The 57,671-nt window shown below is 63.3% G+C and carries 50 protein-coding genes (2 of these 50 only partly in view); 33 read left to right on the forward strand and 17 right to left on the reverse strand.

Translation table 11 applies throughout. The annotated features are described in order from the left end of the window. On the reverse strand, positions 1-511 hold the 5' portion of the coding sequence (locus AC1D08_RS18605; protein ID WP_457152185.1) for a UxaA family hydrolase. The gene continues 995 nt to the left of window position 1, outside the view; the window shows 511 of its 1,506 coding nt (coding positions 1-511); the start codon lies at positions 509-511; the stop codon falls past the left edge of the window. 228 nt (positions 512-739) lie between these two features. Between AC1D08_RS18605 and AC1D08_RS18610 the strand changes: the two genes are divergently transcribed. The 6 genes from AC1D08_RS18610 (at position 740) to gndA (ending at position 6,595) form a co-directional block, all read left to right on the forward strand. Further along, positions 740-1,642 carry a GntR family transcriptional regulator gene (locus AC1D08_RS18610; RefSeq protein WP_457152186.1) on the forward strand — a complete coding sequence of 301 codons (903 nt, stop codon included), beginning with the start codon at positions 740-742 and terminating at the stop codon, positions 1,640-1,642. 122 nt (positions 1,643-1,764) lie between these two features. Continuing rightward, positions 1,765-2,121 (forward strand): DUF2946 family protein, encoded by a 357-nt coding sequence (locus tag AC1D08_RS18615; RefSeq protein WP_095085006.1) that lies wholly within the window; start codon positions 1,765-1,767, stop codon positions 2,119-2,121. A gap of 97 nt (positions 2,122-2,218) precedes the next feature. Further along, positions 2,219-2,755, forward strand: a complete 537-nt coding sequence (locus tag AC1D08_RS18620) for a copper chaperone PCu(A)C (RefSeq protein ID WP_457152187.1) — start codon at positions 2,219-2,221, stop codon at positions 2,753-2,755. 40 nt (positions 2,756-2,795) lie between these two features. Beyond that, a complete protein-coding gene (locus AC1D08_RS18625) occupies positions 2,796-3,314 on the forward strand; it encodes a YcnI family copper-binding membrane protein (RefSeq protein ID WP_457152188.1) in 519 nt (172 codons plus the stop codon). Between the two features lie 89 nt (positions 3,315-3,403). Further along, positions 3,404-5,008: a copper resistance CopC/CopD family protein gene (locus AC1D08_RS18630; protein ID WP_457152189.1), complete on the forward strand. Its 1,605-nt coding sequence runs from the start codon at positions 3,404-3,406 to the stop codon at positions 5,006-5,008. 159 nt (positions 5,009-5,167) lie between these two features. Further along, positions 5,168-6,595, forward strand: a complete 1,428-nt coding sequence (gene gndA / locus AC1D08_RS18635) for an NADP-dependent phosphogluconate dehydrogenase (RefSeq protein ID WP_477227876.1) — start codon at positions 5,168-5,170, stop codon at positions 6,593-6,595. Positions 6,596-6,602: 7 nt separating this feature from the next. On the opposite strand, the gene AC1D08_RS18640 is transcribed toward gndA, so the two are convergent. Next, positions 6,603-7,655, reverse strand: a complete 1,053-nt coding sequence (locus AC1D08_RS18640; protein WP_457152191.1) for a LacI family transcriptional regulator — start codon at positions 7,653-7,655, stop codon at positions 6,603-6,605. 403 nt (positions 7,656-8,058) lie between these two features. Here AC1D08_RS18640 and AC1D08_RS18645 point away from each other — a divergent pair, with 403 nt between their 5' ends. The 7 genes from AC1D08_RS18645 to mgrA all read left to right on the forward strand — a co-directional run bounded on the left by AC1D08_RS18645 (position 8,059) and on the right by mgrA (position 15,565). Then, the gene (locus AC1D08_RS18645; RefSeq protein WP_095084758.1) at positions 8,059-9,315 is read left to right on the forward strand and encodes an ABC transporter substrate-binding protein; all 1,257 of its coding nucleotides are present in this window, start codon (positions 8,059-8,061) and stop codon (positions 9,313-9,315) included. Positions 9,316-9,523: 208 nt separating this feature from the next. Continuing rightward, positions 9,524-10,420, forward strand: a complete 897-nt coding sequence (locus AC1D08_RS18650) for a carbohydrate ABC transporter permease (protein WP_457153342.1) — start codon at positions 9,524-9,526, stop codon at positions 10,418-10,420. After that, a complete protein-coding gene (locus tag AC1D08_RS18655; RefSeq protein ID WP_457153343.1) occupies positions 10,417-11,352 on the forward strand; it encodes a carbohydrate ABC transporter permease in 936 nt (311 codons plus the stop codon). Before AC1D08_RS18650 ends, AC1D08_RS18655 begins: the two co-directional genes overlap by 4 nt. A gap of 5 nt (positions 11,353-11,357) precedes the next feature. Then, complete coding sequence (locus tag AC1D08_RS18660) at positions 11,358-12,455, forward strand: ABC transporter ATP-binding protein (RefSeq protein ID WP_457153344.1); 1,098 nt, start codon at positions 11,358-11,360, stop codon at positions 12,453-12,455. Positions 12,456-12,497: 42 nt separating this feature from the next. Further along, on the forward strand, positions 12,498-13,244 hold the full coding sequence (locus tag AC1D08_RS18665) for a sugar phosphate isomerase/epimerase family protein (protein ID WP_457153345.1): 747 nt from the start codon (positions 12,498-12,500) through the stop codon (positions 13,242-13,244). An 11-nt stretch (positions 13,245-13,255) separates the two neighbouring features. Further along, entirely contained in the window at positions 13,256-14,398 is a 1,143-nt protein-coding gene (locus AC1D08_RS18670; protein WP_457153346.1) for a Gfo/Idh/MocA family protein, read from the forward strand. A gap of 120 nt (positions 14,399-14,518) precedes the next feature. Further along, positions 14,519-15,565, forward strand: a complete 1,047-nt coding sequence (gene mgrA / locus AC1D08_RS18675) for an L-glyceraldehyde 3-phosphate reductase (RefSeq protein ID WP_457153347.1) — start codon at positions 14,519-14,521, stop codon at positions 15,563-15,565. Between the two features lie 73 nt (positions 15,566-15,638). Here mgrA and AC1D08_RS18680 read toward each other — a convergent pair whose 3' ends face one another. Beyond that, complete coding sequence (locus AC1D08_RS18680) at positions 15,639-16,733, reverse strand: S1 family serine peptidase (RefSeq protein WP_457153348.1); 1,095 nt, start codon at positions 16,731-16,733, stop codon at positions 15,639-15,641. A 348-nt stretch (positions 16,734-17,081) separates the two neighbouring features. Between AC1D08_RS18680 and AC1D08_RS18685 the strand changes: the two genes are divergently transcribed. Together AC1D08_RS18685 and AC1D08_RS18690 are read left to right on the forward strand one after the other, a co-directional pair. Further along, positions 17,082-18,176 carry a trypsin-like serine peptidase gene (locus AC1D08_RS18685; RefSeq protein ID WP_477227878.1) on the forward strand — a complete coding sequence of 365 codons (1,095 nt, stop codon included), beginning with the start codon at positions 17,082-17,084 and terminating at the stop codon, positions 18,174-18,176. A gap of 155 nt (positions 18,177-18,331) precedes the next feature. Then, positions 18,332-20,164 carry an MORN repeat-containing protein gene (locus AC1D08_RS18690; protein ID WP_477423728.1) on the forward strand — a complete coding sequence of 611 codons (1,833 nt, stop codon included), beginning with the start codon at positions 18,332-18,334 and terminating at the stop codon, positions 20,162-20,164. 174 nt (positions 20,165-20,338) lie between these two features. On the opposite strand, the gene amrB is transcribed toward AC1D08_RS18690, so the two are convergent. From amrB to AC1D08_RS18715, 5 genes are all read right to left on the reverse strand, one after another. Next, complete coding sequence (amrB, locus tag AC1D08_RS18695; protein WP_457152398.1) at positions 20,339-22,003, reverse strand: AmmeMemoRadiSam system protein B; 1,665 nt, start codon at positions 22,001-22,003, stop codon at positions 20,339-20,341. 53 nt (positions 22,004-22,056) lie between these two features. After that, positions 22,057-25,083, reverse strand: a complete 3,027-nt coding sequence (locus tag AC1D08_RS18700; protein WP_477423730.1) for a caspase family protein — start codon at positions 25,081-25,083, stop codon at positions 22,057-22,059. 2 nt (positions 25,084-25,085) lie between these two features. Further along, positions 25,086-25,796, reverse strand: a complete 711-nt coding sequence (locus AC1D08_RS18705; protein ID WP_457152400.1) for a DUF4760 domain-containing protein — start codon at positions 25,794-25,796, stop codon at positions 25,086-25,088. After that, positions 25,793-26,212 (reverse strand): hypothetical protein, encoded by a 420-nt coding sequence (locus tag AC1D08_RS18710; RefSeq protein ID WP_457152401.1) that lies wholly within the window; start codon positions 26,210-26,212, stop codon positions 25,793-25,795. Before AC1D08_RS18710 ends, AC1D08_RS18705 begins: the two co-directional genes overlap by 4 nt. A 73-nt stretch (positions 26,213-26,285) precedes the next feature. Continuing rightward, positions 26,286-28,490 (reverse strand): caspase family protein, encoded by a 2,205-nt coding sequence (locus tag AC1D08_RS18715; protein ID WP_477423732.1) that lies wholly within the window; start codon positions 28,488-28,490, stop codon positions 26,286-26,288. Between the two features lie 261 nt (positions 28,491-28,751). Between AC1D08_RS18715 and AC1D08_RS18720 the strand changes: the two genes are divergently transcribed. Continuing rightward, positions 28,752-29,156: a transcriptional repressor gene (locus AC1D08_RS18720; RefSeq protein ID WP_457152403.1), complete on the forward strand. Its 405-nt coding sequence runs from the start codon at positions 28,752-28,754 to the stop codon at positions 29,154-29,156. Here AC1D08_RS18720 and AC1D08_RS18725 read toward each other — a convergent pair. Further along, positions 29,153-29,773 (reverse strand): LysE family translocator, encoded by a 621-nt coding sequence (locus AC1D08_RS18725; RefSeq protein ID WP_457152405.1) that lies wholly within the window; start codon positions 29,771-29,773, stop codon positions 29,153-29,155. The two genes, AC1D08_RS18720 and AC1D08_RS18725, sit on opposite strands and share 4 nt — an antisense overlap. Before the next feature lie 10 nt (positions 29,774-29,783). Then, on the reverse strand, positions 29,784-32,738 hold the full coding sequence (polA, locus tag AC1D08_RS18730) for a DNA polymerase I (RefSeq protein ID WP_477423734.1): 2,955 nt from the start codon (positions 32,736-32,738) through the stop codon (positions 29,784-29,786). A gap of 421 nt (positions 32,739-33,159) precedes the next feature. Here polA and AC1D08_RS18735 point away from each other — a divergent pair, with 421 nt between their 5' ends. The 7 genes from AC1D08_RS18735 (at position 33,160) to AC1D08_RS18765 (ending at position 39,417) form a co-directional block, all read left to right on the forward strand. Next, a complete protein-coding gene (locus AC1D08_RS18735; protein ID WP_457154558.1) occupies positions 33,160-34,545 on the forward strand; it encodes a M20/M25/M40 family metallo-hydrolase in 1,386 nt (461 codons plus the stop codon). A gap of 125 nt (positions 34,546-34,670) precedes the next feature. Beyond that, positions 34,671-35,291 carry a ribonuclease D gene (locus AC1D08_RS18740; RefSeq protein ID WP_095084743.1) on the forward strand — a complete coding sequence of 207 codons (621 nt, stop codon included), beginning with the start codon at positions 34,671-34,673 and terminating at the stop codon, positions 35,289-35,291. Between the two features lie 99 nt (positions 35,292-35,390). Further along, positions 35,391-35,594, forward strand: coding sequence for a hypothetical protein (locus tag AC1D08_RS18745; RefSeq protein ID WP_457154559.1), 204 nt, complete (start codon positions 35,391-35,393; stop codon positions 35,592-35,594). A gap of 109 nt (positions 35,595-35,703) precedes the next feature. After that, the gene (locus tag AC1D08_RS18750) at positions 35,704-35,958 is read left to right on the forward strand and encodes a GlsB/YeaQ/YmgE family stress response membrane protein (protein WP_457153965.1); all 255 of its coding nucleotides are present in this window, start codon (positions 35,704-35,706) and stop codon (positions 35,956-35,958) included. A 25-nt stretch (positions 35,959-35,983) separates the two neighbouring features. Next, positions 35,984-36,130: a hypothetical protein gene (locus AC1D08_RS18755; protein ID WP_013529552.1), complete on the forward strand. Its 147-nt coding sequence runs from the start codon at positions 35,984-35,986 to the stop codon at positions 36,128-36,130. Positions 36,131-36,320: 190 nt separating this feature from the next. Then, complete coding sequence (locus tag AC1D08_RS18760; protein ID WP_457153966.1) at positions 36,321-38,600, forward strand: transglycosylase domain-containing protein; 2,280 nt, start codon at positions 36,321-36,323, stop codon at positions 38,598-38,600. A 64-nt stretch (positions 38,601-38,664) separates the two neighbouring features. Next, complete coding sequence (locus AC1D08_RS18765; RefSeq protein ID WP_095084738.1) at positions 38,665-39,417, forward strand: SDR family NAD(P)-dependent oxidoreductase; 753 nt, start codon at positions 38,665-38,667, stop codon at positions 39,415-39,417. A gap of 74 nt (positions 39,418-39,491) precedes the next feature. Here the strand turns inward: AC1D08_RS18765 and AC1D08_RS18770 are convergent, their stop codons facing one another. Continuing rightward, positions 39,492-40,412 (reverse strand): zinc-binding dehydrogenase, encoded by a 921-nt coding sequence (locus AC1D08_RS18770; protein WP_457153967.1) that lies wholly within the window; start codon positions 40,410-40,412, stop codon positions 39,492-39,494. Between the two features lie 204 nt (positions 40,413-40,616). On the opposite strand from AC1D08_RS18770, the gene AC1D08_RS18775 reads away from it, so the two are divergent. Then, positions 40,617-41,426 (forward strand): AraC family transcriptional regulator, encoded by an 810-nt coding sequence (locus AC1D08_RS18775; protein ID WP_477423737.1) that lies wholly within the window; start codon positions 40,617-40,619, stop codon positions 41,424-41,426. A 91-nt stretch (positions 41,427-41,517) separates the two neighbouring features. Here AC1D08_RS18775 and AC1D08_RS18780 read toward each other — a convergent pair whose 3' ends face one another. Then, on the reverse strand, positions 41,518-43,305 hold the full coding sequence (locus AC1D08_RS18780; RefSeq protein ID WP_457151049.1) for a cation:proton antiporter domain-containing protein: 1,788 nt from the start codon (positions 43,303-43,305) through the stop codon (positions 41,518-41,520). 487 nt (positions 43,306-43,792) lie between these two features. On the opposite strand from AC1D08_RS18780, the gene cysG reads away from it, so the two are divergent. From cysG to AC1D08_RS18815, 7 genes are all read left to right on the forward strand, one after another. Continuing rightward, the gene (gene cysG, locus AC1D08_RS18785) at positions 43,793-45,244 is read left to right on the forward strand and encodes a siroheme synthase CysG (RefSeq protein ID WP_457151048.1); all 1,452 of its coding nucleotides are present in this window, start codon (positions 43,793-43,795) and stop codon (positions 45,242-45,244) included. Then, positions 45,241-45,546: a DUF2849 domain-containing protein gene (locus AC1D08_RS18790; protein ID WP_095084733.1), complete on the forward strand. Its 306-nt coding sequence runs from the start codon at positions 45,241-45,243 to the stop codon at positions 45,544-45,546. Before cysG ends, AC1D08_RS18790 begins: the two co-directional genes overlap by 4 nt. Positions 45,547-45,588: 42 nt before the next feature. Next, positions 45,589-47,259: a nitrite/sulfite reductase gene (locus tag AC1D08_RS18795; RefSeq protein ID WP_457151046.1), complete on the forward strand. Its 1,671-nt coding sequence runs from the start codon at positions 45,589-45,591 to the stop codon at positions 47,257-47,259. After that, positions 47,234-48,001 carry a phosphoadenylyl-sulfate reductase gene (locus AC1D08_RS18800; protein WP_457151045.1) on the forward strand — a complete coding sequence of 256 codons (768 nt, stop codon included), beginning with the start codon at positions 47,234-47,236 and terminating at the stop codon, positions 47,999-48,001. Before AC1D08_RS18795 ends, AC1D08_RS18800 begins: the two co-directional genes overlap by 26 nt. 166 nt (positions 48,002-48,167) lie before the next feature. Then, positions 48,168-48,701, forward strand: coding sequence for a DUF934 domain-containing protein (locus AC1D08_RS18805; protein WP_477397497.1), 534 nt, complete (start codon positions 48,168-48,170; stop codon positions 48,699-48,701). 96 nt (positions 48,702-48,797) lie between these two features. Further along, positions 48,798-50,405 carry a GMC family oxidoreductase gene (locus AC1D08_RS18810; RefSeq protein ID WP_457151043.1) on the forward strand — a complete coding sequence of 536 codons (1,608 nt, stop codon included), beginning with the start codon at positions 48,798-48,800 and terminating at the stop codon, positions 50,403-50,405. A gap of 191 nt (positions 50,406-50,596) precedes the next feature. Further along, the gene (locus tag AC1D08_RS18815) at positions 50,597-51,217 is read left to right on the forward strand and encodes a DJ-1/PfpI family protein (protein WP_457151042.1); all 621 of its coding nucleotides are present in this window, start codon (positions 50,597-50,599) and stop codon (positions 51,215-51,217) included. A gap of 109 nt (positions 51,218-51,326) precedes the next feature. On the opposite strand, the gene AC1D08_RS18820 is transcribed toward AC1D08_RS18815, so the two are convergent. The 3 genes from AC1D08_RS18820 to AC1D08_RS18830 all read right to left on the reverse strand — a co-directional run bounded on the left by AC1D08_RS18820 (position 51,327) and on the right by AC1D08_RS18830 (position 53,184). After that, positions 51,327-52,346, reverse strand: coding sequence for a fatty acid desaturase (locus tag AC1D08_RS18820; protein ID WP_457151041.1), 1,020 nt, complete (start codon positions 52,344-52,346; stop codon positions 51,327-51,329). 161 nt (positions 52,347-52,507) lie between these two features. Next, positions 52,508-52,885 carry a hypothetical protein gene (locus AC1D08_RS18825; protein ID WP_457151040.1) on the reverse strand — a complete coding sequence of 126 codons (378 nt, stop codon included), beginning with the start codon at positions 52,883-52,885 and terminating at the stop codon, positions 52,508-52,510. A 98-nt stretch (positions 52,886-52,983) separates the two neighbouring features. After that, the gene (locus AC1D08_RS18830; RefSeq protein ID WP_457151052.1) at positions 52,984-53,184 is read right to left on the reverse strand and encodes a hypothetical protein; all 201 of its coding nucleotides are present in this window, start codon (positions 53,182-53,184) and stop codon (positions 52,984-52,986) included. A gap of 239 nt (positions 53,185-53,423) precedes the next feature. On the opposite strand from AC1D08_RS18830, the gene grpE reads away from it, so the two are divergent. Then, on the forward strand, positions 53,424-54,056 hold the full coding sequence (grpE, locus tag AC1D08_RS18835; protein ID WP_457151039.1) for a nucleotide exchange factor GrpE: 633 nt from the start codon (positions 53,424-53,426) through the stop codon (positions 54,054-54,056). 108 nt (positions 54,057-54,164) lie between these two features. Beyond that, positions 54,165-54,797: a trimeric intracellular cation channel family protein gene (locus AC1D08_RS18840; RefSeq protein ID WP_457151038.1), complete on the forward strand. Its 633-nt coding sequence runs from the start codon at positions 54,165-54,167 to the stop codon at positions 54,795-54,797. Positions 54,798-54,883: 86 nt separating this feature from the next. Here AC1D08_RS18840 and olsB read toward each other — a convergent pair whose 3' ends face one another. Both olsB and AC1D08_RS18850 read right to left on the reverse strand, forming a co-directional pair. After that, a complete protein-coding gene (gene olsB / locus AC1D08_RS18845; protein ID WP_457151051.1) occupies positions 54,884-55,759 on the reverse strand; it encodes a l-ornithine N(alpha)-acyltransferase in 876 nt (291 codons plus the stop codon). A gap of 205 nt (positions 55,760-55,964) precedes the next feature. Continuing rightward, positions 55,965-57,671: the 3' portion of an ATP-binding protein gene (locus tag AC1D08_RS18850; protein ID WP_457151037.1), read on the reverse strand. It continues 576 nt past the right edge of the window; the window shows 1,707 of its 2,283 coding nt (coding positions 577-2,283); its start codon lies beyond the right edge, outside the window — the gene reads right to left on this strand; its stop codon occupies positions 55,965-55,967.

Genomic DNA, 57,671 nt, shown 5'->3' on the forward strand with positions numbered 1-57,671 from the left:
TGCCGCTCATGCCGCAGCCCTGGCCGTGGACGATCGGGACGAAACCGTCGATGCCGGGATATTTCGGCAGCAGGGTCCGGTTGGCTTGGTCGGCGATGGCATGGCAAACCGTGGCCGAGCAATTGACGCTGGCGATGATGCCGATGAAGTTGCGCGTACCCGCACGACCATCGGCGCGGCGATAACCCATGAAGGTGCGGCTGCGGTCGGCTTCTGTCGCATGCTCGGCCTCGCTCGGCGGCACTACGGGCAAACGGCCGGATTCGAAAACCAGATTGTGCGAATGAACGTGCTCGCCCGGCGCGATGTCCTGTGTCGCGCGGCCGATTGCCTGGGCGTATTTCACCACGGCCTCGCCGGCGGCGATCGGCTTGATGGCCACCTTGTGGCCGGGCTCGATCAGCGCAGTGGCGACGGCACCGCCCGGCAGCGTGGTGCCGATCTCGATGCGGCCGTTGGCGACGGCGACATTGTCGGCGGGAGACAGAAGAATGCTGTTGGAGGCGTTCACGGGCGGTTTCCTGGGTGATCCTGGGATGCGCGGGCGGATTGACACGCGCCTGTTAAAAGATAATGTCTTTTATCGTGAAAAAACAGTTTTGCGTCAATTGTTTTTTCGCTGGGGAGTTCCGCATGTCCTTGGGTGTTCCGAAAGCGATTTAGCTTTTCAGGGGTCATGGGAACGTCATATTGCGCTTCAAGCCAGCAGCCGCAAGCGACGGCGTGCAACGGATCAGGGATGTCGAAGAGCAACAACGTCTACAAGGATGCCTACAACAGGTGCCTCAGGCTGCTCGATGAAACACGTAGCCTGCCTTCGGAGCCGGAGCTGGGTACATTGCTTGGTGTCAGCCGGACGACCGTCCGCACCATCTTGGCGCGCATGGAAGAGACCGGGCTGATCGCCTGGAACAAGCGCGCCAAGACGGTGCTGCGCGAACCGCGTCCCGATGATTTCTTCCCCGAGGAAGAGACCGACACGCTAGCCGAGATCATCGAACGGTCGTTCATGCGACGGCTGCTCGCCAGCGGCGCCGAGGCAGGCATGCAGATCAACGAACTCGAACTGGCGCGCGAGATCGGCGTCGGCACCACCAGCGTGCGCGAGTTCCTGATCCGCTTCTCCCGCTTCGGCCTGATCGAGAAGCGCCGCAACAGCCATTGGGTGCTGAAGGGCTTTACCCGTGCCTTCGCGCTGGAACTGACCGAAATCCGCGAGATGTTCGAACTGCGGTCGGCGGCGGCCTTCGCCGCTCTGCCGCAGGACAGCGCGGTCTGGACCGATCTCGACCGGCTGGAGGACGAGCATCGCCAGCTGGCAAGCGAAATCGCCACGCGCTTCAACGAATTCTCGGAGCTGGATGAGCGCTTCCATCGGCTCATCCACCGGGCGTCGCACAACCGCTTCATCGTCGATTTCTACGACGTCATCGCCATGATCTTCCACTATCACTACCAGTGGAACAAGGCGCAGGAGCGCGAGCGCAACGAGGTCGCGATCGGTGAGCATCTCGCCTATATCGCGGCGCTCAAATCGCGCGACCTCGGCAAGGTCGACGCCGCCTGCCGCAAGCACCTGAAGTCGGCGCGCCAGACATTGCTGACCTCGATCCCGGAGAGCCGGCCGCCCCTGAAACCCTGATATGCCGCGTTGCCGCAGCATCGAATTGCCGATTTTCGACCTGTCCCCTCCCGTGATAGGTATCTCTCCGGTGATTGCTTGATGAGGCAGATCGTTTGAACAGCCGGGAGAAGCGGTGGAGCATTCTGGTCGCGCTTGTCGCGGCCCATCTGCTGCTGCTCCAGTCGACGCTCGGTGCGTTCGCCTTCGGCACTGCGCCGAATGCGTCACAACTCGATGCCTTCGGCAACGTCATCTGCACCCGTGAGGGTGCGACCCAGCTTCCTGGCGGCAACCCGCCACCGTCGCATCTGCCGGCATGTTGCGTGCTTGGCTGCAGCATGTTTTCGCCGGCCTTTGCGCCGCCACCCGTTGCGGGGTTGGCACTGGGGGCGCGTTCCTTTGAGGCCGTCGCCTTCGTCTTTCCGGCGGCCATCCATCTCGACTTTGCGCGTGAGCGCTCGCCGTCGAATCCGCGCGCGCCGCCGCGGACGGCCTGAGTCTGTCTGCCCGGCGGAACCTTTCGCGGGCGTACCCATCCAAACATCAAACTGTCCGCGACCGGTAACGGCGCGACCTTCACTTCATGGAGCAACCATGTCCCAATTTTTTCGCATCGCCGCGCGTCCTATGCCCGGCAGCTTGTTGCGCAGCTTCGAGGCGCGCCTTGGCATCGCCGTACTGGCTTTTGCGCTGTTGTTCGCCGGCGCCCAGACCGGCTTCGCGCATGGGTTCAAGATCGGCGATCTCGAGATCGGGCACCCCTGGTCACGTGCAACGCCGGCAGGCGCCAAGGTGGCCGGCGGCTATTTCACCATCACCAACAAAGGCAGCACGTCGGACCGGCTGCTGTCGATTTCCACCGACATCTCGGACAAGGCCGAACTGCATGAAATGAGCGTCAAGGACGGTGTCATGACCATGCGGCCCGTTGCCGGCGGCCTGGAGATTCCGGCCGGCGGCAAGGTCGCACTGGCGCCTGGCGGCTATCATTTGATGTTCATCGGCCTGAAACGGCAACCCAAGCAAGGCGAAACCTTCTCCGCCACGTTGACCTTCGAGAAGGCCGGCACCGTCAGCGTCGACTTCGCCGTCGAGGGCATGGGCGGCGCCACGGACGACCATGCCGATTGATCGCACCATTTCGACAAAATCTGAAATCAGAGGGACCATTATGAACAAGTACCTTTTGTCGGCCGGTGCGCTTTTTCTCCTCGGGACAAGTGCTGTCTTCGCGCACATCACGCTCGAAACCCAGGAAGCGGCCGTCGGCTCGACCTACAAGGCTGTCTTGCGCGTGCCGCATGGTTGCGACGGCAAGGCGACGATCGCCGTGCGCGTGCAGATCCCGGAAGGGGTGATCGCGGTGAAGCCGATGCCGAAGCCGGGCTGGACGCTGCAGGTCAAGAAGGGCAAGTACGACAAATCCTACCAGCTCTACGGTCAGGCGGTGACCGATGGGGTCAAGGAAGTCGACTGGAGCGGCGGCAGCCTGCCGGATGAATTCTATGACGAGTTTGTATTCCGCGCGACGCTGACGGCCGATCTGCCCGTGGGCCAGAAGCTCTACTTCCCTGTCGTGCAGGAATGCGACGGCGCCGCCGATCGCTGGATCGAGATCCCGGCAGCAGGACAGGATGAAGACGCCCTGGAAAATCCGGCGCCCGGCATCAAGCTGTTGCCGAAGAAATGATGTCTTTCGGCGGCGCACTTCGTTCGCGGAATGCGCCGCCATTTCATGGCAATGGCATGATCGCGATATCCTCACTGCGGATGATTCACATGGCCAGCAAGCTCGTCAGCCGGGTTGCCGGGGGCTTTCTGGCGATGATGATGCTGCTCATCGCCATGGCCTCGACTAGTCCGGCCTTTGCCCATGCCGCGTTGATCAAGACCGACCCGGCCGACGGTGTGGTGCTGGCACAGGGGCCGGCACAGTTCTCGCTGACCTTCAGCGAGCCGGTCTCACCGCTGGTGCTGACGCTGGTGAAGCCCGACGGCACGCCGGTTCCGCTGACCGCTTTCCGCCTCAGCGACCAGACGGTCGAAATCGACAATCCGCAGGACCTCAAATCCGGCACGCATGTGCTGAGCTGGCGCGTCATCTCCGCCGATGGTCATCCGGTCGGCGGCTCGCTGCTGTTTTCCATTGGCGCACCAACGGAGCCGCCGGTCGCCTCCGAGGCCGTCGACTGGCCGCAGCGGTCGGCAATCTGGCTCGGCAAGGTTCTTCTCTACATTGGTCTTTTCCTTGGCGTCGGCGGCGCTTTCGCCCTTGCCTGGCTGACCCAGGGCGGGCCGTCCGGCCGGCGTTTCGCTATCGGGGCAATCCTGTGCGGGCTGGTCGCGGCCCCGCTGTCGCTCGGCTTGCAGGGGCTTGATGCGCTCGGGGCGCCGCTCTCCCATCTGGCGCAGCCGGTCATCTGGCGGACCGGGCTCGATACCAGCTTCGGCTGGACGGTGCTGGCCGCCTTGATCTCGCTGGGGCTCGGCCTGCTGTCGCTGGCCGGGCCACGTTTGGCCGCCAAGCCGGTCGCGCTGGCTGGACTTGCCGGTGTGGGTATTGCGCTGGCCGCCAGCGGCCATGCCAGTGCCGCCGAGCCGCAATGGCTGACGCGACCCATGGTGTTCCTGCACGGCGTCGGCATCGCCTTCTGGGCCGGCGCATTGATGCCGCTCTGTCTGGCGCTGAAAGGTCAGTCGGCGGAGGTCGCGCCATTCCTGCGGCGGTTCTCACGCATGATCGTGCCGGTGGTGGCCATGCTTGTCGCTGCCGGCATCGTGCTTGCCGTCATCCAGGTGCAGACGCTGGCGGCGCTGGTCAATACCGCCTATGGCAAGCTGCTCTTGATCAAGCTCGGGCTGCTGGTCTTCCTGTTCACGCTTGCCGCCGTCAACCGCTGGAAACTCACCGCATCGGCCGAGGCCGGAGCGACGGAAGTGCAGCGCAGGCTCGCCCGCTCGATCGGCGTCGAAATGCTGATCGTGCTGGCGATCTTCGCTGTTGCCGCGGGCTGGCGCTTCACGCCGCCACCACGGGCACTGGCGATCGCCGCGGCCCAACCGGTTTCGGTCCATATTCACGCGCTGCAAGCGATGGCGGATCTCAGCATCACACCCGGCCATGCCGGACCGGTCGTCGCCTCGATGATCATCATGACCGGCGATTTCGGACCGCTCGACGCCAAGGAGGTGACGCTGGTGTTGTCGAAGCCCGATTCAGGCATTGAGCCGCTCAAACGTGCCGCGACCAAGCCCGGCGATGGCAGCTGGCGTGTCGACGACCTCGTCATCCCGGTTCCTGGCCGCTGGACGGTGCGCATCGACATCCTGGTCTCGGACTTCGAGATGGTGAAGATCGAAGCGCCTGTCGATATCAGACCGTAAAAACTGGACCGCCAAGTGCCCCGAAACTTGGCCGATGCAACACAATTCGGCGAGGCGGTTGACGCGGCCCGAAAGGCCCGTCAATCATCTCGCCGAAGAATGGGCATCCCGGCAAACCGCGAGCTCGAACCAACAAGATCCGAAAGCAGGGAAGAAACGATGGAAAAAGCCGAAATCGGCCTGATCGGCCTTGGCACGATGGGCTCCAACCTGGCGCTCAACATCGCCGAGCACGGGCACCGCATCGCTGTCTTCAACCGCACCAGGGCACGCACCGACGCTTTCGTCGAGAATGCCGGCGCGCTGAAGGACATGGTGGTGCCTTGCTACAGCCTGGAAGAACTCGCCGCCGCGATCCGACCGCCACGCCCGATCATCATCATGGTGCTGGCTGGCAAGCCGGTCGACGAACAGATCGAAGCCCTGCGTGGCGTGCTGTCGGCCAACGACATCGTCATCGATGCCGGCAACGCCAATTTCCGTGACACGATGCGGCGCTTCTCCGAGCTTTCGGGCTCGGGTCTGACTTTCATCGGCATGGGCGTGTCCGGCGGCGAGGAGGGCGCGCGCCACGGGCCGTCGATCATGGTCGGCGGCACCGAGGATTCCTGGAAACGCGTCGAGAAGGTGCTGACCGCGATCTCCGCGAAATTCAACGACGAGCCCTGCGCGGCGTGGCTCGGCACCGACGGCGCCGGCCATTTCGTCAAGACCATCCATAACGGCATCGAATATGCCGACATGCAGATGATCGCTGAAATCTACGGCATCCTGCGCGATGGCCTCGGCATGGGGCCTAAGGATATAGGCACGGTGTTTTCCAACTGGAACAAGGGCAGGCTCAATTCCTACCTGATCGAGATCACCGCCAAGGTGCTGGCCGCAGACGATCCGAAGACCGGCAAGCCGGTGGTCGACATCATCCTCGACCGCGCCGGCCAGAAGGGCACCGGCAAATGGTCGGTCATCGAGGCGCAGCAACTCGGCATTCCGGCGACCGCGATCGAGGCGGCCGTGGCGGCGCGCGTGCTGTCGTCGATCAAGGACGAGCGGCAGGCGGCGGAAAAAGCCTATGGCAATATCGGCGTGACGAAGATTTCCGGCGACAGGGACGCATTGCTTGGAGATCTCGAACTGGCGCTTTTCGCAGGCAAGATCGCCGCCTACGCGCAAGGCTTTGCGGTGATGAGCGGCGCCTCCAAGGAGTTCAACTGGAACCTGCCGATGCCGACCATCGCCAGGATCTGGCGCGCCGGCTGCATCATCCGCTCGCAGATGCTCGACACCATGGCCGAGGCGTTCGGTTCCGGCGGCGCATCGACCAATCTTCTGATGGCGCCGGCCTTTATCGCCCTGATGCAGGAAGCGCATCCGTCGCTGCGGCGTATCGTGGCAAGGGCATCGGAGGCAGGCTCCCCGGTGCCGGCGCTGTCTTCCGCACTTGCCTATTTCGACAGTTACCGCCAGGGCCGCGGCACCTCGAACCTGATCCAGGCGCAACGCGACTTCTTTGGCGCGCACGGCTTCGAGCGTATCGACGGACCGGGTGCATTCCACGGGCCGTGGGGCAGCGGTGCGGCTGGCTGAAAAATGGCTAATCCAGCGAGCGCCGATAGGCCAGGACCTCGCTCGGTACGCTCAGGCTCTGCAGCGTGCCGGGCGCGGCGCCGCCGATCCAACCGAGAACGGAGCGGGCGAGTTCGGAGCCCGCCAGCCGGAAATTCTCGTTGACGACCAGCAATTCCGTGCGAAACAGATGCAGCAGGTCCGACGATTGCTTGGACACGACATCGACGTCACGACCAAGCTTGAGGCCGGCATCCTCGATGCCGGCGACGATGGCCAGTGTCGCGGCGGCGGCGCTGCTGACGAAGCCGTCCGGCCGGTCTTCGCGGCGCATCACTTGCGCGGTCCGGCTCCGGATCTGCTCGATCGTATGGTCGATAGAAACAGTGTTGAAGGGGACTTCACTGGCGCCGACCTCGCTCAGCGCATCGGCAAAGCCGTTGACGGTATGACTGTGGTAGGTCAGCCCGACGGGCGGTGACAACAAAGCGAGCCGGCGGCGGCCGATGCCGGCCAGACGACGCACGGCTTCCACCGCAAAAGCGTAGTTGTCGAAATCATGATAGGGGTGGACCAGCCCCATATCGGTGCGGCCATGCGTGGCAAAGGGAATGCCGTGCTCCAGCATGTAGCGGGCCCGTGGGTCATTCGGCTGCGTGCGTGAGATGATGACGCCGTCGGCCGAGCCCGTCTCGACCAGATAGCGTATGGGGTCGAGCGGATCCTGCGAGCGCGAATAGGGCGTGACGATCAGATGGTAGGGTGTGTCGGCAATGACCTCCGAAACGCCGTAGATGATGTCCGAGACGAAGCTCATGATCTCGCGCTCGGTGTTGAGCACGAGACTGATGACATTGGTCCTGCCGGTGCGCAGGCGCACGCCGGCGCGGTTCGGCCGGTAGCCGATCTGCTTGGCGACTAGCTGGACACGGCGCCTTGTTTCGGCGCCGATTTCCGGAGCGTCCTTCAAGGCCCGCGACACGGTGGTGACGCCGAGCCCGGTCATGAAGGCAAGCGTCTTCAACGTCGGCCGTCCCTGCGCCAACGCCTCTTCGTTGTTTTCCGTACGCCGTTTGTCCATTCGTCCCGCCCGTCAGGCGCATAGCAGCCGCAGGCCGGATCGGCAATCGCCGCCACAGCGATACGGTATGCGTTCCAGCCCCGGCAAGCGTCAATATACTGAAACGTTACAGATTGCCAATATCGAGATGCCGCCACTCGCGGCGAGGCCGACGGCTGTCTTGCGGAAATCCATTGGGATTGCAGAAGAAATCGCTTTTGTCATCGCCTTTGCCGGCTTTCACGCGCAGTTTGATGTCCTGCAGTGCAGCGATCCATGCTGCGGCGCATATAAAAGCGATTGCTCATGTGAATTTGTTCGCGGCTCGAAAAAATATCGAACTCGTTTCGTTCATGGGGTTGCGCAGGTCACGCAATTCCCGTATCGAAAATCTGTAACGTTTCAGATTCTGGGAGGAACCGAAATGCGATACAGACTTTTGACCGCTGCGCTGGCAGCGACGGCTACTCTGCAATTTGCCGGTCCGGCCGCGGCGACGGACCTGGAAGTGATTCACTGGTGGACGTCGAAGGGCGAGTCGGCGGCGGTGTCGCAGTTCGCAAAGGCCTTTGACAATGACGGCCACGGCGACCGCTGGGTGGACAGCGCCATCGCACTCGGCGAGACCGCCCGATCGACCGTCATGCAGCGCGTGCTCGGCGGCGATCCGCCCGGTGCCGCTCAGTTCAATCCCGGCCGGCAGTACGAAGAACTGATTTCGGGCGGCAAGCTGCTTGACCTGACGGACGTCGCGACCGCCGGCAAGTGGGATGAGGTCATTCGCCCGAAGGCGATCGGCAGCGCCTGCCTCGTTGACGGCCACTGGTGGTGCGTTCCGGTCAACATCCATTCGAATTACTGGGCCTGGTACTCCAAGCCGGTGTTCGAGAAAGCGGGCGTGCCAGAGCCGAAGAACCTGGCCGATTTCCTCGCGGCCGCGCCGAAGATCAAGGAGGCAGGCCTCATCCCCTTCGCCATCGGCGGCGACGGAAACGGCTGGCAGATTCAATTGCTCTTCCAGGACATGGTTACCGAGGCTCTCGGTGTCGCACAGCGCGACAAGATGTATACCACCAAGAGCGCCGAAATTGCGGGCAGCCCAGAGATGAAAGGCGTCTTCACGCAGTTGAGGGCCCTGAAGCAGTTCACCGACAACGGCTACGCCAACCGCAACTGGAACGACACCACCAACCTGGTGATCACCGGCAAGGCCGGACTTCAGGTGATGGGCGACTGGGCGCGCGGCGAATTCGCGGCCGCCGGCATGACCGGAGTCAAGGATTTCGGCTGCATGATCGGCCTGAACGAGGCCAAGCCGGTGGTCAGCACCGACGGCGACATCATCCTGTTCTTCAAGCAGAACAATCCGGATGTCGAAGCAGCGCAGAAGCGTCTTGCGGCGCTGCTGATCAGCCCCGAGGTCCAGGTCGCCTTCAACAACGCCAAGGGTTCCATGCCCGTGCGTGGCGATGTCGACATGTCGACAGCCGACCCGTGCATGCAGAAGTCGCTGAAGGCAGTGGAAGACCCGGCCAACATCGTCACCGCGACGAACCGGTTCATCACCGAGAACACCAATCAGCAGCTCAATGAGCTCGTCGCGCAATTCTTCGCAGACGATTCCATGACGGCTGACGACGCCACCGCGAAGTTCGCCACGATCATCGGCAATTCCGACTAGGAACTGATCACTACCCCGAGGCGCCGCCCTTACAGCGGCGCCTCGGTCGCGTCCCGACCCGACAGGAAGCTCTCTTTTCTCTCGGCAACGGGCTGACAATCGCAGGACGGGAAGCTGCGGCGGTCTGAAGCCCGGTGGTTCGGACAGCGCTGACCTTCACGTCGGCAAACGCCCCCAAGGTGTCGGTGGAAGCGGAGAAAGACGGACGATGCAGAAGAGCTGGAGGCACAGATTTCACCTGCCTGCCGTCATCGGGACAATACCGATGATTCTCGTTGCCCTCGGCGTGTTCGTGATCGGCATCGGCTTCTCGGTGCTATGGTCCTTTACCAGTTCGAAGCTCTTCCCTACCTACGATTTCGTCGGTCTGGCGCAGTACAGGCGCCTCTGGGCCGACAACCGCTGGCTCGTCTCGGTCAATAACATCTGGTTCTTCGGCCTGATGTCCATCACCTGCAACATGGTGTTCGGATACCTGCTCGCCGTCTTCATGGACCAGCGCATCCGCCAGGAGGACCTGTTCCGCTCCATCTTCCTGTATCCTTTTGCCATGTCGCTGATCGTCACCGGACTCGTGTGGCAATGGGCGCTCGACCCCAACCTCGGCCTGCAGGAGGCGCTGCGCAACTGGGGCTGGACGAGCTTCAGCTTCGCCCCGCTGGTCAGCGCCGAGACCGCGCTGTACGCACTGGTCGTGGCGGGCATCTGGCAGGGCTCGGGCGTGACGATGGCGATCCTGCTTGCCGGCCTGCGCGGCATTGACGAGGATATCTGGAAAGCCGCGAGGGTCGACGGCATCCCGACCTGGCGCACGCACGTTTCCATCGTGGCGCCGATGATGAAGGGTGCCTTCGCCACCGCCTTCGTTCTGCAATGCGTAGGCGTGGTGCGCGTCTACGACCTGGTCATTGCCATGACCGGCGGTGGGCCTGGCATCGCCACGTCCATGCCGGCAGTCTACGTCATCCAGCTCATCACGGTTCGCCAGAACGTCGGCCAAGGCATGGCTGGGGCAACGATGATGCTGCTGCCGGTCCTGATCGTGCTGGCTTTCAGCGGAATTCTACTATGGCGGCGAAATCGCCTGCGGGAGGCGGGCGCATGACCGTCGGACAGATCACCGCAATTCAACCGCCCCGGGAAGCGTCGCATCAGGCTGGCGTGGCGCCCTTCGGGCCGAAACCGCGACGGATATCGGCCGGCCGCATCGGCATCTATGCTTTCCTGGTCGTTGCGGCCCTCTTCTTCCTCATCCCGGTCTACATCATGATCGTCACCTCATTGAAGGGGATGCCGGAGATCAGGCTGGGACATCTTTTCAACCTTCCTGGCGAGCCGACCTTTCAACCCTGGGCCGACGCCTGGCTCCACGCCTGCACCGGTCGCGATTGCAACGGCCTCAGTCCAGGCTTCTACAATTCGGTGAAGATCACCGTGCCCAGCGTGATCATCTCGATCATCTGCGCGTCGATCAACGGTTACGCGCTGACCTTCTGGCCATACAAGGGCGCCAATCTGCTCTTCGGGTTGCTGGTGTTTGGTGCCTTCGTGCCCTATCAGGTCGTGATCTATCCATTGATCATCGGGCTGAGCTCGGTCGGGCTGTTCGCCTCGCTCCCCGGCATCATCATCGTGCACACCATCTTTGGGATGCCGATCCTGACGCTGCTGTTCCGCAATTTCTACGCGGCAATTCCGGTCGAGCTGTTCAAGGCAGCGCGTGTCGACGGTGCGGGTTTCTGGCGCATCTTTTTCTACATCATGCTGCCGATGTCGGTGCCGATCACCGTCGTCGCCGTCATCCTGCAAGTTACCGGCATCTGGAACGACTTCCTGTTCGGCATCGTGTTTGCCGGGCGGTCCAACTGGCCAATGACGGTGCAGCTCAACAATATCGTCAACACCACCACCGGCGTGAGGGAGTACAATGTCAACATGGCGGCAACCATTCTGACGGCTGCGGTGCCTCTGCTCATCTACTTCATCTCCGGACGATGGTTCGTGCGCGGCATCGCCGCTGGCGCGGTGAAAGGCTAGTGGATATGGCGCAGAACGGTACCAGCGTTTCGATCCAGGACCTGTCGCTGAGCTTCGGTGTGGTGACCGTACTGGAGACACTTAATCTCGATGTCGCCGAGGGCGAATTCATCGTGCTGCTCGGGCCCTCGGGCTGTGGCAAGTCGACCTTGCTCAACTGCATTGCCGGCCTGCTCGACGTCTCCGAAGGCAGCATCTTCATCAAGGGCAAGAACGTCACCTGGGAAGAGCCCAAGGATCGCGGCATCGGCATGGTGTTCCAGTCCTATGCGCTCTACCCGCAAATGACGGTGGAGAAGAACCTGTCCTTCGGGTTGCGTGTCGCTGGCACGCCGAAGGACGAGATCGCCAAGCGGATCGCGCGGGCGGCCGAGATCCTGCAGATCGAGCCGCTGCTGCAACGCAAACCGGCAGCACTGTCCGGCGGCCAGCGCCAGCGCGTGGCAATCGGACGGGCGCTGGTGCGCGATGTCGACGTGTTCCTGTTCGACGAGCCGCTGTCCAATCTCGACGCCAAGCTGCGCGCCGAGCTGCGCGTCGAGATCAAGCTGCTGCATCGCAAGCTGCAGAACACGATGATCTATGTCACCCACGACCAGATCGAAGCGATGACGCTGGCCGATCGCATCGCGGTGATGAAGGGTGGCGTCATCCAGCAGCTCGATGCGCCACAGACCATCTACAATCGGCCGGTCAACCGCTTCGTCGCCGGCTTCCTCGGCTCACCCGCGATGAACTTCATCGACGGGCAGGCCGAGACCGGCGCCACCGCGGCTTTCAAGACCGGAAATGTATCCATACCGCTCGCCCGCTACGCTTTCGACGCCGCGGGCAACAGCAGCGGCCCTTGCGTGTTCGGTATCCGGCCCGAGCATGTCGCCCTTGGCGAGGCGGCAAATGCCATGCCCTTTGCCATCGATGCCGCCGTCGAGATCGTCGAGCCGATGGGCTCCGACACGCTGGTATGGACGCAGCTCGGCGGTCAGAATTTCTCCTTCCGCGTCGAGGCGGAAAAGACGCTGCGCAGTGGCGAGCCAATCCGGATCGGCTTTGATCCTGCCCGCGCCTCGCTGTTCGACAGCCAATCCGGCAACCGCATGTAGCTCCCAAGCCCCACTCCTCCCCAAGCAGAACGGACAGAGACGATGAACTGGTCATTCCAACTTTACAGCGCCCGCAATTTCCAACCCTGGGAAGGCGTCCTCGAGACGCTCGGCAAGGTCGGTTACACCCAGGTCGAAGGCTTCGGCGGCGTCTATGATGATCCCAAGGCCTTTCGCGCCGAACTCGACAAGAACGGGCTCGCCATGCCGACCGGGCATTTCTCGATCGACGCGCTCGAGAACGATTTCGACGGCGTGCGCAAAATTGCCGACACACTCGGCATCACGCTGCTCATCTGTCCTTTTCTGATGCCCGACCAGCGCCCATCCGATGCCGCCGGCTGGCGCGGCTTCGGCGAGCGTCTGGCAAAGGTTGGCGACGCCGCGAAAAGGGCCGGCTACGGCTTTGCCTGGCACAACCATGATTTCGAGTTCAAGAAACTTGCCGACGGCTCGGTGCCGCAGGAGCTTATCCTCGCGGCAGCGCCGGACATCGGGTGGGAAATCGACGTCGCCTGGGTGGTGCGCGGCGGCGACGATCCGCTGGCGTGGATCGACAAATACGGCAAGCGCATCAGCGCCGTCCACGTCAAGGACATGGCCAAGCCCGGCGAGGGGCTGGACGAGGATGGCTGGTCGGATGTCGGCCACGGCACGATCGACTGGGCCGGCCTGATCAAGGTGCTGCGCGCCAAGAGTGCCGCCCAATACTACGTCATGGAACAGGACAACCCGAACGACATCGAGCGCTTCGCCCGCCGCTCGATCGCAGCCGTCAAGACCTACTAGGAGCAATCAGCATGGCAAAGAAACTTGGCATCGGCGTCATCGGCTGCGGCAACATCTCGAAGGCGTATTTTTCGCTGGCGCCGCTGTTTCGCGGCATCGAGATGCGTGCCTGCGCCGACATCAACATGGAGACAGCGAAGGCGCGGGCAAAGGAGTTCAAGCTGCGCGCCGAGACCGTCGACGACCTGCTCGAGGCCGACGACATCGACATCATCGTCAACCTGACCATCCCGGCGGTGCACTACGAGGTGTCGAAGCAGGCTCTGGACGCGGGCAAGCACGTCTATTCGGAAAAGCCCTTCGTGCTGTCGGTCAAGGAAGGGCTCGACCTGAAGAAACGCGCCGAGGCGAAAGGCCTGCGCATCGGTTCGGCGCCCGACACGTTCCTCGGCGGCGCGCATCAGCTGGTCCGCGACCTGATCGACACCGGCAAGCTCGGCAAGATCACCAGCGGTACCTGCCACGTCATGGGCCACGGCATGGAGCACTGGCACCCCAATCCGGACTTCTTCTTCCAGCCCGGCGCGGGACCGGTGCTCGACATCGGGCCGTACTACATCACCAATCTGATCCAGCTGATCGGGCCGGTGAAGCAGGTGGCGGCCTTCGCGTCGACACCCGCCAAGGAACGCACCATCAGTTCGAAGCCGCGCGCAGGCGAAAAGATCCCGGTCAACACGCCGACGACCATCCACGGCCTGCTGGAGTTCGAGAACGGAGCCGTGGTGACGCTGAACACCAGTTGGGACGTCTGGGCGCATGGCCACGCGCCGATGGAACTCTATGGCGAGGCGGGCACAGTGTTCGTGCCGGATCCGAATTTCTTCGGCGGCGACGTGCGCTTCACCGAAGACAGCAAACCGGTCAAGAAGCTGCCGAAATGGAAGCACCCGTTCGGCGTTCCCAACGAGATGCATTCGCAAGGCATGATGGCCAACTACCGCACGGCCGGCCTCGCCGACATGGCGGTGGCGATCGCGGAAGGCAGGCCGCACCGCTGCTCGATGGAACTGGCGCTGCATGCCGTCGACGTGATGACTGGGCTGTTGCGCTCAGGCGAAACCGGCAAGTTCGTCGCCATGCAGACCAGTTGCGAACGGCCGGCCGCACTTGGCGTCAAGGAAGCCAAGGCGCTGTTGGCGAAGAAGAAGTAGACCAGGCACTCAACCCTCTCCCCGTTCCGTCAGGGAGAGGGTAAGGGTGGGGGGCAGAGCCGACTCGCCGTGCTGTCGCGATGGCAGCCGACTGGCTCGCTTCCATTTGAGGATTTTCCCATGCCCTACATCCCCGCCGAAAACCGCTACGAGAACATGATCTACAACCGCTGTGGTCGCTCCGGCCTGAAGCTGCCGGCGATCTCGCTGGGGCTGTGGCACAATTTCGGCAATGACACACCGCACAAGACCAAGCAGGCGATCGTGCGCCGGGCTTTCGACCTTGGCATCACGCATTTCGACCTCGCCAACAATTACGGTCCGCCGCCCGGCTCGGCCGAGACCGCTTTCGGCGAAATCCTGCGCACCGACTTCGCCGGTTACCGCGACGAGCTGATCATCTCGACCAAGGCCGGTTACGAGATGTGGGCCGGTCCCTACGGCGAATGGGGCGGGCGCAAGTACATGCTGGCCAGCCTCGACCAGAGCCTGAAGCGGATGGGTCTCGACTATGTCGACATCTTCTATTCGCACCGCTTCGATCCCGATACGCCGCTGGAAGAAACGATGGGCGCACTTGACCATGCGGTGCGCTCGGGCAAGGCGCTCTATGCCGGCATCTCGTCCTACAATTCGCAGCGCACGCGCGAGGCCGCCGATATTTTGAAGCAGCTTGGCACGCCTTGCGTCATCCATCAGCCGAGCTATTCGATGCTCAACCGCTGGGTGGAGGAAGACGGCCTGCTCGATACGCTCGAAGGGCTCGGCGTCGGCTCCATCGTGTTCTCGCCACTGGCGCAAGGCATGCTGACCGACAAATATCTCGGTGGCATTCCCGAAGGCAGCCGCGCCTCCCAGGGCAAGTCGCTGAAGACAGCCTTCATCAACGACAGGACCATCGCCAACATCAAGGCGCTCGATGCCATCGCCGGCAAGCGTGGCCAGACACTGGCGCAGATGGCGCTGGCCTGGGTGCTGCGCAAGGGCAAGGTGACCTCGGCGCTGATCGGTGCCAGCCGGCCGGAACAGGTCGAGGACTGCGTTGGCGCGCTCAAGGTGCTTGACTTCAGCGATGCCGAACTCGCCGAGATCGATAGCTATGCGCGCGAGTCCGACATCAATTTGTGGGCGGCTTCAGCCGAGCGCAAAGGTCCACCGAGAAAGTAAGCTCGGTAAGCCGGCAAATAAAAACGGCGGGACCTCTCCCGCCGTTTTTCATGTGAGGCGAATTGCCTTCGCTTCAGGGCGTGGCTGGTTTCTGGGCGGTGCCTAGCCCTGCCTTGGGCTTTGCCGGCGCCGGCGCTGGCGTTTTCATTTTCGTCTCGATCCAGCCGGTGTAGTTGGCCAGCCGTGTGTAGATGCCGTACGCGTCCTTGTGGCCGCAGGCCGCACTTCCGTCCGCCGGACCTTCGCCCCAGCTGACGACGCCGACCTGGACCGGACCGTCGGCGCCGGTCATGAACAGCGGACCGCCGCTGTCGCCGTTGCAGGCATCGCGCACGCCGCTGGTGGTGCCGGCGCAGATCATGTTGCCGGTCAGCGGGTCTGTCATGTCGGCGGCAATCGCATTGGCGGCAGCGTCGATGCCTTTTTCCGAATAACGCATGCGGTGGGACAGATCGCCAAGTGCGGCCTTCAGATCATGCGCATAGATGGCCTTGATGCCGCTGTTGCAGGCGGTGTTCGGCTGCAGGTCGAGGTCGGCAACCATCAGCGTGGTCGGAAAGGTGCCATCCTGCATCTTGCCCCAGCCGGTGACAGTGGTTTTGCCGGTGTCGGGTGTGGCGTCATGGGTGACCTTGATGGTCGGCGCATCGGCCGGCTCTGCAAGCCGCAACAGGCCGAGGTCGTTGTCGAGCGTCTGCTCGCTGTAACCCTCGTTGACGATGACCTCTACCACCTTGTGGCGCTTGCCCTCGCTGAGATCGGTGGCGCCGGTCAGCACGGTGACCGCGTCGGGCGAAATCGGCTGGCCCTTGTCGTTGAGGCAGTGGGCCGCCGTCAGCACCCATTGCGGCGCGATCAGGCTGCCGCCGCAAAATTGTGCATTGGCCTGCGAGGCCGGGTTCTCGTCCAGCCTGTCGGTGGTGAGCAGCGCGACCTGAAACGGATAGGCACCCTTTTCGGCCTGGTTGCCGCCATAGACACGATCGGCGCCGTCGGGATTTTCCGCCGCAGCCTTGGCCTTGGCATCCGCAACGCGTTTCATCGGCGAGACCGCCGCTTCGGGCCTGGCGGTGTCATCCGCCTGGCTGGCGCTGACGGTTGCAAGAGCCGAGGCGATGGCGAGCGCCGACGCGGCGACGATCGGCCTGAACCGATGGATGATGTGCACCTGAGATCCTCCTGAGACACGTTCCCGAACGAGCCACTCCGGCGCATGATCAGCGAAACAGTCGCCAGCAAACCGGCGTCGCTTCGCGGATCGCGTTCCCGTGCGGAACCCGTTCAAAACCCTATAGCCCCCCACGGGCTACGTGGAAGCGATTTGTCATTCCAATGTTGTATTAATTTAGGCAGTATACCGGCGCGGGTGTCTTTGGCGGGGGCCTTCGACAGACCGCGTGGGGTGATGATCAGGTTCAGGCGCCGGTAACCAAACTCATTTTTCGGCTTCACCACGATCTCGACAATATTTCTGTATTTTGATCAAGTCCTTGCTGACTTTTGGGAGAGTCTCACCATGACAAAACTGACAAACGCTATCATTGCGTCCGCATTGCTTTCAACTGCAATGTGGACGGTCCCGGTTTTCGCCGCCGATCCTGGCTCCGCCAGTGCCGGTAATGGCGAAAGCATGCGGGACGTAACTTCAGGCGACTATAAGCCCGGGCGGGCAAAACCAATCGCGTCGCCGAAGCTGACTGACGAAGACAGCCGCGCCGCGCCGCTTGCTGACGAGGCAACGGCTGTCAAATCCTATGGCATCGTCGGACGTTCCGCCGATGGCAAGGAGATCAAGATCGAGCCGAGCGAAGCGTTGCGGGATCTGATCATCAAGGAACTGAATGCGCCGGCCAATGGAAAAGACGGGGCGCAGCGCAAGACCGAAGATCCTGACCTTGGCGAAGGCGAAGCCGGCCGTCAGGTTTTCGGCACCGACGACCGTGAGCAGGTCAAGAACACCAAGACCTATCCGTTCTCGGCAATCGGCTATCTCGAAGCCAAATCGCCGAAGACGGGCAACTATGGCAGCTGCTCGGCAACGCTGATCGGCCCGCGCACGGTGCTTACCGCGGCGCACTGCCTCTACAGCCACGAGGACAAGGACTGGCTCTCCGAATATCTGTTCGTGCCGGGCCTCAACGGCAGCACAGCCGACGACGCACCGTTCGGCGCCTTCACCTATGAGAGCGCCTACGTGCTGCAGGGCTTCATCGACAACTACCAGGGCTATTATGGTTCGGTCATCCCGTGGGATCTCGGCATCATCACGCTGAAGCAGGATGTCGGCACCAACCTCGGCTGGCTGGGCTACGCCAACTATGACGATCTCGGCGACTTCACCGCCAACCTCGTCGGCTACCCCGGCGACAAGCCGATGGGCACGATGTGGAAGGCGAACTGCGAAGTGCATGCCGAAAACATCGCTCCGGAATATTTCCAGTATGACTGCGATACGTTCCCGGGGTCGAGCGGCAGCTCGGTCTATGCCTATGACAACAACTCCAAGCAGCGCATCATCACCGGTGTCAACGTGGCCGAAAGCCCCGACGCGAACACCGCCGTGCGCCTGAACGCGGCCAACATCCAGTGGATCAACAGCCTGTACAAATAATCGCTACGCAATCACCGTGAAGACAAAGGGCGGCGGGGCAATCCCGCCGCCCTTTTTTCATGCCGATGCTTCCCATGCGGCTTCTCTTGCACGAGGCCGGCTCGCCGACTACGCTTCAAAGGGCCAAGGGGTTGGCATCCAAAGGGGCTCAAGGGATGGCGCGGACTAGGGCAGTGTTCGGTATCGCGGCCGCATCGATGCTGGCCGCGCTGACATTATCACCGGCCTACGCCGATCCGGCGACCGGTCCTGCCGGTGGCGCCTGGGCTGAACGGGTGCAGATCCTCTACCAGGCAGACACGCGCTCGGTGCTGCGCAGGACGGTCCGGGTTTGGGATTTCCATCCGGAGAAGAATCTCGATTTCGTCTGGGAGCCGGCGGCCGGCCAGTCGCCCGACCTGACGATCACTGAGAACGGCACCATCAACGGCAAAGGCAGGCTCGTGTGGCGGGTGCGTGGCTCGGCGAGCTATGATCCCAAAACCATCTATTCCAGCTATTTCGGTGACATCCGCAATGGCCGGCCCGACGGGCAAGGCCGGCTCGAGCTGCGCTCGGGCGAGGTTTTCGATGGGCATTGGCGTGTCGGGCAACTCGACGGGACGGGTATTCATGTCGACGCCGACGGCAACCGCTATGAGGGGCAGTTCGTCGCCGGCGCGCCGAATGGCGAGGGGCGACTGCTGTCAAGGACCGGCGAGATTTTTGCCGGCTCATTTGTCGACGGGTTGAAGAACGGCAAGGGCCGCACGCGGCTTGCCGGAGGCACAATCTACGAGTCGCAATGGGCGATGGGCAAGGAGGTCGGCGGAATGCGTCCCGACGTGCTGGCCGATGCCAGGGTCGGCGGGCTGCTCAAGGCGCAGACCGGTGGCGGCGATGCCGACAAGGTCGAGATCGGCGTTGCGGTCGACCAGCGCATGACCCAGCAGTCCGATATGCAGTACCAGCATCTGGTGCGCGACGAGGATATCGCGATCTATCCGCTGTCGGACCAGTACAATGACAGCTGGAACGGCACCGGCCAGGTCACCACCAGCAATGTCTATGAAGGTATGAACTGGGAGGAGGCGCCGGCCTTTGCCGAGGTCGACCTGAAGACGTCAGACCAGTCCAGGGTCAAGCTCGACAGTCTGGAAATGAAGGTCGCCGCCAGTGATGCCTATCGCAAGCCGATGCTGTCGATATCGGAGCATTTCGGCTGCGTCGGCTTCCGTCCGGATTTCTCGATCATCAACAATGGTTGGGGCGAGCCCAAGGACATGAAGATGTCGATCCAGTTCACCACGGTCGACGACGAAGGCAATCCGACAGGTGATCCCAGCCGCATGTTCAGCAAGGATGTCGGCAGTTTCGGCGAGGGCGTCGACGTGTCGATCAAGAGCGTGCTCGCAGAGGCTGGCGTCGACACGGCCAGCCTGGAGACGGGGCGGTTTCCCTGTCCTTCTGTCGATAGTCTCAACGTCTGCCGCAGCCAGCTCACCAACAAGATCAAGTTCGGCGAGGTCGCCGATTATCTCGGCACCATGCAACAGGCGATGACGCTGAATGCGATCGGCAAGTTCGACTATTCCTGGTCGGACGACGAGGGTCATGTCTACCAGCAGAGCGAGCCGTTCCGCACCTCTATCACCATGGCTGTTTTCGAGACGCCGGAAGCGATGGCCGAATGCGGCGATGGCGGCGGCGGCACGCCGGAAGCGATGCGCTACCAGAACATCGAGTTCCCGATCGGCAAGCATGATTACACCATCGCCATGCCGGTGCGCGGCAACAAGAAGATCAGCGCCTACACGGCGCGGCTGAAGATGTGGTCGTCGATGTCGTCGATCCATAGCTTCAGCATCGCCGCGCATTTTGCCGATGGCAGCGTGCGCGAGAGCAAGCCGGTCACCTTCTTCTATTTTCGGCCGAAGCAGTCGCTGTTCGAGACCAAGACCGAGCCGGCGGCCTGCTATCTGCCGCGCGATATGGTCGGCTGCGGTTAGGGTGTATTGATATTCAGGTGATGCCGGCCTGCAAACGGCAGTTTCCTGCGCTTCCGGTGCTCACGTACTTTAAGTACGCTCCGCTCCGGTTCTCGGAACCTACCTTGTTTGGTCGCTTCGCGCCCGTCTTCGACTCCGGCTCGGCCTGACCTGAATCTCAACACCCTGGCGCGCCTATTTGCGGCCCATCTCGAAATAGTTGGGCAGCGGCAAAAGCCTCGTGAACATCGTGCCCTGGGCGAAGACGCGCAGTTCCAGCATCGATCCCGACGACCGCTCGGCGCTCTGGTCGAAGAGGAAATTGCCGAGCGAATAGATCTCCGCAACATCGCCGCCGGCAAGCGGAACGATGGCCTCGCTCGATACATGCGGATGGCCGCCGACGATGACCGATGCGCCACGCAGCCGCATCTGGTCGGCAAGCATCTCCTCGCGCGCCGACGGTTCGGTCTCGTACTCGCGGCCCCAGTGGACGAAGGCGACGACCGGCCGCTCGGCGTTTTCGTGCAGCAGCCGATCAAGCAGGGCAGGCGTCAGCAGATCGGTGTTCTTCGAGCCGTTGGTGTCGATGTCGGTCAGGCCGACAAGGTCGAGATCGGCAAGCGCCAGCGTCTCACCCTGGCCGAAATGCGGGATGCCGGCTTCGTTCAGCGCGCGCAGCGTCTCGGCATAGCCTGACGGGCCGAGATCATAGGCATGATTGTTGGCGAGCCCGACACCGGCGACATGCAGCCTCTTCAGCATGTCGACGGCCAGGTCTTGCGGCATCGCCAGCGTCATGTCGTCGATCGCTTCCGGCACGTTGGGCAGGATGACGCCTTCGAGGTTGACGATCAGCGGCCGTGAACCGGTGAGCGCCAGGACGCTGTCAACGATCCGGTCGGCAACACCGTCGCGGACCAGTATCTTCTTCATGGCACGGCCGAAATTCACGTCGCCGGCCAGATAGTAGATCCTGTCCTTCGGCCGTGCCGGGTTGTTGAAACCGGGAGCGAAGGCACCGAACAGCGCCACGACATAGCTGGTGGTCCGCTCGACATAGTCCGGCGTGTGTTCCTGCGAATTCTCGTTGGCGACGACCAGCGGCTGGGCGCCGAACAGTTCGCGCTGCAGCCTGGTCTGGATGTAGAGCGCGCCGACGGAATCGGCGTGAGCGGGCTGGCGAAGCGCCGCTATGCCGTCGAGCGACCCGGCGGCCAGCATGTTCAGCGTCTGCTGGTCGAAGCGCCGTGCGTCGTGCTGCGGCAGATAGTGCGAGAAGTCGGTGGATTCGACGATCAGCGTGTCTTGGTCGACGATCGGCTTCAGGGCCTCGGCCAGCCTGTCCCAGTCGCCGCGCCGCGCCTTGACCGACATCGCCACGGGCACGATTTTCGCCTCGGGGAAGTAGTGGTGCAGGAAAGGCAGCATCGCGCGCACGCCATGTTCCTTGTCGAACAGGCAGGACTCCTCGACCATGTCGCCGTGCGTTTCGAGCTGGCGTACTGCTTGGACGTCGGCGGCGACCGGGCCAAGCACGGTATCGAAGCCGCGTACCGAGGTGGCGTACAGTTTGCGCGTCTTGTGGAAATGGTCTGGCGACAGGATGACGATGCGCTTGTAGCGGAAGCCGGACGCCGCCCGGAACCCCAGCGCTACCAGGTCCGCGGCCAGGAGATGATGCGGGACGGTGATGCCGGTCAGCCGCTGGTTCGATGGCTCGATATCGGCCACCTTTGCGATGGCATCCTTGAACAGTTTGGCGTCATCGTAGAAGGGCGGAAAGTTGTCAGCGCCGGGCGGGCAAATTACGGGCGCGGCAACGGCGTGAAAGAGTGGGGTAAAGAGGCAGAATAGCATTGCTGCGATTGCCGGCCACAGTCGCGCGAGGGGGGTGTCTTGGCGCAGTCCCCTCATGGCTCGGCGAGCACGATGTTCTCCACGCCGCCGACATAGTAGAACGGCTTCTGCTTCGATGATGTCAGCCGCACCACCTCGCGTGAAATGTAGTCGGCAAGGCCGAACAGCGTGACGCCGCCGTCCGACGTCCTGGCCTTGCCGCGCAGGCCTTCGAGGATCGAATAGGTGAAGACGCCGTGTCCGAGTTCGGGCAGTTCGGCGGCGGTGTTGTTGGCTGCGGTGGCCGAAAACACGACGATGCGCGCATCCTGCGCGTCCTTTTCCAGGCGCGGGTTGAAGGCGTTGGCGGCATGGCAGGTGTCGAGCAGCATGAAGCGCATGCCCTTGGCCCGCTCGACCGATTTCTGGATGTCCGACCAGTCGACAAGCGAGGAGCGCTTCCAGCGCTCGGCATCCTGTTTGCGGCCGTCGGTCGGGATGAAATAATAGTCCTCGTCGATGTTGATGCCGTGGCCGGCGACGAAGATGATCGTGGTGTCGTGCTCGCCCGGTCTGTCGAGGAAATCGGCGAGCTGGTCGTCGATCGTGTCGGAGTCGGGCTCCATGATGCCGTCAGCGCTGGCGATTGAATAAGTCTGCTTGGCCTTGTCGGGGGCCTCATCGAGCGCTTCACGGTTGACCAGAACCAGCGTCTCCATCGATGAGAACAGCGGCGCCGATTTCTGCGCAATCACCTTGAGGAATTCGGTGGCATCATCGACGGGGTAGCGCAGGTCGCAGGCGTGGCCCGAACAGGCGTCGTTCAGGAACGGATATTTGTCGACGCCGATGACCGCGACATAGAGCTTGCCTTTGGCCTCGGACTTCTCGGTCTTCCTTGCCAGAGCCGTTACGCTGCGTTCGGTCAGATAACCGAATTCGTTGGTGCCGGTGATGCGGATGGTGTTTTCGCCATTCTCGACCGGTATCTCGACGATGGTGTTGTCGCCGTCCACCGAGCGGGCGGTGACGTCGCCGACATTGCGGCTGTTCGACAGGATCGAGAAGCCGGCGACATCGGTCCCGGCTTGCCCCGCACCGGTGATCTCGACAGCGACATAACCGTCACGCACCTTGCTCTGGTCGGTGGCGAGGCGGATGTCGAATTCCGGTGGCTTGCGCTGCAGCAGTTTCTGGAGTTCGTTGTCGACGCTTGGCCGCATCTCCTTGACCGCCTGTTTGGCGCTGCGCAGGATGATCGCGCGGCGAACCATCTCCGGGCTCCAGAGATATTTCTTCAATTGGCCGGCGCGGATGAAGCGGCCTTCATGGTCGCGGCCCTGGTTGACCTGCCAGCCGATCAGCTTGTCGCCTTCATCGGAGGAATAGTAGTAGCCCTGCGGCATCCAGGCGATCCATTGCGAGCCGGCGAAGAACATCGAGACGATCAGCTCGTGCGTCTTCAGATTCCAGAGCCTGAGCGTCTGGTCGGCGCTGCCGGTGACCAGCAGGCCCGCTTTTTCCGAAGCGACCATGGCATTGATTTCGCCGGTATGGCCGGTGAATTCGCCCGACACTCTCGCTGTCGGCGTCCTGTATTCGAGCAGCGTGCCGTCATTGCCGCCGGTGATCAGGCCAAGGCCGTTGTCGATCAGGGTGAAGGCCGAATGGACAAAGCCATTGGTGGCATCGTTCTCGATGCTGCGCACCATCTTGCCGCCATTGGCGATCTCCAGCACCGCGTTTTCCAACGCGTCCTTGCCTCCCTCCCTGGCGCGCAGCGACCACTGGCCGTCTGTCAACGCGGCGCGGGCAAACGAGCCCGGCTCCGCCAGCGGCTGCGGGTCGTCGAAGAATCGCTCGGTGGTCGGCAGCACCAGCCTGTTGTCCAGTTCGCCTTGTTCCTCCGGACAGGACACGCGCTGGGGGCAAGGGTTGGCATTGCCCCAGGCGATGACGTCATTCGCTGCGTCGATGCCGACGGCGGTCACCGGCTCACCCACCCCCTGCAGCAGGGCCTTGCGCTCGCCAGTCGTGGGATCCCAGACCTGGATGGCGTTGCGCGTGCCGCCGGCGGTTGCCACCAGCGAGCCATCGGCATTGGCGGTGCTGGCATAGACCGTGCCGTCATGGCCGGTATAGTCGAGCACCTTCTCGCCGGTGTCGGTGTTCCAGACGACGGAGCGATGCTTGTCGGCGCAGCGATAGCCGCAGGAGGCGACCAGCCGCGACCCCTTGGCAAAGGTCAGCGAGCCGATGAGGAAATCCTGCTTCGGCATGGCGCGCACCAGCGTGCCGTCGTCTGCGTGCCAGAGCTGGACCTGCCCGTCCTTGCTGCCGGTGGCAAACAGGCTGCCATCCGGCGAGACGGCCAATGCCATGACACTGATATCCCGCAACGGTTCGGCCTCGGCCGGCAAGGCGATCTCCTCGCCCTTTGCGACGTCCCAGAGCCGGATGCCGTTGTCGGTGGTGGTCGCCGCCAGCCTAGTCCCCGCGGCAGCGAAGGCGAGCTTGTCGATGTGCCAGGAATCGGCATCGAGCTTCTTGTCCAGCGTCCACCCGGTCGCGGATTTGTCGTCCAGCCGCCAGAGATAGACGACGCCGTCGGCGCCACCGGCAGCCAGGGTTTTGCCGTCGGGAGAGAAAGCGAGGTCGTAGGTTGCGTAGTCGGCGGCCTTGAGCACCGCCTTCATCTTGCCGGTGGCAAAGTCGAACAGCCGGATGTCGCCATAGGGTGGCCTGTCGCCGAGGCTGGCGCCGAAATAGCCGCCGGCGGCAATCGTCTTGCCATCCGGCGAGACCGAGACCGCGAAGATCTTGCCGTCGCTGCCATTGCCGAGATAGCCGCGAATTGTGCGCAGCGTCACCCCGCTCTGCCAGTCCCAGATGCGGATGGTCTTGTCGTTCGATGCCGAGACGATGTCGTCGCCGTCGGGCGTGAAGGTGAGGTCGGTGACCTGTGCACTATGACCGCCGGTGTCGAGATCGAGGTGGAAGTCAGCCGCCTCTTCGGCGTTAGCAGCCGATGCGACAGCAAGCGCACCGGCCATGGCGAGCCAGCAGCAGGCACGCAGGAGGCGGCGGGCTGCTCCTCCCATCGCTATTTGACTTCGCCCGCGGGTTGCCGATTGCGCACATAAGCCTCGATCGCCGTGGCGAAAGTCGGTGAACCCGCCTTGCGCTGTTTGTCGACATAGCCGGCAAAATAACTCCAGAACGAGACGGCATAGTCGCGGAAATAAGCGTCGGTCACTTTGCGCGAACACAGATCGCCGTCGATGCAGAACGACAGGCGGTTGAGGAAATAGACGATGCGGTCGAAGTTTTCGCTGAAATCGGCGAGTGGCATGTCGCCACCGCTGGCGGTCATCGCCTCGATGCCGATCCGCTGCCGGAACACCTGCTCCTCGGTCGGCGAGGGGTTGGCGCTGAGCAGATTGTCATATTTGGCATTGAGGGCCGCAAGACGATCTTTCAGCGCGCGTTGCGCCTGCTGATAGTCTTTGGTTTCCCAGAGCTCAACCAGCGACATGGTCTGCTCGACGCGCTTCTGCTCCTGGTTGGCGAGGAACTGGTAGATCGAAAACATCAAGGTGAAGATGATGGCCAGACGCACCAGCAGGCCCGACCAGGCATAGACCAGCATGCGCCAGTCGCGGTCGGTGAACGGGTTCGCTTCCTTCTTGATCTCGTGGCTGCTCGGCCAGGGAAACCCCTCGGTGGTTTCCGGCAAAGCCGGCTTCGTGGCTGGCGCCTTTGCGGTGGCGGCGGCAGCTGCCGTTTGCCTGGTGTTGGCCGCCGGCTTTTTCATTGGCAGCTGTCCAGTTCGATGACGGCGGAGGGATCCAGCACGATGCCGGGCGCCTCCAGCTTCTTTTTCAAACATTCCAGCTGCAGGCGCGAAATCATGAACTGCACATCGGGCTCCGCCGCCCCCTTGTTCGGTGATGGCAGCGCCTCGACCACGCCCCGCGAGGCGCAGTTGCTGAGATCGACGACAACCGCTCCGTTGCCGCTTTTGGCGATCTGGTCATACTGATCGAGAAAACAGGTTGCCAGTTCAGAGTTGGTGACGATCTGATTGACACAAAGGCCGCAGGCCTCGTCCGCCGAAGCATTGGCGATCAGCAACAGGCTGCCGGCAAGGCCGGCCACCGATCCACGCCAGGAAAACATATATTTCTTCACAATCGATCCTATCCGCTTCGTCAGGCCGTCATGCGCCATTGCGCCCGCCGGGAATGTTCTCATATCGCGCCGATCGCGCAAGAGCCGGTCCGGCCCTTGTGCCGGCATTCGGTCAGGCGCGTGGCACCGTTTCCATAGGGAAGATCATCACCGCGCCCTTCGGGCCGCTCTTGTCGGCGAGCCGCATCACCGAGCGGGTTGCCGGCGCCATGCCGATATCGGTCAGCATGTCGGAGAAGCTGGCAGGGCCCAGCCCGCGCGTCATGGACGCAACGCCGTCCTGCGCCAGGAAGCTCAGATCCTCCTTCTCGCTTTCCGGCGGCGCCTCGGTCAAAACCGCGATCATCCTTTCCATGCCGAAGCTGGTGTCGGTGAAGGCCAGCAGCCCCTCTTCGAGCGAGGCTTGCGGCGCCAGGCGCTCGGCGACGATGTGGGTGATCGAATAGTCGCTGCCGACATAGAGCACGTTGATGTCGACCAGCAGATCAGAGCTGTTCTTTGCCAACACATGCACTTCGTCGCCCGGGGAGACGCGAGGCACCACCGAAGCCTGCAACGGTTCGAGACCATCCTTGTCACGGCGTTTGACCTGGAACTGGACGTCGACGTCCTCCGGCTTGTAGTCGGATGCCGCCGCCAGCCGCGACAGCCCGGTGGCACGGAAGATGGTGCGCAGATTTCTGGTCGTGGCCTCGACCAGCTTTTTCCGGTCATCCATGTGAATGATGATCAGCGGCGGCTTGCTGCCGTCCTTCAAGGTCACGTCGCCCGAGGCCGGCAGGAACCACAGCGCCGGCTTGTCGGTCGCGTCCTTGGCAGCGCCGGCAACGGCATTCTCGCGCATCACCGCAAAGCGAAGCTCGGCGCTCTTGCCGGGGTTGACCAGTTCGATGTTGAAGCCAGTCTCCTTGGCCGTAGCCAACTCATCGAGAACCGAATTGACCAGAGCGGTTTCCTTCTCCAGTCCCTTGGTCGCCGCCGGCCGCGCCACGACGAGCTTGTAGTCGACCGCGATTTCGGCCACCCGCGCATAGGCGTTGGCCGGGATGTCGACCAGCTTGAGCGCCGGCTTTTTGTCGAATTCGACCGGCTTGACCCGGCTCTCCAGGTTCCTGGCTGACTGCACCTCGAGATAGCCGACAGCGTCAGAAAGCTGCGACAGCGCCGACGGCAGGATGGCGAGCTTGCTGCCGGGGGTGAGGCGATGCAGCAGACCGGCGCCGATCGTCGCGTCGCCGTCCTTGATGACAACAGGCCATTGCATGACCGCGTCCGTCTTGTCGGTGCCGAACACGCGCGCGTCGAGTTCGCCCTCGAACAGCGGTGTCGGGCGCGTGCGGCTGTCGGCCGAATATTGCTGCAGCACGGCCTGGCCGAGCTGGCGATAGGTGACGTTCGGGTTCTCAGCCAGTTTCGACAGGATGGTGAAGGTGAACAGGCCGAACCGGGGTGCATCCGTCGTGCCCTTGGGCAGCGGCATCTCCGGTGTCGTCTCCACCGTCTGCGCGGCATAGAAGGCGACCAGCTTGCCCTTGGTGATCGGTTCGCCGCCGGTCGGGGTCAGGTTGAAGGCGGGCTTGCGCCTGCCGTTGTCGTCGACGCCGCGCGAGCCGGCGGCGGATGTCACCTCGTCATAGGCCTTGATCGCCGCGGCCCGCTCGGCTTCGCTGCCGCCGACCAGGTCGGCGAACTCGACCTTGCGCTCCATCTCGTCATCGACTTCGACGGCGCGGGTCGCGGTGCCGGAATGGCAGCAGTCGAACACGACCCAGACGAAGGCGCCTTTGTTGCGGATGGCGTCGAGCGCAGCACCGATCTCGTTGTCGACCAGCGCATTCGGCACGCCCGCATCACGGTTGATCCATTTATCGATGTCGACGGGCAGGAAAATCTCGTCGAGCCCGTCGGTCTCGTCGCCCTTGACCCTCTCCGGCTGCTGGGCGCCGTGACCGGACAGGTGCAGATAGACGAAATCGTCGCGCTGCACCTTGGCGGCGAGGTCGGCCAGCGCGGCCTTGATCGCGGCATGGGTCGGCAAGCCATTTGCGCCTGGGACGTCCTTGGCCAGCAGCGTGACATTCTCGGGCGCGAACCGCACCGGGTCGGGCACGTTCTTCAACAGGTATTCGTGGACCAGGCCCGCATCGTTCTTCGGTCCGATCAGCCAGTTCCTCTGCGGCAGGTTCGGATATTCGGTACAGGCGACCAGCAGCGCATGGTAAGTGCGCGATGCTGCAATGGTCCTGAACGACACCATGCCAGCCATCGTCAGCGCGGACGTGCCGACCAGCAGCGTCCGCCGCGTCAATTTGATCATGATTGCTTCCCCAAGCCCGATCGAATTTCCCAAGCGCGGCAATCCTTGCCGAAGATTTTGTCAGTATTTTGAATGTTGCATCGCAGAGCAACCCGCCTGTTACCCCGCTCCGGTCGACGATAGGCTTTCTCGACAGCCTTCCGGCGCAGAGATGTTGTAAACAGTAGCAAAAATGGCTGTTCGTCGCTATCTGGATGGGTAGGGATCGTTTGCGCGCGGAAATGATGCGCGAGCGACGCAAGACAGGTTGGAAACAGGATCATGGCGGCGAGGGATGTACTGACGAAGAACCAGCTGTGCGTGCTCGAGAAACTCGAGGCCGCCAGCGGGCCGCTCAGCGCCTACACGTTGCTCGACCAGCTGCGTGAGCGCGGCTTTCGCGCGCCGCTGCAGGTCTACCGGGCGCTCGACACGCTGGTGAAGTCCGGCTTCGTGCATCGGCTCGAAAGCATCAACTCCTTCGTCGCTTGCGCCGAGCCGCATGACCACAGCCATTCAATGACCGCCTTCGCCATCTGCGACACATGCGGGCAGGTCACCGAAATGTCCGATCACGATGTCGACCACCGGCTGGACGAATGGGTGCGCTCGACAGGCTTCGCCGCCAAGAAGGCGGTGATCGAATTTCGCGGGATATGTGCGAAGTGTTTGGCTGAAGCGGCCTAACGCGCGGTCGACCAGGCGAACCAGAACGCAACGAGCGCCAGCAAGGCCGAAAGCAGCCGTCGGCTGGTTCGTTTCAGCCGTGGATCGTTGAGGAATGGCTGCAGCGCTCCCGCCAACACGACGATCAGTCCATGGATGGCTGTCGCGATGGCCACATAGGTCAGGATAAGCAGGACAGTCTGCGCAAGTATCGGTCGTCCGGCCTCGACGAAGGTCGGCAGCACGGCGACATAGAAGATCGCCGCCTTCGGATTGAGGAGATTGGTGACAAATCCGCGCCAGAAATACTTCCCACCCGGATTGCCCTTGTTCGAAACCACATCGGTTCCAGCGGTCCAACCCTCCCAAGCGAGATAAAGCAGGAACAGAATGCCTGCCCAGCGGAGACCCTCGTAGAGCAAGGGCGACGCCTGAATCACTTCGGCGACGCCCAGGGCGGCGATGCCGCCAATGGCCGCCAGACCCGATGCGATGCCCGCCACGGTGGCGAAGCCCGCCCTGCGGCCGTGGCTCGCCGAAACCAGTGCCAGGTAAGTCATGTTGGGGCCTGGCGTCAGTTCGATCAACAGCGACGCCAGCGCGAATGAGAGGAATGTGGCCGTTGAAAACGGCAGCATTTCACTCACTTCAATGTGCCTCGTCCCAGTTGTTGGCGGCGCGGGCGTCGACATGCAGCGGCACCGACATCGACACCGCCGGCATCGCCGCGTTTTCCATGATGTGACGCACGACGGGGATCGTCGCCTCGACTTCCGCCTCGACCGTCTCGAAGATCAGCTCGTCATGCACCTGCAGCAGCATGCGGGCCGACAGCTTCGCCTTCTCCAGCGCCTCGTCCATGCGCACCATGGCGCGGCGGATGATGTCGGCGGCGGTGCCTTGCAGGCGGGCGTTGATCGATGCGCGCTCGTTGAACGCGCGGACCGAGGGATTGGAGGATCGGATATCAGGATAATGGATGCGGCGGCCGAAGATCGTTTCGACGAAGCCGTGCTCGCGAGCATAGGCCTTGGTCTCCTCGATGTAGTCACGGATGCCGGGGAAGCGCTCGAAATACTTCTTGATGTAGTTGCTTGCTTCCTCGCGCGGGATCGACAGCTGGTTGGCGAGGCCGAAGGCGGAAATGCCATAGATGATGCCGAAATTGATCGCCTTGGCGCGACGGCGGACTTCCGAAGGCATGCCCTCCACGGGCACGTTGAACATTTCCGATGCGGTGATGGCATGAATGTCGGCGCCATCGGCGAAGGCCTGTCGCAATTGCGGGATTTCGGCGACATGGGCGAGCACCCGCAGCTCGATCTGGCTGTAGTCGGCAGAGACCAGCCGGTTGCCCCTGTCGGCGATGAAAGCGGTCCTGATCTTGCGGCCTTCGGCGGTGCGCACCGGAATGTTCTGCAGGTTCGGATCGGATGACGACAGCCGGCCCGTGGTCGTCGCTGCCAGCGCGTAGGAGGTGTGGACGCGCTTGGTGTCCGGATGGATGAAGCCCGGCAGCGCATCGGTGTAGGTCGATTTCAGCTTGGTCAGCTGGCGCCAGTCGACGATCTTGCGCGGCAGTTCATGGCCTTCGGCGGCGAGGTCCTCGAGAAGCTGCGCCGAGGTCGACCATTGCCCGGTCTTGGTTTTCGAACCTCCGGGCAGACCCATGCGGCCGAACAGGATGTCGCCCAGCTGTTTTGGCGAGCCGATGTTGATGCGCTCGCCGATGAGCTGATAGATTTCCTCTTCGAGGCGAGCGGCGCCCTGCGCCAGTTCGCCCGAGAGCCGCGACAGGATCTGCCGGTCGACGGAGATGCCGCGCTGTTCCATGCGCGCCAGAACCGGCACCAGCGGCCGCTCCAGCCGTTCATAGACCGACACCAGGCCCTTGGCGGCAAGCCGCGGCTTCAGCACCAGCCAGAGCCGCATCGTCATATCGGCGTCTTCGGCGGCATGAGCGGTCGCCCTGTCGATGTCGACCTGCTCGAAACCGACGGAGCTTTTGCCGGAACCGGTAACGTCCTTGAGCTGGAGAGGGGTGTGGCCAAGCCATTTCTCGGCAAGCGAGTCCATGCCGTGACCATGAGGGGTGCCGGCATCGAGCACATAGGAGATCAGCATGGTGTCGTCAAAAGGCGCGACATCGATGCCGTAGCGGCTCATGATGACCAGATCGTATTTCAGGTTCTGGGCGATCTTGAGAACCGACTTGTCCTCCAGCAGCGGTTTCAGCACAGCCAGCGCCTCGCGAAGCTGGATCTGGTTTTCGACCGCGCCGCCCCCGAGCAGATCACCGTTGCCGCTCTTGTGGGCAAAAGGAATGTAGGCGGCGCGGCCGGGCGCCGTGGCAATGGACATGCCGATCAACTCGGCCTGCATCGGATCGGCCGACGTCGCCCTCACGTCGAAAGCGGCAAGCCCGGTCTCGGTTGCCTCGGCGACCCAGGCTTTCAAGGTCGCGACATCGCGGATGCAATGATAGGCCGACGTATCGATCTTGCGGGTGGCGGCGCTCTCCAAACGCAGTGCGGCGAGCAGGGAAGGGGTGTCGCCGCTGATGGGTTTGTCGGCGCCCGGGGCCTGGTTTGCCGCGCCGTCTCCGCCGGTCTTGGCAGGTCGGACGTTGGAAGTTCCCGCGCCGACATCGGGGCCATGCGCGGCGTCGGCACGCTCGACGGTCACCGCGACGGCCTGGACGTCGCCGGCCTCGGTGCCGGTTGCTTCCGCCACGCGGCGGGTCAGCGAGGTGAATTCCATGGTCTTGAGGAAGCCGATGAGCTTCGGTCCGTCCGGGGCGTGCAGGATGAAGTCGTCCAGACCCTCTGCCACCGGAACGTCGGCCTTCAGCGTCACCAACTGGCGTGAAATGCGCGCTTTGTCTGCATTGGCGATAATCGATTCGCGCCTTTTGTCCTGCTTGATCTCGCCGGCGCGGGCCAGCAGCCCGTCGAGGTCGCCAAACTGCTCCAGCAGTTGCGCCGCCGTCTTCGGCCCGATGCCGGGCACGCCGGGCACATTGTCGACGGAATCACCGGTCAGCGCCTGCAGGTCGACCATCTTTTCCGGCGGCACACCCCATTTCTCGATGACTTCCGGAATGCCAATCTGGCGGTCCTTCATCGGGTCGTACATGCCGACCGTGTCGCCGACCAACTGCATCAGGTCCTTGTCGGAGGAGATAATGGTGGTGTCGCCGCCCGCTTCGCGGGCCAGCCTGGCATAAGTGGCGATCAGGTCGTCGGCCTCGTAGCCTTCGATCTCGATGCAAGGCAGGTTGAACGCCCTGGTCGCCTGGCGGATCAGGCCGAATTGCGGGATCAAGTCTTCCGGCGGCGCCGAGCGGTTAGCCTTGTATTCGGGGTAGAGATCGTTGCGGAAGGTTTTCGAGGAATAATCGAAAATAACGGCGAAATGCGTCGGCACAATGCCTACATCGGTGTTGCGGGCATCCAGCATCAGCTTCCACAGCATGTTGCAGAAGCCGGAAACGGCGCCGACCGGCAGGCCGTCGGATTTGCGGGTCAGCGGTGGCAGTGCATGATAGGCACGGAAGATGTAACCGGAGCCGTCGATAAGGAAGAGATGATCGCCTTTTTTCATGTCGGCAGGGATAGCGCGGCTCGATGCTGCGGTCCATGCCAAAGGCGCCGGCACCCACCGGTTCCGGCAACACCCTGACAGAATGGCAGCGGCCGGACTGCTCACGTCCATGTTACAAAAGTGTAATTTTCATGCCCTTGAATCGCCACGTTCAAAGACCCAAATAAACGTCATCGGCAGTTTTCGCCGAAGTCCGGAGCAAGGCCCGTCCCCCGCCTATCCCGGACACCTGCGGCAGCCTATCCCCCCTCTCCGGGCTGCCGCATCGTTTCGAGTAGAAGGCCGCCGTGGTTCCCCCTCCACCACGGCGGTCTTTTTTTGTCGTTCGAGGGGCATTGCGCGCCTTGGTCCAATCGTCCCGGGCTTTTCGTTCGCCCAGTCTGCCTTTACGGTCCCGGCACTGAATCGAAAGGCTTCACAAATGTCCGCAGTTTCCTCCGTTCTCGATCGCCTCGACAAGAATCTCGACCAGAGCCTTGAGCGCCTGTTCGGCCTGCTCAGGATCAAGTCGATCTCCACCGATCCGGCCTATGGCGCCGACTGCCGCAAGGCGGCGGAATGGCTGGTGGCAGAGCTCAAGCTGATCGGTTTCGAGGCCAGCGTGCGCGACACGCCCGGATACCCGATGGTCGTTGCGCATCATGATGGACCAGCCGGCTCCCCGCATGTGCTGTTCTACGGCCACTACGACGTGCAGCCGGTCGATCCGATCGAATTGTGGGAAAGCGATCCGTTTTCGCCCGCGGTCAAGGAAATCGAGCCCGGCCGCAAGGTGATCACCGGGCGTGGTTCGGCCGACGACAAGGGCCAGTTGATGACCTTCGTCGAGGCTTGCCGGGCCTGGAAGCAGGTGCATGGCAATTTGCCGTGCCGCATCACCATCCTGTTCGAGGGCGAGGAGGAATCCGGCTCACCGTCGCTGAAACCGTTCCTCGAAGCCAATGCGGACGAGCTGAAGGCCGATTTCGCGCTGGTCTGCGATACCAGCATGTGGGACCGCGACACGCCGTCGATCTGCGTCGGGCTGCGCGGAATGGTCGGTGAGGAGATCACGGTGAAGGCCGCCGATCGCGACCTGCATTCGGGCCTCTATGGCGGTGCCGCCGCCAACCCGATCCGCATCCTGGCCAAGGTTTTGGCTGATATCCACGACAAGGACGGCCACATCACCATTCCAGGCTTCTATGACGGCGTCGAGGAAACGCCGTCGCAGATCCTGAAATCATGGGAGACGCTTGGCGAGACGGCCGAGATGTTCCTCGGACCCGTCGGCCTGTCGATCCCGTCGGGTGAGAAGGGCCGCTCGGTGCTGGAACTGACGTGGGCGCGGCCGACGGCCGAGTTCAACGGCATCATCGGCGGCTACACCGGCAAGGGCTTCAAGACGGTGATCGCGGCGGAAGCCTCGGCAAAGGTCTCGTTCCGCCTCGTCCACAAGCAGGACCCGGCGAAGACCCGCGCTGCGTTCCAGAAGTTCGTCAGGGAGCGCATTCCGGCCGACTGTTCGGTCGAATTCCACCCGCATGGCGGCTCGCCGGCAATCCAGCTTTCCTATGACTCGCCGTTCCTGGCCAAGGCCAAGAACGCGCTGTCCGACGAATGGCCGAAGCCGGCGGTGACGACGGGCGGCGGCGGCTCGATTCCCGTCGTTGGCGACTTCCAGACTTATCTCGGCATGGAATCGCTGCTGGTCGGCTTCGGCCTCGACGATGACCGCATCCACTCGCCCAACGAGAAATACGAGCTGAGCTCCTTCCACAAGGGCCAGCGTTCGTGGGCGCGGATTCTGGAGGCGTTGACGCGCTGAGGCGGCGGGACCCCAGTTTTCCTGTTGATTTTTCAGCGGATCGCGGCGAGGACGGGCCACGAGATAAAAGCGCTGCGGCGTCCCTTGCGCTTCAAGGCACGCCGCAGGCTCGACCGGAGAAGACAATGGCCGACATCCGTTTCCACAAAAATGACCTGCCCGACCTGTCGCACTACAATGTCGGGGCGGTGGCCATCGACACCGAGACGCTGGGGCTCAACCCGCATCGCGACCGGCTGTGCGTGGTGCAGATTTCGCCGGGCGACGGCACAGCCGACGTGATCCAGATCGCGCCGGGCCAGAAGAAGGCGCCTAATCTCGTCAGCCTGCTGAGAAATCGCGGCGTGACCAAGTTGTTCCACTACGGCCGCTTCGACCTTGCCGTGCTTTACAATGCGTTCGGGGTGATGCCCGAGCCGGTGTTCTGCACCAAGATCGCCTCGCGGCTGACCCGCACCTACACCGACCGGCACGGGTTGAAGGACATCTGCTTCGAGCTTCTCGGCGTCGGCCTGTCGAAGGCGCAGCAATCGTCGGACTGGGCGGCCGAGACGCTGTCGCCCGAACAGCTCGAATACGCTGCTTCCGATGTGCTCTATTTGCACCGTTTGCGCGATGTGCTGGCCGGGCGCCTGGCGCGAGACGGGCGCACCAAGGAGGCCGATGCCTGCTTCCGCTTCCTGCCGACGCGTGCCAAACTCGACCTCATGGGCTGGGACGAAGAGGATATCTTCGCCCACAGCTGATGACCTTGGTTAGGCCCTGCTGCCGGTGACCCGTTTGGAACCAGATGCAGGGCGCCGCGTTGTGTCGGCTGAGTCTGGTCTGTTCAAAGGGGGGACGACATGGCGGACAGAAAGCCGATAGCGACCGCGCCGACCGACGGTTCAAAGGTCTCCGTCACCTGGAAGGACGGCGACGGCGTCATCAACGAATCCATCGCGCAATATCGCGACGACGGCTGGTGGGTCTACACCGACAGTCATACGCAAAAGAAGGTCGAGCCGACCAGTTGGCGGCCTGCCGCAAGCGACGATGACGACCAATGAGCGCGCCGCTGGCGGGGCTGGCTGCTTTCGAATAGCCTGAAACCGTTGATATCGAGGCCGATTCGGAGCTTTCCGCTCCGCGCTCGCCTCTTGCTCGGAGGAAATCGTCATGGGTGTCGAAAGCCTGCTCGTCTTCATCATCATTGGTGCCATCGCCGGTTGGCTCGCCGGTCTCATCGTGTCCGGCTTCGGCTTCGGCCTGATCGGCAACATCATCGTCGGCATTGTCGGCGCGTTCATCGCCGGCTGGCTGTTCCCGCGGATCGGCTTCTCCATCGGCGGCGGCGTTCTCGCGGCAATCATCCACGCCACGATCGGCGCCATCATCCTTTTGGTGCTGGTCAAGGTCCTGAAACGAGCTTGACGCTCGACAACCGAAAGAGCGCGCCATGAAACAGAATACGCTCTATCTCGTCATTGGCGCGCTCGTCGTCGTGGTCATCGCGCTCGGCATCTATGTCTATCGCGAGCAGACCAAACCGAAGGGCGTCGAGCTCAAGATCGACGACAAGGGCATCTCGATCCAGCAGAATTGATGGCATCGGACCGACGCCGACCGCCGTCGCCTTGTTGCGTAAACGGGCCGCGCTGATATGCCGTTCCGGCCGATCCGCAAGCAATTGAATCCATATTGCTTCGATTTTTCCCGACTTAACCCGCCTTTAAACCGCCGCATCTACTCTTCAACCCGAACGCCATAGGCATCGGGGATATCAAGCACAGCGCATGGCGAACCGCAGAGACAGTCGCATCGAACCCAGTTTCGAGGGACCGCCGCAGGCGAAATCCTCGGCGGGTCTTTCGGTGAACGAGGAGGATCGCGTCGTGCCGAGCAACCGCAAAGCCTCCGCAAAACGCAAGCCGGCCAAGGGAAAATCGTCGCGCGGCGGGCGCGGCAGAAGCCGGCGCGGCCTGTTCGGCGTGCTCGGCCGGCTGTTCTACTGGTGCTTCGTGCTCGCCATCTGGGGCGGCATCGCGGCGGCCGGTATCGTCATCTACTACGGCGCCAAAATGCCGGCGGCGACAACCTGGTCGATCCCCGACCGCGCCCCCAACATCAAGATCGTCTCAGTCGACAACCAACTGCTCGCCAATCGCGGCATGAGCGGGGGCGAGGCCGTCGGCCTGCACGAAATGTCGCCCTATATCCCCGAGGCCGTCATCGCCATCGAGGACCGCCGCTTCTACTCGCATTTCGGCATCGACCCGATCGGCCTGTCGCGCGCGATGGTGACCAATCTGCTTGGTGGGCATTTCTCGCAGGGCGGTTCGACGCTGACCCAGCAATTGGCCAAGAACCTGTTCCTGACGCCAGACCGCACGCTGGAGCGCAAGGTGCAGGAAGTGCTGCTGGCGCTGTGGCTCGAGCACAAGCACACCAAGGACCAGATCCTGGAAATGTACCTCAACCGGGTCTATTTCGGTTCCGGCGCCTACGGCGTCGAGGCGGCCTCGCGCCGCTATTTCGGCAAGAGCGCGCGCGACGTCACCCTGTCGGAAGCCGCATTGCTTGCCGGCCTGTTGAAGGCGCCGTCGCGGCTGTCGCCGGCGCGCGATCCGAAGGCCGCCGAGGAGCGCTCGCAGCTCGTGCTTGCCGCCATGCGCGACGAGGGCAAGATCAGCGCCAAGGAGCTGACTTCCGCGATGAGTGCGCCGGCGACGCGCGCGCCGTCGTACTGGACCGGCTCGGAAAATTACGTGGCCGACACCATCATGGAAGAATTGCCTGACCTGATCGGCGACGTGCGCGGTGACATCATCGTCGACAGCACAGTCGACCTGACGCTGCAGAAACTCGCCGAACAGTCGATCCGCAAGTTGATCGACGACAGCGGCAAGAAGCTCAACGTCACGCAGGGCGCCCTGGTGTCGATCGACGATTCCGGCGCCGTGCGCGCCATGGTCGGTGGCTACGACTATTCGACCAGCCAGTTCGATCGCGCCTCGGAAGCACGCCGCCAGCCGGGCTCGGCGTTCAAGCCATTCGTCTACATGGCCGCCCTTGAGGCCGGGCGCACGCCCGACAGCGTGCGCAACGATGCGCCGATCAAGATCGGTAATTGGACGCCCGACAATTACGGCGGCAAGTATTTCGGCAAGGTGACGCTGGCCACCGCGCTGGCGAAATCGCTGAATTCGGTCGCCGCCCAGCTGACCATGGAGGTCGGGCCGAACGCCGTCGTCGAGGCGGCGCACCGCATGGGCATCCAGTCCGAGCTGCAGTCCAACACCTCGATCGCGCTCGGCACCTCGGAGGTGACGCCGTTGGAACTGACATCGGCCTACGTGCCCTTCGCCAATGGCGGCTACAAGCCCGACATTCATTTCATCCGCCGCGTCACGACCACAGACGGCAAGGTGCTTTACGACAGCGGCGGCGGCAGCGCGCCGCGCGTCGTCAAAACCGAGATCGTCGGCATGATGAACTCGATGATGACCGGCACAGTCGAGACTGGCACCGCCAGGAAGGCGGCTTTTGCTTGGCCGTCGGCCGGCAAGACCGGCACCAGCCAGAATTCGCGTGACGCGTGGTTCGTCGGCTACACCGCCAATCTCACCACCGGCGTCTGGTTCGGCAATGACGACGGCAGCCCGATGAAGAAGGTCACCGGCGGCGCGCTGCCGGCGCAGGCCTGGCACGAATTCATGGTCGCCGCGCATGAGGGCGTGCCGGTGCGGCCGCTGCCCGGCACCTGGAAGTCGACCCCCGCCGACACGATCGTGCCCGACGAGATACCTTCGGCAAACAACAGCCAGCCGGCGCCGGTTCCGCCCGCGTCCGTTGGCCAGCAGGCGCCGGCCGCGCAGGCTGCTGCGCCGGTCGCGCCGCCGCCAACCCCGGTCCGCGCCGTGCGTCCCGCCCAGACCGTCGATGCCGATGGCCTTGCCATGCCGGAGGACGAGGGCGCCACCGCATCGATCAAGCATCCGGTGCCCCCCGGCAATGTCGGCGGTCCGCTGAAGAAGAAGCAGACCTCGATCCTAGACATTCTCGGCGGCGGCTAAGCGGCAACTCGCCTCTCGCCTCCGCGACAGGGTTCGGCTACATCTCCGGTCCGGAGACCGTGACATGGCTGAACTCGACACCAGAAAAACCATCGTGCTGACCGGCGCCAGCCGCGGCATCGGCCACGCCACGGTCAAGCGCTTTTCGCGCGAGGGCTGGCGCGTCATCACCTGTTCGAGGCAGGCTTTTGCCGAGGATTGCCCGTGGCCGGCCGGGCCGGAAGACCACATCAAGGTCGATCTCGCCGACCAGGAAGATGTCGGCATCGCGGTGTCGGAAATCCGCCACCGGCTGGAGTCGCATGGCGGCCAGCTGCATGCGTTGGTCAACAATGCCGGCATTTCGCCGAAGCTCAAGGACGGCAACAGCCGGATGGACTCGATCGACACGCCAATGCATGTCTGGCGCGACGTGTTCCAGGTCAATTTCTTCGCGCCGATCATGCTGGCGCGCGGGCTGTTCAAGGAATTGGCGGCGGCCAAGGGCTCGATCGTCAACGTCACCTCGATCGCCGGCACGCGCGTGCATCCCTTCGCCGGCACCGCCTATGCGACCTCGAAGGCGGCTCTCGGCTCACTGACGCGCGAGATGGCGCATGATTTCGGCCCGCACGGCATTCGCGTCAACGCCATTGCGCCGGGCGAGATCGACACCGCGATCCTGTCGCCGGGCACGGACAAGATCGTCGAGACGATCCCGCTCAGGCGCCTTGGCACCACGGCTGAGGTCGCCGACATCATCTTCTTCCTGTGCTCGCAGCAGGCGTCCTACGTGACCGGCTCGGAAATCCACATCAATGGCGGTCAGCACGTGTGAGCGGGTCGATTTCTTTGTTTTGATGCCATTTCGGACGGAAAACCGCTTCACACTTTTCCTGGAATTGCTCCAACTCATCCGGTTATGGTGAGAACAGCCTTGCCGCTGATGCTGCGCTGTCGCAGTGCGTCGAGGGCTTGGGCGACGTCTGTCCACGGGACGGTCAAGACCACGCGCGTTTCGAGCCGACCCGCCGCGACCATGGCGAGCAGCGAGGCGATATCCGCGCCAATGCCTGAGCCGGAAGTGTAGTAGGCGAAAGTCTGAAGCCTCGCCCCCTCGTGACCCGGAACGAACTGGCGAAATCCAATGGGCGTGAGTTCGCCGCTGCTGGAGCCGAACATGACGATGGTCCCGCCGGATGCGAGGCGTTCGATCGCGTGTGCGAGGCTCTCGCCGCCGACTGATTCGGTGATCAGCGAAAACAGCCCTTCAGCCCGCTCGATCGACTCGACCACCTGCCCGGCTCCAAGGTTGCGGAGATCCTCGTCGTGCCGGGAGGCTGCGACCGCGGTCACGAACGCGCCCTGTTCGCGGGCGATCTGGACCTGGAAACGACCGACCGCACCGCTTGCGCCGGTGATCAGGACCTGCTGGCCGGCCAGGTCACCCCCATGGCGCAGGGTCCTGAGCGCCGTTGTGCCCGCCACCGGAAGCGTGGCGGCGGAGACGAAGCTGACGTCATCCGGCAGGACGGCGAGACGGTCGGTTGAAACGGCGACGCGTTCGGCCCAGCCGGCCTGGTCGACCAAAGCCGCAACCCGGGCGCCCGCGGCTGGCCCGGAGCCATCGGCTGCCGAGCGTTCGACAACCCCGGCGATGTCCTGGCCGGGTATCCAGCCGGCTGGACGTATGGCGAGCAGGCGCAGTTCACCCCGGTTCAACGAAGTTGCGTGGACCGAGACAAGCGCCTCGTTCGAGGCCGGTTGAGGCTCGTCGAGCTCAGAGAGTTTCAGCCGGGAGGCGCTATCTGGAGAGATGACCAGGGCGAGCATAGTTCATACCTCATTGCTGCGTGGTGGACGCATAGCCTTTCGGGGGCGGCTGCCTATGCCTTGGTCTTGCCGGTTGGCAGACGCGGCCGATCGAAGAACCCCGCAGCGCGCCTCAGACGTGCTCATTCACAAGCCGGAACCTATCGACTTTCCCACTTGAATAATTTAGATATCAGCGCAATCAATCGCTAAAAACAGTCAATCATGAGACAGCCTCTCCGCTACCCCTGGCTCGATTTCGATGTGGATGCGCTTTCCGAGCCGGCGATTGCCGTGCGCGTTGATGTCACCGAGACCAGAGCCGAGGTCCCTTCCCATTGGCACCGCAAAGGCCAACTTGTCTTCGCGCTCGGTGGTGGTGTCACCTGCCGTGTCCCCAGCGGCCTGTGGATGGTGCCGCCGCATTGCGGCGTGTGGATCCCCGGCGATATGGAGCACAGCAACATCGCCACCGCCAACGCCCGGATTTTCTTCGTGTACATCGAGCCGGGAGCCGCCGATCTGCCAGACCGGTGCTGCACGCTGTCGATCTCGCCGCTGCTGCGCGAACTGATCGTCGAGCTGGCCGATCACGGGCAGGACGACGATTCACGGAAGGCCGTGCTGACGACGGTTCTGCTCAGCGAGCTGCCGCGCATGTCTGTCCAGCAGCTGCATATGCCGATATCGTCAGAGCCGCGCTTGAGGCGGATCGTCGATGCCTTGGCCGAGAATCCTGCCGACCGCAGCAATCTGGCCGAATGGGCCAGGCGTGTCGCTCTCAGCGAGAGCAGCCTGGCTCGCCTGGTGGTGAGAGAGACGGGCCTGAGCTTCGGACGCTGGCGGCAGCAACTGCATCTGATCGTCGCGATACGGGAACTGGCCTCTGGCGCGAGCGTGCAGCAGGTCTCGGCAGATCTCGGCTACGAGTCCGTGACGGCCTTCATCACCATGTTCAAGAAGGCGCTAGGCAAGCCGCCTGCACAGTATCTCAGCAGCGTTGCGCAGAATGGCGGCTCAGCATTCGTTGCGTGATCAATTCGATTGAGGGCGGACGGTTGAGATCGACGATGCAATCTGTCGCCGGCCATCGGCCAGTGGCGACCCGTGATCGTTCTGGATCGGCTCAGGCAGCGGACGGTTCAGAGGCCTCGGGTGGCTTGTGCCCAAGCACCTCTTCGACGATGCCGCGGGCGATCTCGCGCTCGCCCATGATGACCGTGTCGGCGCCGAGCCCCTTGAGATGCTCGACCTCGGCGTCGGAATGGGCGCGGGCGATGACGTTGATGCCGGGGTTGGCGGCCCGCGCCCGCAGCACGATCTGGCCGGCCTCGAAGGCATTGGGGATGGCCAGGATCAGCCGCCTAGCGCCTTCAGGATTGGCGGCGGCGAACACTTCGGCATTCGCCGCATTGCCGGATACGGTCTCGATGCCGTCGGCCTTCAGCCTGGCCAGCGTCTTGTCGGCATCTTCGATGACGAGGAAGGGCAGGGCGGCCTCTTTCAGCGCCGCGCCGACGAGGCTGCCGACACGGCCATAGCCGATCAGGATGGCGTGGTTGGTGAGAATTGTCCTGGGCGGCGGCCCGTCTTCCCTGTTGGTCGTCGCCGCGACCGAGGCCACCTGGCCGGGTTCCGTCGCCGGACCGAGCGGCTTTGCCTCGACTGGTGGCGCCGTCTTGGCGGCGCGGGCTTCAAGCCACGGTTTCATCCAGTCGATGGCCAGGAACATCAGCGGGTTAAGGACGATCGACAGGATGGCGCCTGCCAGGATCAGGTCGCGGCCTTGTTCGGGCAATAGTTTCAGCCCGACACCGAGTTCGGCCAGGATGAAGGAAAATTCGCCGATCTGGGCCAGGCTTGCCGAAATCATCAGCGCCGTGGCCAGCGGATAGCCGAAGGCAATGACGATGACGAATGCCGCCAGCGATTTGCCGATGACGATGATGGCGAGCGTCGCCAGGATCGGCCAGCCATTGCTGATCAGGCTGAACGGATCGAACAGCATGCCAACCGAAACGAAGAACAGCACGGAAAAGGCATCGCGCAGCGGCAGCGATTCCTCGGCGGCGCGATGGCTGAGCTCCGACTCGCTCATGATCATGCCGGCAAAGAAGGCGCCCAGCGCCAGCGAAACCCCGAACAGCTTGGCCGCGCCAAAGGCGACGCCAAGCGCAATGGCCAGCACGGCGAGCCGGAACAGTTCGCGCGAGCCGGTGTGGGCGACATAGTGGAGGATCCAGGGGATGACCCGGCGGCCGACGACAAGCATGACGACGACGAAGGCGGCGACCTTGGCCAGCGTGATGCCAACGACGCCCCAGATGCCGTAGCTGGCCGGCAGCGACAGCACGCCGCTCACATGGGTGTCCGCCTGCTCCTGGCCGCCGAGCACGCCGGCAAGGGCCGGCAGCAGCACCAGCGCCAGCACCATGGCCAGATCCTCGACGATCAGCCAGCCGACGGCGATGCGGCCGCGCTCGGTCTCGATCATCCGCCGCTCCTGCAAGGCGCGCAGCAGAACAACGGTCGAGGCGACCGAAAGCGCCAGGCCGAAAACCAGGCCCGCGCCCATCGACCAGCCGAGCATCCAGGACAGCCCGGCGCCGAGCGCGGTGGCAAAGCCGATCTGGACGATGGCGCCGGGCACGGCGATGGCGCGCACCGACAGCAAATCCTTCAGCGAGAAGTGCAGGCCGACGCCGAACATCAGCAGGATGACGCCGATTTCGGCGAGTTCATTGGCAAGGCCGGCATCGGCGACGAAGCCGGGCGTGTTCGGCCCGACCAGCACGCCGGCTACGAGATAGCCGACCAGTGGCGGAATGCGGAAGCGGTTGGCGAGAGCCCCGAAGACGAAAGCCAGCCCCAGACCGGCGACGATGGTGGCGATAAGGGGCGTGTCATGCGGCATTGTCTATGGAGCGCCTTTCAAACCAGAAATGTAGGATGTGCGCCGCCCGAAGCCGCCGCCTGTTTGCAATATGGTGGAAGGGGTGTCGACGATGCAACCCGCAAGCGCGCGAAATCGACGGCGAGAGGCGCAGAAAACAAATAGCCGTCAGAATTCACGCAGATCAAGTCACCACCTGATCGAAAAGGGCAGCGATTTTGCTGCCCTACATGGGTTTTGGTAAGGGTGGCTTTAATCTACCAAATTGGTAGAATTTAGAAAAAACTGTTTTGCGATATTTTCCGTCGGGCGCTAAAAGAGGCGCAAATGAAGGCCTGCGGCAGCAGCTTGAATCCGCCCCATGTGCCAACGAGGAATATTATTCTCTTGGCCGACAGGCTTTCAGAAAAGCGATTGCATCCCGCCAAGCGATGCGCGAGTGCGTTCCTTCTGGTTTTTCGCGCCCGCGCGTAGAACTGCAGGCCCGTTCAGGATTACGCTCGCGTCCATGCCGCACACTGTTCCCAAGCTCAATGCCTTCCCCGTCTTCCTGCGGGTCGAGGGGCAAACCGTGGCCATCGTCGGCGGCGGCGACGAGGCGCTGGCCAAGGCGCGGCTGATCGGGCAGTCGAGCGCGGCCCTGCGCATCATTGCGGAACACGTCGAGCCCGACCTGTTGGCCTTCATCGCTCAGGCTGGCGCGAACCATGTGGCCGCCACGTACGACGTGTCGCAGCTCGAAGGCGCGGTCATGGTGTTTGCGGCCAGCGGCGACGACGAACTCGACCGCCGCGTGGCCGCGGACGCGCGCCGTCTGGGGATCCCGGTCAATGCCGTCGACCGGCCGGAGCTCTGCGATTTCTTCACCCCGGCGCTGGTCAACCGCGCGCCGGTTGCCATCGCCATCGGCACGGAAGGGGCAGGCCCGGTGCTTGCCCAGATGCTGCGCAGCCGCATCGACCAGCTGCTGTCGCCGTCGCTTGGGCCGCTGGCAACGCTTGCCGCGTCGTTTCGCGGTGCTGCCGAGAAACTGCTGCCGAAAGGCAACGCCCGTCGCCGCTTCTGGAGCGACTTTTTCGGCGGCGCGCCTGCCCATGCCGTGGACGCAGGCCAGCTGTCGCAGGCGCATGACGCCGCCGTCGATCTTCTGCTTTCAAACACGCCACCTTCGGGCCATATCGCGCTCGTCGGTGCCGGTCCGGGAGCCGAGGATCTTTTGACCTTGCGCGCCCACCGCCTGCTGATGGAAGCCGATGTCATTGTCCATGACGCGCTGGTACCGGAAGCAGTCGTTGCCATGGGACGTCGCGATGCCGAGCGCCTGCCGGTCGGCAAACGCAAGGGCTGCCACACCAAGAGCCAGGCCGAGATCAATGCGCTGCTGGTCGAGCTTGGGCGCCAAGGCAAGCGTGTCGTGCGGCTGAAGTCGGGCGATCCACTGGTGTTCGGTCGGGCCGGCGAGGAGATGGCGGCACTGCGTGATGCCGGCATCGCCTATGAGGTGGTTCCGGGTGTTACCGCAGCCTTCGCCGCCGCCGCCGATTTCGAATTGCCGCTGACCTTGCGCGGCGTTTCCTCGTCGATGGTGTTCACGACCGGCCATGACCTCAAGGGCAATTCGCTGCCCGACTGGGCCAAGCTTGCCATTTCGGGCGCGACCGTCGCCGTCTATATGGGCCGCTCGGTGGCGGCCGAGGTTGCCGGCCGGCTGATCGAGGCCGGTCTGTCGCCCGACACGGCGGTGGCCGTGGTCGAAAATGCCAGCCTCGCCAATCGCCGCCGCTTCCACGGCACGCTTGCCGACCTGCCGTCGCTGGAAGCGCGTGCCGATCTTTCCGGCCCGGTCATGACCATCATCGGCGATGCGGTTGCCGGCGCCAACTTTGAACGGTCCGAGCCGCTTGCGGCTCACAGGCATGCAGGCGTGTCCGCAGCTGCCACTGAGGGAGTTCAGCAATGAAGATACTGACCGCCAACCGCCTTAGTGATGGCATTGCCGTCTGGTATGCCGATGGCGGCTGGGCCGAGACGGTAGACCATGCCGACCTCGCGCACGACAAGGCGGCCGAGGATCGGCTGGAGGCGATCGGCGCCAAGGCCTATGCAGACAACGAAGTGGTCGACGTCAATTTGATCGACGCCGATGTCGTTAACGGCATCGTCGAGCCGGTGCGGTTGCGCGAGAAGATTCGCGCCGCCGGCCCGACCATCCGCAACGATCTCGGCAAGCAGGCTGCCAAGCAGGCGACTCGGGCAGCTTAACAAGACACCAGGCATGGGCGGACGCGCCCTGAAAGACGAAGCATGTACCGTTACGATGAGTTCGACCACGATTTTGTCCAGGCCCGCGTCGCCGAGTTCAGCGACCAGGTCCAGCGCCGCCTTGCCGGCGAGATCACCGAGGACCAGTTCCGGCCGCTGAGGCTGATGAACGGCGTCTATCTTCAGCTGCACGCCTACATGCTGCGCATCGCGGTGCCCTATGGCACGCTGAACGGCAAGCAGTTGCGCATGCTCGGCCACATCGCCCGCAAATACGACAAGGGCTACGGCCATTTCACCACGCGCCAGAACATCCAGTTCAACTGGCCAGCGCTGTCTGACATCCCGGCGATCCTGGCGGATCTGGCAAGCGTCGAGATGCATGCCATCCAGACCAGCGGCAACTGCATCCGCAATGTCACCGCCGACCATTTCGCCGGTGCCGCCGCTGACGAGGTCGCCGATCCGCGCCCCTATGCGGAAATCCTGCGCCAGTGGTCGTCGGTGCATCCGGAATTCTCGTTCCTGCCGCGCAAGTTCAAGATCGCGGTGACAGGTGCCGAACGTGACCGCGCCGCCATCCAGACCCACGACATCGGCCTGCACCTGAAGAAGAACGCCGCCGGCGAACTCGGCTTCGCCGTGTATATCGGCGGCGGCCAGGGCCGCACGCCGATGGTGGCCAGGAAGATCCGGGACTTCCTGCCGGAAGCCGACCTTCTGTCCTACTGCACGGCGATCCTGCGCGTTTACAACCTCTATGGCCGCCGTGACAACAAGTACAAGGCGCGCATCAAGATCCTTGTCCACGAGACCGGCGTCGAGGAAATCACCCGCCAGGTCGAGGCCGAGTGGCAGGAACTGAAGGACGCCGAGCTGAAATTGCCGGATGCCGATATCCGCGCCATCCAGGCCTATTTCGCGCCTCCGGCGCTCAATGACCGGCCGGACGGCGACGCAGCGGTTAAGCTGGCGCGCCTCGATTCGAAGAGCTTTTCCGATTGGCTCGACCAGAACGTGGTGACGCACCGCCATCCCGACTATGCGGCGGTGACCATTTCGCTGAAGGGCATCGGCGAGGTGCCGGGCGATGCCTCCGACAGCCAGATGGAAGCAGTCGCCGACATCGCCGAGAAATACGCCTTCGACGAGCTTCGTGTCAGCCATGAGCAGAACCTGATCCTGCCGCATGTGGCGCGCGCCGATCTCAAGGCGGTCCATGACGCACTGGTCGACATCGGGCTGGCGACGGCCAATTCCAACCTGATATCGGACATCATCGCTTGCCCGGGCCTCGACTATTGCGCGCTGGCGACGGCGCGCTCGATCCCGATCGCGCAGGAAATCTCGCGCCGCTTCGCCTCGCTGGAGCGGCAGCGCGAGATCGGCGAACTGAAGCTGAAGATCTCCGGCTGCATCAATGCCTGCGGCCATCACCATGTCGGCCATATCGGCATCCTCGGCGTCGAGAAGAAGGGCTCCGAGCTCTATCAGGTGACGCTGGGCGGCTCGGCCGACGAGAATACTTCGGTCGGCGAGATCATCGGTCGCGGCTTCAGCTCGGAAGAGATCACCGACGCCATCGAGCAGATCGTCGAGACCTATCTCGGCCTTCGGCTCAACCCACAAGAAAAATTCATCGACGCCTACCGCCGAGTCGGTCCCGCGCCGTTCAAGGAGGCGCTCTATGCTGGCGAAGCCAAGGCCGCTTGACCAGATCGTCGACGTCGTCGATGACGGCATAGCTGCGAAAGCGGCGGGGCTCGATGCGCTTTATGGCCATCTGACCCCGCTAGAGATCATCGAACGCTCGGCCCGCGAACTGTTCCACGACGAGATCGCCGCGGTGTCGTCATTCGGCGCGGATTCGGCCGTGCTGCTGCACATGATCTCCAAGATCGACCGGACGCTGCCGGTCATCTTCCTCGACACCGGCAAGCATTTCGAGGAGACGCTCAGCTATCGCGACGCGCTTGCCGCCGATTTCGGGCTGCCCAACATCCGGGTGATCAAGCCCGAAGAAGCAGCGCTCGAACGGATCGACCCGACGGGCAATCTGCACCAGAGCAATACCGACGCCTGCTGCGACGTGCGCAAGGTCGAGCCGCTGGCGCGTGGCGTTGCACCTTTCCGCGCCTGGTTCACTGGCCGCAAGCGCTTCCAGGCCTCGACCCGGGCAAGGCTTCCTGTGTTCGAGGCGGTCGGCCCGCGCATCCGGATCAATCCGCTGGCGCACTGGACGACATCGGACCAGGCGGACTACATGCGCGCGCATGCGCTGCGCGAAAATCCGCTGGTCGCCTATGGCTATCTGTCGATCGGCTGCTTCCCGTGCACGCAGCCGGTGCAGCCCGGCGAGGACGCGCGCAGCGGCCGCTGGGCCGGTCATGCCAAGACCGAGTGCGGCATTCACCTGTCGGGACTGGAAAAGTCGCTGACCGACGCATCGCTCTAGGGTATGTGATATTCAGGTGATGCCGGCCTGCAAATGGCGGCTTCCTGCGCTTCCGGTGCTCACGTACTTTGGTACGCTCCGCTCCGGTTCTCGGAAGCCACCATTTTCGTCTCGGCCTGACCTGAATTTCAACATCCTGGGATTCTTTGGGCTTTAGGAATTTTTGATGACCGAACCGACCACACCGGAGACCCGCCTCTGGACCCCGACGGGTTTTCGCGAGGACGAGTGGGCTCATGCCGAAGGCGCGGACGCGCTGTCCGGCAATGGCCGCTTCATCCTGCCGCTGCAGGCGTTCCTCGCTCTCGACCCGGAGGTGCGCCGGTCCGCCAGGGAGCGGCTCGGTGTCGCGCTGCAGCCCGGCGACCAGCTCGAGAAGATCGCTGATCTGCTAGACCAATTGTCGCTGGTGGCGCTGGCCTTCCCGGCCTTCAGCGATGGCCGTTCCTTCTCCAAGGGCGAATTGCTGCGCAGCCGCTATCATTTCGAGGGTGCGGTGCGCGCCACCGGCCAGGTGCTGGTCGACCAGTTGCCGCATATGCTGCGGCTCGGCTTCGACGAATTCGAGATATCTAACCCGGTGCTGTTGAAACGGCTGGAAGAGGGCCGCACCGGCGGGTTGGGGCTCTACTACCAGCCAACTGCCATGCCGGAGCCCAGGGGACCAAAGTATTCCTGGCGGCGCGTTCGCGTCAGCTGACGCAGCGGTAATTCCGCGTGCCTTTACAACGCCTCTGATAGGGCCTTCTCTTGGCCATCCGGACGGAAACATCCGCCGGGTGTCCGGGAGGAGATCATGGATTTCGACTATGTCATTGCCGGTGGCGGGTCCGCCGGCTGCACGCTTGCCGCGCGGCTCTCCGAAGATCCATCGAAAAAGGTATGCCTGATCGAAGCCGGCGGCGAGGGTACAAACCTGCTCATCCGCGCGCCGGCAGGCGTCATAGCGTTGTTGCCGGGCCGGCCGAAGATCAACAACTGGGCCTTCGAGACGGTGCCGCAGCCAGAGCTTGGCGGCCGCAAGGGGTACCAGCCGCGCGGCAAGGCGCTGGGTGGCTCGAGCGCCATCAATGCCATGCTCTACACACGCGGGCACCGCAGCGACTATGACGAATGGGCCAATCTCGGCTGTGACGGCTGGTCATGGGGCGAGGTGCTGCCTTATTTCCGGCGTGCGGAAGGCAATCAGCGTGGTGCGGATGCCTTGCACGGTGGCGAGGGACCATTGCGGGTCGCCGAGCAGCAGGAGCCGCGTGCGCTCTCCAAGGCCTTTGTCGAGGCCTGTGGCGAAAACCAGGTCCGGCGCAACGATGATTTCAACGGCGTCGAACAGGAAGGGGCCGGACTTTATCAGGTCACGCAATTCTGGGGCGAACGCCGCAATGGCGAGCGCTGTTCGGCTGCCGCCGCCTATCTACACCCGGCCATGAGCCGGCCAAACCTCACCGTTGTCACCGGAGCGCACGCCACGGGTATCGTCCTTGAAGGCAAGCGGGCTGCCGGCGTGCGTTATCGCGCTGGCAAGAATGAAGCCGTTGCGAAAGCCAGGCGCGAGGTCATCGTCTGCGCCGGTGCCTTCGGCTCGCCGCAGCTCTTGATGCTGTCCGGGATCGGCCCGGCTGTCGAGCTTGCAGCCCACGGAATTCCGATCGTCCATGAACTGCCCGGCGTCGGCAAGAACCTGCAGGACCATCTTGATTTCATCATGGGCTGGAAATCGAAGTATACCGACATGATGGGCATTGGCCTGCGCGGTCTGCCTGGACTGCTGCGGCATCTGCGGCGCTGGCGCAGGGATGGCGGCGGCATGATCGCCACGCCCTACGCGGAGGGCGGCGCCTTCCTCAAATCCGACCCGGCGATCCACCGTCCCGATCTGCAACTGCATTTCTGCATCGCCATCGTCGATGATCATGGCCGCAAACTGCATATGGGTTATGGTTTTTCCTGCCACGTCTGCGTGCTGCGGCCGCATTCGCGCGGCGAGGTCGGGCTGTCGGCGCGCGACCCGCTGGCGCCACCGCGAATCGATCCGCGTTTTCTGTCCGACAAACGCGACGCCGAACTGTTGCTCAGGGGTGTCAGAATGATGCGCGGCATATTGGAGGCGCCGGCGCTGGCCAAATACCGCGCCAAGGAAATCTACACCGCCGGCGTATCGAGTGATGCCGAGCTGATGACCCATATCCGAGCCCGCGCCGATACGATCTATCACCCGGCGGGCACCTGCAAGATGGGCATCGACGACATGGCGGTGGTCGATCCGCAGCTCCGCGTGCGCGGCATACGGGCCTTGCGGGTGGTCGACGCCTCGGTGATGCCGACGCTGATCGGCGGCAACACCAATGCACCGACCATCATGATCGCCGAAAAGGCGGCGGACATGATCAAGGCGGTGGCCTGAAGGAGTTCTGGTCGAACCAGTGTTGCTAATTTCGCCTGTTTTGAAGCGATCTATGGCGATGCCATCCCCGGCCGACGGGAACTGGTCTTACCAACGGGGGATTTGTGCTTTCCCTTTCGCCTTCCTGCCCTTAGGATAGGTCCATTATTTCATCATCCGAAATAAATGTGGCCACAAGGGAGGAACCGGGAATGGCTGGCAAGAAGATATTGATGCTCGTTGGCGAGTTCAGCGAGGAGTACGAGATTTTCGTCTTTGAACAGGCCATGCATGCCGTTGGCCATACGGTGCATGTCGTGTGCCCCGACAAGAAGGCCGGCGACATCCTGAAGACGTCGCTGCACGACTTCGAAGGCCACCAGACCTATACGGAAAAGCTCGGCCACGACTACATCCTCAACAAGACCTTCGCCGAGGTGAAGCCGGACGACTATGATGCCGTGTATGCGGCGGGCGGGCGCGGGCCGGAATACATCCGCATCGACAAGCGGGTGCAGGGGCTGGTGCGGCATTTCCATGAGGCCGGCAAGCCGATCTTCACCATCTGCCACGGCGTGCAGATCCTGATCGCCGTCGACGGCGTGGTGCGGGGCCGGGAAGTCGCAGCGCTTCACTATTGCGAGCCGGAGGTGACGCTGGCCGGCGGCATCTACATCGACGTCGCGCCGACCGGCGCCCATGTCGACGGCAATCTTGTTTCAGCCAAGGGCTGGCCGGGCCTGTCCAATTTCATCCGCGAATGCCTGAAGGTGCTGGGCACCGAGATCCGCCATGGCGAGATCCTGATGCGCGAAGAGCGTCAGGCGGCCTGACCCGCCGGGCAATTCCAGGAAAAGGGTGAAAGGTTTTCCGTCCGGAATTGCGTCAAGACAAATCCAGGATTTGCCAAATGCCGCCGCGCCGTATGGTGCGGCGGTCTCTTTATGCCGCCAGCGCCTCGCGGAACGACACCAGCTTGCGGCGGTTCTCGTCCCACAACGCCAGTTTGACGCAGCGCAGGCTGTCGAGCAGCGTGACGCGACCGATGCCGCGCAGTTCCGGATAATCCCGCAGCACTTCCTGCAACCGGTAGCCCGGCACCTTGGCGGAGAGGTGGTGGACGTGGTGGACGCCGATATTTCCGGTGAACCAGTTCAGCACCGGCGGCAGGTCGTAGTAGGACGATCCGTGCAAGGCGGCGTGTTGGAATTCCCAGTCCGCATCCTTTGCCCATTCCGTCTCCTCGAACTGGTGCTGGACGTAGAACAGCCAGATGCCCGCCGAACCGGCAAGGATGACGATCGGGAGATGGACAACCAGGAACGCGCCGGGGCCGACGAACCAGATGAGGATAGCCGCCGCAACCGCGATGCCAAGATTGGTGGTCATTGACGACACCCAAGGCGTCAGGCCGCCACGCATCATGCCGACAGGCAGCCTTTGCTCGAAGATGAACAGCCAGATCGGTCCCAGCCCGAACATCACCAGCGGGTGACGATAGAGACGGTAGGCGAGACGGCCCCGCCATGACAATTGCCGGTATTCGGCAACGGTCAACGTCCTGATGTCGCCCATGCCGCGCTCGTCAAGATTGCCAGCGCTGGCATGATGGGTCGCGTGGGCGCGCCGCCAGCAGTCGTAGGGCGTCAGCGTCAGGATGCCGAGCGCGCGGCCGATCCAGTCGTCGGCATAACGATTGGCGAAGAAGGAACCATGGCCGCAGTCGTGCTGGATCATGAAGATGCGCACCAGAAACCCGGCCGCCGGAAGAATGAGGACCAGACCCCACCAATGACCGTAGGAGTAGGCGGCCGAAGAGAGCGCCCAGAGCGTGACGAAGGGAATAAGGGTGATGGCGAGTTCGAGCGCGCTGCGGCGCCTATCCGGCTTCTTGTAGCGTGCCAGAATCTTCAGCCAGGCGCGCTTGCTGTTGGCAGCCGCCTCAGGGGAAATCATGTTCATCAGGAATCATAGGCGGGGTGTCCCGCCACCGCAAGACAGGGATCACGCAAAATTACTGTGCGTAATTGTCGCGTGGCACGGCGGTCGACCCGGTCAGTCCCAACTTGACCCAGTCGACGATTCACCCTGGAGCGCCGGGTTTTTCTGCTTTGGGGCGATCACTACTCCCGATCGAGGATGGGGCAGCCGCGCTCGGTTCCAAAAGTCACGCGCACGCGGTCGCCATACTGTCTGCCCCGGACGGTGATCTCGCGGCGGCCGATGGACTCTATCCTTGCCCGGCGAATGCCCATCCGTTCCGCCTTGTCGAGAGCCCGGTCTTCCGTGCAGCCTCGTGAGTGGCGACGGTCGCGCCAGTCGTCGCTGCGGACATCGCAATCGTCGTAGTTGGGATCGCAATCTGGCAGGAGCTTCAGCCGCGGGCCATGTTTGCCCAATTCCAGCTGCAGGCTCTCTGCCTGTGACGGAAAGGCCACCAATGCAACGGCGCCAAGGCCGACAAGCGCCGACAGCAATGAGGTGGTCGAAACCTTGCGCACTACGTCCTCCATGTGAATCATAACGCATCCATCACTAGATGGTTCGGCTCTCTCAGGCTATTGCCGATGGAGGGTTGTTGCCAGATCGATCGTTGCGCTTACTGCCGGCGCCAGCCGGCGTCGCTGTCCTCCACCCCGTCGAGGCGATCGAGCAGCTCCCTGAGGCGGTCGGGAATGTCGGTCTCGGTGCGGAAGGCCGGCAAGGTACGCAGAAAGCGCGTCACCGCCTCGGCACCGAACTGGCGCCTGACCTCGGTGGCCAACCGTTCTCCCTTTTCGCCTTTGTTGCGGGTCATAATCTCAAAATCCTGTGTCAGCTTCGAAACTCCTCCAGCAGGGGAATGGTTCCCGCACCACGCCTTTGTGGCAAGCAAAGCCGTCATTTAAGGTAAAGCTTGAATTAAGATCGAAAGACCGTGCCGTTCGTTGCCCCGCCCTGGTCAAGGGCCTCTACCATCGCTTACCCCTTGATTTTTGGCCGCCAAACCTCGATATCGGGCTCAAAATCCATATCATTCGAGATTGACGGGAAACGGCGATGAGCGACCAGGCAAAAGACGAACGCGCGCCCGATGAAGTCGAGGCGACCGAGGCCAATGCCGAGCGCACGGAAGGCAGCATCGATGGCGACTATGAAGCCCTTGTGCGGCTGCTGAAGGAAAATGAGGATCTGAAGGACCGCGCGCTGCGCGTCGCGGCCGAGATGGAAAACCTGCGCCGCCGCACCGCGCGCGACGTGCACGACGCGCGCACTTACGCGGTGGCGAATTTCGCGCGCGACATGCTGTCGGTGTCGGACAATCTGCGCCGTGCGCTCGACGCCATCCCGGCTGAAGCCAAGGCATCCGGGGACGCCGGCTTCAAGGCGCTGATCGAAGGCGTCGACCTCACCGAGCGCGCCATGCTGTCGGCGCTGGAACGGCACGGGGTCAAGAAACTCACGCCTGAAGGCGAGAAGTTCGATCCCAATTTCCACCAGGCGATGTTTGAAGTGCCCAATCCGGATGTCCCTGCCAACACCGTGGTCCAGGTCGTCCAGCCGGGCTATTCGATCGGCGAGCGGGTGCTGCGCCCGGCCATGGTCGGCGTCGCCAAGGGCGGCCCGAAGTTTGCCGCGGAAGCCCCAGTCGAGCCTGGGCCTGTCAATGAGCAGGCCGAGAAGGATGCCTGACGAGAGCGAGTAGCGAATAGGGGGTAGCGAGTAGGAAATAGTTGATAGCGGCCAAGTGGCTTCGTGCTATTCCCTATTCGCTACTCCCTTCTTGCTATTCGCTCACTCATGAACCCCATCGCTCTTCTCGACTATGCCGGCGTCGCCGTCTTTGCCGCGACCGGGGCGCTTGCTGCTTCACGCAAGCAGCTCGACATTATCGGTTTCCTGTTCCTGGCCAGCGTCACCGGCATCGGCGGCGGCACGTTTCGCGACCTGATCCTCAACGTGCCGGTGTTCTGGGTGGGAAACCGGGACTACCTGCTGATCTGCGCGGTGGTGGCGGTGGTGGTGTTCTTCACCGCACACCGTGTCGAATCCCGTTACAAGCTGCTGCTCTGGCTCGACGCAATCGGCCTTGCCGCGTTTTCCGTGATGGGCGCGGCCAAGGGGCTCGCCATCACCGGCTCGCCGGCGGTGTCGGTGATCACCGGCATGCTTACCGCTACATTCGGCGGTATCCTGCGTGATCTTCTGGCCGGGGAGCCTTCGGTGCTGCTGAAGCCCGAAATCTATGTCACGGCCGCGCTCGTCGGCGCTGCCATCTTTACAGCAGGCGATGTGGCTGGCTTACCGCAGATTGTCTCAGGATGGGCCGGCTTCGCCGCGGCGTTCGCCGTGCGCGGCGGCGCGCTTCGCTTCGGCTGGGCGTTTCCGCCCTACAAGAGCCGGCCCGGCCGGCGACCGGAAGATATTCCGTGAAAAGAGGGAATAGCGAATAGGGAGTAGCGAATAGCGGTTGTTGCCGCGCAACTCCGGCCACGACGTCCTATTCGCTATTCGGCTGTTCACGCAGCGAAGCGCTGGGCTTCCCCGCCATAGTAGTTGACGTAGCGGGCGCCGATTTCCTTGACCGGCATCACGACGAACACGTCGACCGTTGAGAATTCGCGGTCGATGACGCAGCCATCGCCGATGCGGGCGCCGACGCGCAGATAGCCCTTGACCAGCGGCGGCATCGCCGCGATCGCCGCCTTGGCATTGACCGCCTCGATCGGCATCAGATCCATCGAACAGTAGCGCCCGGACACCGCGCGCACGTCCCAGGCCGAATTCGTCCGGCAGTGGTGGGCGAGATAGGTAAGCGCCTCGGCATGCGCCGCCGGCACAGTGCCGTGGAAGGACGCGCAACCGGTCATCACACCGATTTCGTAGTGGTTGATATAGGCCCAGATACCTTGCCACAGCGCCTCGATGGTGCGCTTCGAACGATATTCAGGCAAAACGCAGGAGCGGCCGAGCTCGAGAAAACGCTGACCGGGGTGACGGGCGATAAGCTTGGTCAGCTCGAATTCACCTTCGGAATAGAAGCCTCCAGCGGCGGCCGCGATTTCTTGCCGCAGCAGGCGATAGGTGCCGACGATACGTCGATGTTCGGGGCCGGAAAGCGAAGTATCGAATACGAGCAGATGGTCGCAGAGCGGATCGAACCGGTCGGCGTCACGGCGATCCGGCGCCTGGAACAAATCCTTCCTGGCGCCGAGTTCATCGTAGAACACCCGGTAGCGGACTTCCTGCGCGGCCGCGATCTCGGCCTCGTTGCGGGCGAGCCGCACTTCGAGATTACCGATACGGCCGAGTGCTGCGCCCTTTATGACGGAATCGACGTTACGTCCGGCAAGCAAGGCGCTGCTGGCGTTCGGCCGAGTGTCACATTCCGGCATAACTGTATGCACGAGGATTCTCCTTCGAGCCATCCCTCTTGGCACGGGGATACGGTGTAGGTGCAACAGGATTGTGACAGTACCGTGATACGACGTCGTGGGCAATACTTCGTCGGCTGGCGAATACGGTCAACCGGCTACGTTACGCCAGCGGGCGGGGTGGATGGGCTGTCGAAGTTCCTGACCTTCGGCTCGGGATCATGCCCTAGGCCGCGACCTGTCCCTCGACGGCATTGACCAGCGCGTCAGGGTCGAGTGGCTTGGTAACGAAGCCGCTGGCGCCATGGGCAAGCACCGCATGGCGGGTCTTTTCCTGGCTATCAGCCGACAGCACCATGATCGGCACCGGCGGCACGGCGGTCTCCTCCTCGTAGCGGCGGATGGCGGCAATCGCGTCCAGCCCGTCCATGACCGGCATGTGAAGGTCCATCAGAACCACGTCGAAGCGATGGTTGTGCCCGGCGCCGGTGACAGCCTCGACGGCGGCCTTGCCGTTGCCGACCACCTTGACGCGATGCCCGGCCTTCAGCAGCGTGGCGCGGGCAAGCATGGCGTTGATGTCATTGTCCTCGGCGATCAGCACCGACAGGCCGCGCTGGCGGTTGCCGACGGCACGAAACGCGGGCGCGTGGCGGTTTTCCGGCTGCGGCGGGGCGAGGGCGGGAGCATTGCTGCTCAACAGCACACGCAGAAGCGTTCCGCCACGCACCGGCCTGGCAAGGAAGGTCGCGTAGCCGCTGGCGCGGAACTCGCCAAGCATGCCGCGGTCGGTCGGCGCGATCAGCGTGATGGCCTCGCAGTCGGCGAAACCGCTCTGGCGAAGGCGCTTGAGCAGCCTTCCATCGCTCGCTTCCATCGCCGCGTCGACCAGGAGCACATCGCAGCCGTCGGCGAAGGGCGCGGCCTGCGCGACGGTGATGGCGACATCGACCGCGCCGCCATTGGCGCGGATGGTGCGGGCGATGGCATCGGCCTCGACGGCATTTTTCGACAGGATCACCGCGCGCTTGCCCGAGAGCGCGTTCTGCCTGCCCTGCGGCGCTTCGGTGGCCGATATTACCGGGATTTCAAAGACGAACTCGGATCCCTGACCGAGCCGGCTCGATACTGAAATCGTGCCGCCCATGGCGGCCACCAGGCGTTTGGAGATGGCGAGGCCGAGGCCGGCCCCGCCATGCGTGCGCGTTGAGGTGCCGTCGGCCTGCTCGAACTCCTCGAAAATGCGCTCCAGGTCGTCTTCGTGCAGACCTGGGCCGGTGTCGGCGATAGTGAAGCAGATGCGGTCGGTCGTTTCGGTGCGCGCGCGTGCGATGCTCACCAATACACCGCCGCTGTCGGTGAACTTGATGGCATTGCCGATGAGGTTGAGCAGCACCTGCCTGACCTTGCCCGGATCGGCGGTGATCAATTGCGGCACGTCGGGTTCGACATGGCAGCCCAGCCCGATATCCTTGGTGAAGGCGCGGGCAGCCAGCAATTCGACGATGTTGTCGGCGATCTCGCGCACCGACATCGGCTGCGGCTCCGGGTCGAAGCGCCCCGCCTCGATCTTGGAGTAATCGAGTAGATCCTCGATCAGGGCGAGCAATGCGCTGGCCGAGGTCGAGACGGCGCCGACATAGGTCTGCTGTTCCGGCGACAGCCTGGTGTCGGCCAGCAACCTGGCCATGCCCATGATGCCGTTCATCGGCGTGCGAATTTCATGGCTGACCGTGGCGAGGAAGCGCGATTTGGCCTGGCTGGCGTATTCAGCCCGCTCGCGAGCGGTGATAAGCGAGGATTCGGCGCGTTTGCGGGCAGTGATGTCGCGCGCGATGGCGCGATGCGAAACGGCGCCGCTGTCCTTGTCGCGCACCGACAGTTCGATCCACGAAAACCAGCGCGGACCGCTCGGCGTGCGGATGGAGACATC

The organism is Mesorhizobium sp. P2_E6 (genome assembly GCF_056403835.1).

Coding starts and splice junctions, on each gene's coding strand:
- mgrA (WP_457153347.1), top strand. CDS start 14,519: ATGCCCTACATCCCCGCCGAAAACCGCTACGAGAACATGATCTACAAC.
- olsB (WP_457151051.1), bottom strand. CDS start 55,759: ATGCCGGAATGTGACACTCGGCCGAACGCCAGCAGCGCCTTGCTTGCC.
- cysG (WP_457151048.1), top strand. CDS start 43,793: ATGCCGCACACTGTTCCCAAGCTCAATGCCTTCCCCGTCTTCCTGCGG.
- AC1D08_RS18665 (WP_457153345.1), top strand. CDS start 12,498: ATGAACTGGTCATTCCAACTTTACAGCGCCCGCAATTTCCAACCCTGG.
- AC1D08_RS18790 (WP_095084733.1), top strand. CDS start 45,241: ATGAAGATACTGACCGCCAACCGCCTTAGTGATGGCATTGCCGTCTGG.
- AC1D08_RS18685 (WP_477227878.1), top strand. CDS start 17,082: ATGACAAAACTGACAAACGCTATCATTGCGTCCGCATTGCTTTCAACT.
- AC1D08_RS18805 (WP_477397497.1), top strand. CDS start 48,168: ATGACCGAACCGACCACACCGGAGACCCGCCTCTGGACCCCGACGGGT.
- AC1D08_RS18765 (WP_095084738.1), top strand. CDS start 38,665: ATGGCTGAACTCGACACCAGAAAAACCATCGTGCTGACCGGCGCCAGC.
- AC1D08_RS18735 (WP_457154558.1), top strand. CDS start 33,160: ATGTCCGCAGTTTCCTCCGTTCTCGATCGCCTCGACAAGAATCTCGAC.
- AC1D08_RS18745 (WP_457154559.1), top strand. CDS start 35,391: ATGGCGGACAGAAAGCCGATAGCGACCGCGCCGACCGACGGTTCAAAG.
- AC1D08_RS18760 (WP_457153966.1), top strand. CDS start 36,321: ATGGCGAACCGCAGAGACAGTCGCATCGAACCCAGTTTCGAGGGACCG.
- AC1D08_RS18810 (WP_457151043.1), top strand. CDS start 48,798: ATGGATTTCGACTATGTCATTGCCGGTGGCGGGTCCGCCGGCTGCACG.
- AC1D08_RS18610 (WP_457152186.1), top strand. CDS start 740: ATGTCGAAGAGCAACAACGTCTACAAGGATGCCTACAACAGGTGCCTC.
- AC1D08_RS18770 (WP_457153967.1), bottom strand. CDS start 40,412: ATGCTCGCCCTGGTCATCTCTCCAGATAGCGCCTCCCGGCTGAAACTC.
- AC1D08_RS18660 (WP_457153344.1), top strand. CDS start 11,358: ATGGCGCAGAACGGTACCAGCGTTTCGATCCAGGACCTGTCGCTGAGC.
- AC1D08_RS18645 (WP_095084758.1), top strand. CDS start 8,059: ATGCGATACAGACTTTTGACCGCTGCGCTGGCAGCGACGGCTACTCTG.
- AC1D08_RS18755 (WP_013529552.1), top strand. CDS start 35,984: ATGAAACAGAATACGCTCTATCTCGTCATTGGCGCGCTCGTCGTCGTG.
- AC1D08_RS18705 (WP_457152400.1), bottom strand. CDS start 25,796: ATGAAAAAGCCGGCGGCCAACACCAGGCAAACGGCAGCTGCCGCCGCC.
- AC1D08_RS18655 (WP_457153343.1), top strand. CDS start 10,417: ATGACCGTCGGACAGATCACCGCAATTCAACCGCCCCGGGAAGCGTCG.
- AC1D08_RS18620 (WP_457152187.1), top strand. CDS start 2,219: ATGTCCCAATTTTTTCGCATCGCCGCGCGTCCTATGCCCGGCAGCTTG.
- grpE (WP_457151039.1), top strand. CDS start 53,424: ATGAGCGACCAGGCAAAAGACGAACGCGCGCCCGATGAAGTCGAGGCG.
- AC1D08_RS18690 (WP_477423728.1), top strand. CDS start 18,332: ATGGCGCGGACTAGGGCAGTGTTCGGTATCGCGGCCGCATCGATGCTG.
- AC1D08_RS18630 (WP_457152189.1), top strand. CDS start 3,404: ATGGCCAGCAAGCTCGTCAGCCGGGTTGCCGGGGGCTTTCTGGCGATG.
- AC1D08_RS18740 (WP_095084743.1), top strand. CDS start 34,671: ATGGCCGACATCCGTTTCCACAAAAATGACCTGCCCGACCTGTCGCAC.
- AC1D08_RS18780 (WP_457151049.1), bottom strand. CDS start 43,305: ATGCCGCATGACACGCCCCTTATCGCCACCATCGTCGCCGGTCTGGGG.
- AC1D08_RS18625 (WP_457152188.1), top strand. CDS start 2,796: ATGAACAAGTACCTTTTGTCGGCCGGTGCGCTTTTTCTCCTCGGGACA.
- AC1D08_RS18800 (WP_457151045.1), top strand. CDS start 47,234: ATGCTGGCGAAGCCAAGGCCGCTTGACCAGATCGTCGACGTCGTCGAT.
- AC1D08_RS18700 (WP_477423730.1), bottom strand. CDS start 25,083: ATGGGAGGAGCAGCCCGCCGCCTCCTGCGTGCCTGCTGCTGGCTCGCC.
- AC1D08_RS18815 (WP_457151042.1), top strand. CDS start 50,597: ATGGCTGGCAAGAAGATATTGATGCTCGTTGGCGAGTTCAGCGAGGAG.
- AC1D08_RS18750 (WP_457153965.1), top strand. CDS start 35,704: ATGGGTGTCGAAAGCCTGCTCGTCTTCATCATCATTGGTGCCATCGCC.
- AC1D08_RS18720 (WP_457152403.1), top strand. CDS start 28,752: ATGGCGGCGAGGGATGTACTGACGAAGAACCAGCTGTGCGTGCTCGAG.
- AC1D08_RS18670 (WP_457153346.1), top strand. CDS start 13,256: ATGGCAAAGAAACTTGGCATCGGCGTCATCGGCTGCGGCAACATCTCG.
- AC1D08_RS18725 (WP_457152405.1), bottom strand. CDS start 29,773: ATGCTGCCGTTTTCAACGGCCACATTCCTCTCATTCGCGCTGGCGTCG.
- AC1D08_RS18715 (WP_477423732.1), bottom strand. CDS start 28,490: ATGATCAAATTGACGCGGCGGACGCTGCTGGTCGGCACGTCCGCGCTG.
- AC1D08_RS18820 (WP_457151041.1), bottom strand. CDS start 52,346: ATGAACATGATTTCCCCTGAGGCGGCTGCCAACAGCAAGCGCGCCTGG.
- gndA (WP_477227876.1), top strand. CDS start 5,168: ATGGAAAAAGCCGAAATCGGCCTGATCGGCCTTGGCACGATGGGCTCC.
- AC1D08_RS18795 (WP_457151046.1), top strand. CDS start 45,589: ATGTACCGTTACGATGAGTTCGACCACGATTTTGTCCAGGCCCGCGTC.
- AC1D08_RS18775 (WP_477423737.1), top strand. CDS start 40,617: ATGAGACAGCCTCTCCGCTACCCCTGGCTCGATTTCGATGTGGATGCG.
- AC1D08_RS18640 (WP_457152191.1), bottom strand. CDS start 7,655: ATGGACAAACGGCGTACGGAAAACAACGAAGAGGCGTTGGCGCAGGGA.
- polA (WP_477423734.1), bottom strand. CDS start 32,738: ATGAAAAAAGGCGATCATCTCTTCCTTATCGACGGCTCCGGTTACATC.
- amrB (WP_457152398.1), bottom strand. CDS start 22,003: ATGCTATTCTGCCTCTTTACCCCACTCTTTCACGCCGTTGCCGCGCCC.
- AC1D08_RS18840 (WP_457151038.1), top strand. CDS start 54,165: ATGAACCCCATCGCTCTTCTCGACTATGCCGGCGTCGCCGTCTTTGCC.
- AC1D08_RS18710 (WP_457152401.1), bottom strand. CDS start 26,212: ATGGCGCATGACGGCCTGACGAAGCGGATAGGATCGATTGTGAAGAAA.
- AC1D08_RS18650 (WP_457153342.1), top strand. CDS start 9,524: ATGCAGAAGAGCTGGAGGCACAGATTTCACCTGCCTGCCGTCATCGGG.